General features: G+C 55.4%; 61 protein-coding genes, 4 tRNA genes and 1 pseudogene. 11 read left to right on the top strand and 55 right to left on the bottom strand.

Annotated features, from left to right (window positions below; genetic code table 11):
• The 7 genes from PHP98_03730 to PHP98_03700 all read right to left on the bottom strand — a co-directional run.
• Nucleotides 1-735 (bottom strand): metal ABC transporter permease (locus tag PHP98_03730; GenBank protein MDD5482745.1); only part of this gene is annotated, 735 nt, incomplete at its 3' end.
• On the bottom strand, nucleotides 695-1345 hold the full coding sequence (locus PHP98_03725; protein ID MDD5482744.1) for an ATP-binding cassette domain-containing protein: 651 nt from the start codon (nucleotides 1343-1345) through the stop codon (nucleotides 695-697). The genes PHP98_03725 and PHP98_03730, both read right to left, overlap by 41 nt.
• Before the next feature lie 118 nt (nucleotides 1346-1463).
• On the bottom strand, nucleotides 1464-2291 hold the full coding sequence (locus PHP98_03720) for a zinc ABC transporter substrate-binding protein (protein ID MDD5482743.1): 828 nt from the start codon (nucleotides 2289-2291) through the stop codon (nucleotides 1464-1466).
• 124 nt (nucleotides 2292-2415) lie between these two features.
• Nucleotides 2416-4380 (bottom strand): TonB-dependent receptor, encoded by a 1965-nt coding sequence (locus PHP98_03715; protein MDD5482742.1) that lies wholly within the window; start codon nucleotides 4378-4380, stop codon nucleotides 2416-2418.
• A gap of 190 nt (nucleotides 4381-4570) precedes the next feature.
• Entirely contained in the window at nucleotides 4571-4882 is a 312-nt protein-coding gene (locus PHP98_03710; GenBank protein MDD5482741.1) for a hypothetical protein, read from the bottom strand.
• Between the two features lie 62 nt (nucleotides 4883-4944).
• Nucleotides 4945-5020: transfer RNA gene (locus PHP98_03705), tRNA-Thr, on the bottom strand.
• Nucleotides 5021-5743: 723 nt separating this feature from the next.
• Nucleotides 5744-5911 (bottom strand): hypothetical protein, encoded by a 168-nt coding sequence (locus tag PHP98_03700; protein ID MDD5482740.1) that lies wholly within the window; start codon nucleotides 5909-5911, stop codon nucleotides 5744-5746.
• Nucleotides 5912-6046: 135 nt separating this feature from the next.
• Between PHP98_03700 and PHP98_03695 the strand changes: the two genes are divergently transcribed.
• The 4 genes from PHP98_03695 (at nucleotide 6047) to PHP98_03680 (ending at nucleotide 8417) form a co-directional block, all read left to right on the top strand.
• Nucleotides 6047-6120: transfer RNA gene (locus PHP98_03695), tRNA-Met, on the top strand.
• A gap of 111 nt (nucleotides 6121-6231) precedes the next feature.
• Complete coding sequence (locus PHP98_03690; GenBank protein MDD5482739.1) at nucleotides 6232-6693, top strand: hypothetical protein; 462 nt, start codon at nucleotides 6232-6234, stop codon at nucleotides 6691-6693.
• Between the two features lie 50 nt (nucleotides 6694-6743).
• Nucleotides 6744-7511, top strand: a complete 768-nt coding sequence (locus PHP98_03685; protein MDD5482738.1) for a PTS sugar transporter subunit IIA — start codon at nucleotides 6744-6746, stop codon at nucleotides 7509-7511.
• Between the two features lie 102 nt (nucleotides 7512-7613).
• Nucleotides 7614-8417, top strand: a complete 804-nt coding sequence (locus PHP98_03680) for an RNA methyltransferase (protein MDD5482737.1) — start codon at nucleotides 7614-7616, stop codon at nucleotides 8415-8417.
• Here the strand turns inward: PHP98_03680 and purF are convergent.
• The 47 genes and pseudogenes from purF to PHP98_03445 form a co-directional block, all read right to left on the bottom strand.
• Complete coding sequence (gene purF / locus PHP98_03675; GenBank protein MDD5482736.1) at nucleotides 8394-9836, bottom strand: amidophosphoribosyltransferase; 1443 nt, start codon at nucleotides 9834-9836, stop codon at nucleotides 8394-8396. The genes PHP98_03680 and purF overlap by 24 nt on opposite strands.
• Nucleotides 9837-9874: 38 nt before the next feature.
• Nucleotides 9875-10483 carry a DNA-3-methyladenine glycosylase gene (locus PHP98_03670; protein ID MDD5482735.1) on the bottom strand — a complete coding sequence of 203 codons (609 nt, stop codon included), beginning with the start codon at nucleotides 10481-10483 and terminating at the stop codon, nucleotides 9875-9877.
• A gap of 41 nt (nucleotides 10484-10524) precedes the next feature.
• Entirely contained in the window at nucleotides 10525-11799 is a 1275-nt protein-coding gene (locus PHP98_03665) for a type II secretion system F family protein (protein MDD5482734.1), read from the bottom strand.
• 53 nt (nucleotides 11800-11852) lie between these two features.
• The gene (gene rplQ / locus PHP98_03660; GenBank protein ID MDD5482733.1) at nucleotides 11853-12269 is read right to left on the bottom strand and encodes a 50S ribosomal protein L17; all 417 of its coding nucleotides are present in this window, start codon (nucleotides 12267-12269) and stop codon (nucleotides 11853-11855) included.
• A gap of 32 nt (nucleotides 12270-12301) precedes the next feature.
• Nucleotides 12302-13315 (bottom strand): DNA-directed RNA polymerase subunit alpha, encoded by a 1014-nt coding sequence (locus tag PHP98_03655; GenBank protein MDD5482732.1) that lies wholly within the window; start codon nucleotides 13313-13315, stop codon nucleotides 12302-12304.
• A 129-nt stretch (nucleotides 13316-13444) separates the two neighbouring features.
• Nucleotides 13445-14077 carry a 30S ribosomal protein S4 gene (gene rpsD, locus PHP98_03650; GenBank protein MDD5482731.1) on the bottom strand — a complete coding sequence of 211 codons (633 nt, stop codon included), beginning with the start codon at nucleotides 14075-14077 and terminating at the stop codon, nucleotides 13445-13447.
• A gap of 61 nt (nucleotides 14078-14138) precedes the next feature.
• Nucleotides 14139-14492, bottom strand: coding sequence for a 30S ribosomal protein S11 (gene rpsK / locus PHP98_03645; protein MDD5482730.1), 354 nt, complete (start codon nucleotides 14490-14492; stop codon nucleotides 14139-14141).
• A 304-nt stretch (nucleotides 14493-14796) separates the two neighbouring features.
• Nucleotides 14797-15201, bottom strand: coding sequence for a 30S ribosomal protein S13 (rpsM, locus tag PHP98_03640; GenBank protein ID MDD5482729.1), 405 nt, complete (start codon nucleotides 15199-15201; stop codon nucleotides 14797-14799).
• Nucleotides 15202-15214: 13 nt separating this feature from the next.
• Complete coding sequence (gene rpmJ / locus PHP98_03635; protein ID MDD5482728.1) at nucleotides 15215-15328, bottom strand: 50S ribosomal protein L36; 114 nt, start codon at nucleotides 15326-15328, stop codon at nucleotides 15215-15217.
• Between the two features lie 88 nt (nucleotides 15329-15416).
• Nucleotides 15417-16163 carry a type I methionyl aminopeptidase gene (gene map / locus PHP98_03630; GenBank protein ID MDD5482727.1) on the bottom strand — a complete coding sequence of 249 codons (747 nt, stop codon included), beginning with the start codon at nucleotides 16161-16163 and terminating at the stop codon, nucleotides 15417-15419.
• Between the two features lie 14 nt (nucleotides 16164-16177).
• Entirely contained in the window at nucleotides 16178-16849 is a 672-nt protein-coding gene (locus PHP98_03625) for an adenylate kinase (protein MDD5482726.1), read from the bottom strand.
• Nucleotides 16849-18207, bottom strand: coding sequence for a preprotein translocase subunit SecY (secY, locus tag PHP98_03620; GenBank protein ID MDD5482725.1), 1359 nt, complete (start codon nucleotides 18205-18207; stop codon nucleotides 16849-16851). Before secY ends, PHP98_03625 begins: the two co-directional genes overlap by 1 nt.
• A 59-nt stretch (nucleotides 18208-18266) precedes the next feature.
• Nucleotides 18267-18731, bottom strand: coding sequence for a 50S ribosomal protein L15 (gene rplO / locus PHP98_03615; protein MDD5482724.1), 465 nt, complete (start codon nucleotides 18729-18731; stop codon nucleotides 18267-18269).
• A 163-nt stretch (nucleotides 18732-18894) separates the two neighbouring features.
• Nucleotides 18895-19419, bottom strand: a complete 525-nt coding sequence (gene rpsE / locus PHP98_03610; GenBank protein ID MDD5482723.1) for a 30S ribosomal protein S5 — start codon at nucleotides 19417-19419, stop codon at nucleotides 18895-18897.
• Nucleotides 19416-19769 (bottom strand): 50S ribosomal protein L18, encoded by a 354-nt coding sequence (rplR, locus tag PHP98_03605; GenBank protein ID MDD5482722.1) that lies wholly within the window; start codon nucleotides 19767-19769, stop codon nucleotides 19416-19418. The genes rpsE and rplR overlap by 4 nt, the downstream gene beginning before the upstream one ends.
• 1 nt (nucleotide 19770) lies before the next feature.
• Nucleotides 19771-20307 (bottom strand): 50S ribosomal protein L6, encoded by a 537-nt coding sequence (gene rplF / locus PHP98_03600; protein ID MDD5482721.1) that lies wholly within the window; start codon nucleotides 20305-20307, stop codon nucleotides 19771-19773.
• A 17-nt stretch (nucleotides 20308-20324) separates the two neighbouring features.
• Nucleotides 20325-20723: a 30S ribosomal protein S8 gene (gene rpsH / locus PHP98_03595; protein MDD5482720.1), complete on the bottom strand. Its 399-nt coding sequence runs from the start codon at nucleotides 20721-20723 to the stop codon at nucleotides 20325-20327.
• 6 nt (nucleotides 20724-20729) lie between these two features.
• Nucleotides 20730-20915 carry a type Z 30S ribosomal protein S14 gene (locus PHP98_03590; GenBank protein MDD5482719.1) on the bottom strand — a complete coding sequence of 62 codons (186 nt, stop codon included), beginning with the start codon at nucleotides 20913-20915 and terminating at the stop codon, nucleotides 20730-20732.
• Entirely contained in the window at nucleotides 20912-21481 is a 570-nt protein-coding gene (rplE, locus tag PHP98_03585) for a 50S ribosomal protein L5 (protein ID MDD5482718.1), read from the bottom strand. The genes PHP98_03590 and rplE overlap by 4 nt, the downstream gene beginning before the upstream one ends.
• A 5-nt stretch (nucleotides 21482-21486) precedes the next feature.
• Nucleotides 21487-21816, bottom strand: a complete 330-nt coding sequence (gene rplX, locus PHP98_03580) for a 50S ribosomal protein L24 (protein ID MDD5482717.1) — start codon at nucleotides 21814-21816, stop codon at nucleotides 21487-21489.
• 12 nt (nucleotides 21817-21828) lie between these two features.
• Nucleotides 21829-22194, bottom strand: coding sequence for a 50S ribosomal protein L14 (gene rplN, locus PHP98_03575; protein MDD5482716.1), 366 nt, complete (start codon nucleotides 22192-22194; stop codon nucleotides 21829-21831).
• The gene (gene rpsQ / locus PHP98_03570) at nucleotides 22191-22553 is read right to left on the bottom strand and encodes a 30S ribosomal protein S17 (GenBank protein MDD5482715.1); all 363 of its coding nucleotides are present in this window, start codon (nucleotides 22551-22553) and stop codon (nucleotides 22191-22193) included. The genes rplN and rpsQ overlap by 4 nt, the downstream gene beginning before the upstream one ends.
• A complete protein-coding gene (gene rpmC / locus PHP98_03565; GenBank protein ID MDD5482714.1) occupies nucleotides 22540-22755 on the bottom strand; it encodes a 50S ribosomal protein L29 in 216 nt (71 codons plus the stop codon). Before rpmC ends, rpsQ begins: the two co-directional genes overlap by 14 nt.
• Before the next feature lie 10 nt (nucleotides 22756-22765).
• Entirely contained in the window at nucleotides 22766-23179 is a 414-nt protein-coding gene (rplP, locus tag PHP98_03560) for a 50S ribosomal protein L16 (GenBank protein ID MDD5482713.1), read from the bottom strand.
• Nucleotides 23172-23837 carry a 30S ribosomal protein S3 gene (gene rpsC / locus PHP98_03555; protein MDD5482712.1) on the bottom strand — a complete coding sequence of 222 codons (666 nt, stop codon included), beginning with the start codon at nucleotides 23835-23837 and terminating at the stop codon, nucleotides 23172-23174. The genes rplP and rpsC overlap by 8 nt, the downstream gene beginning before the upstream one ends.
• A 2-nt stretch (nucleotides 23838-23839) precedes the next feature.
• A complete protein-coding gene (gene rplV / locus PHP98_03550) occupies nucleotides 23840-24187 on the bottom strand; it encodes a 50S ribosomal protein L22 (protein MDD5482711.1) in 348 nt (115 codons plus the stop codon).
• Nucleotides 24187-24471, bottom strand: a complete 285-nt coding sequence (rpsS, locus tag PHP98_03545) for a 30S ribosomal protein S19 (GenBank protein ID MDD5482710.1) — start codon at nucleotides 24469-24471, stop codon at nucleotides 24187-24189. The genes rplV and rpsS overlap by 1 nt, the downstream gene beginning before the upstream one ends.
• 2 nt (nucleotides 24472-24473) lie before the next feature.
• The gene (rplB, locus tag PHP98_03540) at nucleotides 24474-25295 is read right to left on the bottom strand and encodes a 50S ribosomal protein L2 (GenBank protein ID MDD5482709.1); all 822 of its coding nucleotides are present in this window, start codon (nucleotides 25293-25295) and stop codon (nucleotides 24474-24476) included.
• 8 nt (nucleotides 25296-25303) lie between these two features.
• On the bottom strand, nucleotides 25304-25588 hold the full coding sequence (gene rplW, locus PHP98_03535; GenBank protein ID MDD5482708.1) for a 50S ribosomal protein L23: 285 nt from the start codon (nucleotides 25586-25588) through the stop codon (nucleotides 25304-25306).
• Nucleotides 25585-26235, bottom strand: a complete 651-nt coding sequence (gene rplD, locus PHP98_03530) for a 50S ribosomal protein L4 (protein ID MDD5482707.1) — start codon at nucleotides 26233-26235, stop codon at nucleotides 25585-25587. Before rplD ends, rplW begins: the two co-directional genes overlap by 4 nt.
• A complete protein-coding gene (gene rplC, locus PHP98_03525) occupies nucleotides 26232-26864 on the bottom strand; it encodes a 50S ribosomal protein L3 (GenBank protein ID MDD5482706.1) in 633 nt (210 codons plus the stop codon). Before rplC ends, rplD begins: the two co-directional genes overlap by 4 nt.
• Before the next feature lie 7 nt (nucleotides 26865-26871).
• Complete coding sequence (gene rpsJ, locus PHP98_03520; protein MDD5482705.1) at nucleotides 26872-27180, bottom strand: 30S ribosomal protein S10; 309 nt, start codon at nucleotides 27178-27180, stop codon at nucleotides 26872-26874.
• 6 nt (nucleotides 27181-27186) lie between these two features.
• The gene (fusA, locus tag PHP98_03515; GenBank protein MDD5482704.1) at nucleotides 27187-29325 is read right to left on the bottom strand and encodes an elongation factor G; all 2139 of its coding nucleotides are present in this window, start codon (nucleotides 29323-29325) and stop codon (nucleotides 27187-27189) included.
• Nucleotides 29326-29328: 3 nt separating this feature from the next.
• The gene (rpsG, locus tag PHP98_03510; GenBank protein MDD5482703.1) at nucleotides 29329-29799 is read right to left on the bottom strand and encodes a 30S ribosomal protein S7; all 471 of its coding nucleotides are present in this window, start codon (nucleotides 29797-29799) and stop codon (nucleotides 29329-29331) included.
• Between the two features lie 9 nt (nucleotides 29800-29808).
• A complete protein-coding gene (gene rpsL / locus PHP98_03505; protein ID MDD5482702.1) occupies nucleotides 29809-30192 on the bottom strand; it encodes a 30S ribosomal protein S12 in 384 nt (127 codons plus the stop codon).
• Nucleotides 30193-30284: 92 nt separating this feature from the next.
• A complete protein-coding gene (rpoC, locus tag PHP98_03500; GenBank protein ID MDD5482701.1) occupies nucleotides 30285-34415 on the bottom strand; it encodes a DNA-directed RNA polymerase subunit beta' in 4131 nt (1376 codons plus the stop codon).
• A gap of 87 nt (nucleotides 34416-34502) precedes the next feature.
• The gene (rpoB, locus tag PHP98_03495; protein MDD5482700.1) at nucleotides 34503-38276 is read right to left on the bottom strand and encodes a DNA-directed RNA polymerase subunit beta; all 3774 of its coding nucleotides are present in this window, start codon (nucleotides 38274-38276) and stop codon (nucleotides 34503-34505) included.
• Nucleotides 38277-38578: 302 nt separating this feature from the next.
• Nucleotides 38579-38950 (bottom strand): 50S ribosomal protein L7/L12, encoded by a 372-nt coding sequence (rplL, locus tag PHP98_03490; GenBank protein MDD5482699.1) that lies wholly within the window; start codon nucleotides 38948-38950, stop codon nucleotides 38579-38581.
• A gap of 82 nt (nucleotides 38951-39032) precedes the next feature.
• Nucleotides 39033-39560 carry a 50S ribosomal protein L10 gene (gene rplJ, locus PHP98_03485; protein MDD5482698.1) on the bottom strand — a complete coding sequence of 176 codons (528 nt, stop codon included), beginning with the start codon at nucleotides 39558-39560 and terminating at the stop codon, nucleotides 39033-39035.
• Between the two features lie 13 nt (nucleotides 39561-39573).
• Nucleotides 39574-40272 (bottom strand): 50S ribosomal protein L1, encoded by a 699-nt coding sequence (rplA, locus tag PHP98_03480; protein ID MDD5482697.1) that lies wholly within the window; start codon nucleotides 40270-40272, stop codon nucleotides 39574-39576.
• A gap of 91 nt (nucleotides 40273-40363) precedes the next feature.
• Nucleotides 40364-40786 (bottom strand): annotated as a pseudogene (gene rplK / locus PHP98_03475) (50S ribosomal protein L11).
• 239 nt (nucleotides 40787-41025) lie between these two features.
• Entirely contained in the window at nucleotides 41026-41574 is a 549-nt protein-coding gene (nusG, locus tag PHP98_03470) for a transcription termination/antitermination protein NusG (GenBank protein ID MDD5482696.1), read from the bottom strand.
• A 29-nt stretch (nucleotides 41575-41603) separates the two neighbouring features.
• The gene (gene secE / locus PHP98_03465; GenBank protein MDD5482695.1) at nucleotides 41604-41807 is read right to left on the bottom strand and encodes a preprotein translocase subunit SecE; all 204 of its coding nucleotides are present in this window, start codon (nucleotides 41805-41807) and stop codon (nucleotides 41604-41606) included.
• Nucleotides 41808-41882: 75 nt separating this feature from the next.
• Nucleotides 41883-41955: transfer RNA gene (locus PHP98_03460), tRNA-Trp, on the bottom strand.
• Nucleotides 41956-42067: 112 nt separating this feature from the next.
• Entirely contained in the window at nucleotides 42068-42220 is a 153-nt protein-coding gene (gene rpmG / locus PHP98_03455) for a 50S ribosomal protein L33 (protein ID MDD5482694.1), read from the bottom strand.
• Between the two features lie 183 nt (nucleotides 42221-42403).
• On the bottom strand, nucleotides 42404-43612 hold the full coding sequence (gene tuf, locus PHP98_03450; protein MDD5482693.1) for an elongation factor Tu: 1209 nt from the start codon (nucleotides 43610-43612) through the stop codon (nucleotides 42404-42406).
• Nucleotides 43613-43669: 57 nt separating this feature from the next.
• Nucleotides 43670-43742 (bottom strand) — tRNA-Thr (locus tag PHP98_03445).
• 268 nt (nucleotides 43743-44010) lie between these two features.
• Here PHP98_03445 and dtd point away from each other — a divergent pair.
• The gene (gene dtd, locus PHP98_03440; protein ID MDD5482692.1) at nucleotides 44011-44478 is read left to right on the top strand and encodes a D-aminoacyl-tRNA deacylase; all 468 of its coding nucleotides are present in this window, start codon (nucleotides 44011-44013) and stop codon (nucleotides 44476-44478) included.
• A gap of 63 nt (nucleotides 44479-44541) precedes the next feature.
• On the opposite strand, the gene PHP98_03435 is transcribed toward dtd, so the two are convergent.
• Nucleotides 44542-46677, bottom strand: a complete 2136-nt coding sequence (locus PHP98_03435) for a beta-galactosidase (protein ID MDD5482691.1) — start codon at nucleotides 46675-46677, stop codon at nucleotides 44542-44544.
• Between the two features lie 189 nt (nucleotides 46678-46866).
• Between PHP98_03435 and gap the strand changes: the two genes are divergently transcribed.
• From gap to PHP98_03405, 6 genes are all read left to right on the top strand, one after another.
• Entirely contained in the window at nucleotides 46867-47910 is a 1044-nt protein-coding gene (gap, locus tag PHP98_03430) for a type I glyceraldehyde-3-phosphate dehydrogenase (protein ID MDD5482690.1), read from the top strand.
• 156 nt (nucleotides 47911-48066) lie between these two features.
• Complete coding sequence (locus PHP98_03425) at nucleotides 48067-49320, top strand: phosphoglycerate kinase (GenBank protein MDD5482689.1); 1254 nt, start codon at nucleotides 48067-48069, stop codon at nucleotides 49318-49320.
• A 101-nt stretch (nucleotides 49321-49421) separates the two neighbouring features.
• Nucleotides 49422-50519 (top strand): hypothetical protein, encoded by a 1098-nt coding sequence (locus PHP98_03420; protein MDD5482688.1) that lies wholly within the window; start codon nucleotides 49422-49424, stop codon nucleotides 50517-50519.
• 22 nt (nucleotides 50520-50541) lie between these two features.
• Nucleotides 50542-51198, top strand: coding sequence for a hypothetical protein (locus PHP98_03415; protein MDD5482687.1), 657 nt, complete (start codon nucleotides 50542-50544; stop codon nucleotides 51196-51198).
• Between the two features lie 109 nt (nucleotides 51199-51307).
• Nucleotides 51308-52201 carry a hypothetical protein gene (locus tag PHP98_03410; protein ID MDD5482686.1) on the top strand — a complete coding sequence of 298 codons (894 nt, stop codon included), beginning with the start codon at nucleotides 51308-51310 and terminating at the stop codon, nucleotides 52199-52201.
• Nucleotides 52195-52378: tetratricopeptide repeat protein (locus PHP98_03405; GenBank protein MDD5482685.1), on the top strand; the 184-nt coding region annotated here is incomplete at its 3' end. The genes PHP98_03410 and PHP98_03405, both read left to right, overlap by 7 nt.

Below are 52378 nucleotides of genomic sequence, written 5' to 3'. Positions count from 1 at the left end.
GAGGCCGGCCAGACAGGCGCCGATGCCAAGCAGGGCCGAGAGCAGAAAAATCACCGGCAGACGGAACGACAACAAACGGGCCGTGTTGGCCGGATTGACCAGGAGGGCGAAGATCAGCAATCCGCCGATCATGTCCAGCGCTGCGCCGACCGTCAGGCCGCCCAGCATGATTATGCCGTAATACACAAAAGCGGCCGGGATTCCGCTGGCCGCAGCCAGCTCGCGGTTGAAAAGAACGGCAATTATTTCCTTGTAAAAAAGCCATAAAAAAAAGGCCAGCCCCAGAAAAACGGCACCCAGCATGCCGACCTGTCCGGATGTTACCGTGAGCAAACTGCCCCACATCAGATTCAGGGCCTCCGTTTTCGGGCCGGGAATCATGGCCATCAAGATGAGCGAAAGGCCCATGGTGGCCGAGAAAATAATGCTTAAAACCACGTTGGAGGATGCCCGCGCCCGTTCCGCGAGGGGGCCTACCGCCAAACCGGCCAGGGCGCATGCGATCATGGCCCAGACAAGCGGGGATTGACCGAGCAATAAACCCGTGATGGCCCCGAGAAATGCCGCGTGCGACATGCATATTCCCAGGAAGGGAATCTGCATCAACGTCAGGAAAACACCGATAACGGCGATGCTTCCCCCGCCAAACACGCAGGCGGCCAGCGCGTTCCGGAAATATTCCTCGCGGAAAAGCTCAATCATGATTACCCCGCCAATCGCCCAGACTGCCGTCAAATTGTTTCGTTCCCCCGGCCAGGACAATTGCGCGCCGGCATTCGGCGGGAATTCCGGCGATATCATGCGTGACCATCAGGATCGTAAAACGGTTTTGACGGTGCAACTTACCGAGCAATTGCAGGCAATCCCGCCCGGCCGATTCCGAAAGGTGGGCTGAAAATTCGTCCAGCAAAAGCAGCTCCGGCTCCTGACAAATGGCGCGCGCAATCTGCACTTTCTGCCGTTCGCCGCCGGAAAGCTGGCCGACGGGCCGGTCCAGAAGCCGCCCCACCCCGGCCATTTCAGCCGCCTCTTCCACGATGCCCCTATCCCCGGCCCCAAGCCGGCGGCCCACGCCGATGCGCGCGCAGCGGCCGATGGCAATCACCTCGCGCGCGCTGACCGGCATCGTTTCGTCAAAGGGCAGCCACTGGGGCACATAGCCGATCCGCCGCTGCAAAGCGCGCCGGTTTCGCCAGGAAATCTGTCGTCCGAAAAGAATAATAATTCCGGACGTTTTTGGGGTAAGACCGAGTATGGCGCGCAACAATGTGGTCTTGCCCGCGCCGTTGTCGCCCAGGACAACCGCGAATTCTCCGGCGGCAATATCCAGAGAAATTTTCCGCAATATGCTCCGTCCTTCCAAATGAACGGAGAGATTGGAAATATTCAGAGAGTGCTTCATCACCAATCCGTCTCTGCAATGAAATTTTGCCGGCGACGGCCGGCCAAAGCCGGTTCGCGCGTCACGGTTCAGGACAAGCGCAATCGCACACCGCCATGACATTGCTTCTCAGGGAAACCGCATAGCTGGCCCGGCCGGAAGAGTCCGGCTCGGGAAAATTACTGATGACGGCCAGCGGCAGATCAAGCTCGCGCGCCAGCGTCTGCCCCGTCTTGCCGCTGCTCTGGCGGTTGTCAATTACCAGCCGCGCGCGCGCATCCCGCGCCTTTTGGATAACCTCCTGCAGATTGCGCAACGACAAATCCTCGTCACGTTTATATTCGGCCGCCACCATCAGCCCGGCCCACCCCGCGTAATCCGCGCTCATGGCGGAACAGACCACCGGCACGTTGCGCGTTTTTTCCAGAAACGGGCGCAGTTCCTTTTCAAGGGAATCAATACGCCCGCAATGAGCCGCCAGCCCGGCACGGATAATTTCCGCGTTCCGCGGGAATCTTTCCGCCAGAATTTTTGCCGTCTGTTCCGCCGCCTTTTTCTGGACGGCGGGAACCATCCAGTTGCCGGGCACGGCAACGGCGGTTATGGGCGCATAAGATTTATCATTTTCAAAGGCGGAAAGAAACTGCTCGTAACCATGCCGGAGAACAAGGTCGGCCCGCCTGATTTTTTCTATATCACTGCGCTTCAGCTCAAAATGTCCCGGGCACATACCCCACGGCACGATTGTTTCCGGCCGCAGCGTGCCGCCGGCCAGCGCTTCCACCAGCGCGCTCAAATGCGTGGTGGTGCAGACGATAACAGGAGACGGCGCATTGGTTTGCCCCCTGGCCGCAGGCGCCGCCAGAAAAACAACCGCCCAAATGAGAAATATGATCTTCCGTTGCAACATGACATGCTTTCGCGAAAAAGTTTGTCCGCCTGGCGGAAAACATTGACAACGATTCGCCGGCCGGCTACCCAAGCTCCGCCGGAGGGGCTTCGCCTAGACAAGTTTTGGCCAGCGGTCCGGCCGCCTATATGCGCATACGCAGGCCCGCATAACCCGTAATGCCCGGCAGCGGATAACCGGGAACCTGTTCGTAAGTTTTATCAAATAAATTGTCAAGGCCGGCGAATATTTCCATGTATTTAACGACGGGATAAGCCGCCTTGACATTGACAACGTAATAATCGGCCACTTTCGCGATAGCGCCGCCTGAAAGAATGTCGCTGTCATATAAACCGGCAATATACTGCACTTCGGCCGAAAGACGAAGCTTTTTTACGGTGTATTCGGCCAGGAAACTGACTTCATGCTCCGGAATACCCTGGCGGTTTGCGTACGGATTGCCGGTCTTGGCGTCGTCAATATCGGTATAAGTATAGGAAAGGTTCAGACGCCCGGATTTGACCGGCCGCGCTTCCAGGGCCAGTTCCACGCCTTGCATGTCAAAGGAGCCTGAATTTTGATTAATGCTCTGGGGCGGCGGGGTCGGGTTCGGAACGATCTGGATCATGTTGTGCACCTGCTGGCAAAACGGCGTGACTTCCACGCTGAGAACGGAGCCGACCGTCTGGATCAAACCGACGTCATAGCCCCAGATATCCTCCGGCTTCAGGGTTTCATTGTGGGCCGGGTAAAGATACAATTCGCTGAAACGCGGCTGGCGGAACCCGCGGGCAGCCTTGGCGCGGAGCGTGGTTGATTCGGTCAGGTGCCGCAGCAAGCCGATGTGCGGCAGCGGCTCAACGCTGCGGTCAACGTTGTCAATATGACCGCGCACACCGAGCGTGTTCACCCAGCGCCCCCAGGTCATCTCATTGAAGGCATAGAGATCGTTGTTCTGCTGAACACAACTGCCGAAATTCATATATTTGGCCGGCATGTTTTTCCGGGCCCATTCCACCCAGTCGTCCTGCGGCCGCGCCCACAAATACTGGTATTCGTAACCGACCGTGGGCACGCATTTCAATTCATCGCCCTCAAAAATTGTCCTTGAATATTCCGTCTTGGCGCCGAGCGTGTAGTCCCTGGAATGCCAGTAATCATCAATGCTCGGCATGTTGAAATTATGATTGCCGAAAGTTTGATAAGCCATGACGGAAAAACGCGAATCGTCCCATTTGCCGGAGAGACTGGCGTCCCAGGAACCGCGTTTGTATTGCCGGGTGTCGTTATTGACATACGGGGCATTCTCCGGCCCGGGGTCGTGCCCGAGGTCCGCGAAATACTGCCCGGCCGCTTCCAGCCGCCAGACATCGCTCAAATCCTGCCCCAGGCGCAGCGAGCCGAAATCGGCGCCATATTGCCCGTTGGGCCGGTAACCGGCGGTCTGTTTGTGGTCATAAGCGGCGTAATAATCAAAATTTTCTATCTTGCCGCCGTGGCGCACAACGCCGCGCAATGAGCCGTAACTGCCGTACTGAATGGAACCGTCCGTCTCAAAGCCGGGATCATGCCGGCGGCGGGTGATAATGTTGATAACACCGCCCATGGCGTCCGTGCCGTAAAGCACCGATTCCGGACCGCGCAGGACTTCAATCCTTTCCACGTTGGCAAGCGGCAGGGTTTGGGACACCGTGCATCCAAAGAGCGACATTTTTTCGGGCCGGCCGTCAATCAGCGTCTGGATGCGGCGCATGTTTGATCCCAGGCCGCGGATGCTGGTATCCTGACGGCCGTATATGTTGTCCCGGCGCACGTAGACGCTCGGCTCCGCGCATATGGCGTCCATGACATAATCGGCATTTAAAACGTCAATCTTTTCCCGATCAATCACGCTGACGGCCGAGGTGATATTTTTGATTTTGTTTTGCAGGCGCGTGCCCAGCACCACGATTTCATCCACGCGCAGATAAGTATTGGTGTCCGGCCCGGCGGACTGGACGGGGAACGCGTTGGACTGAGCCCGGCCGGCCGGCGGACAGCCGGCCAGAGCCAGCGCTCCCAGAAGAACGGTGCAAACAAAATTCCCGCCTGCAAAACAATGCTTTTTCATCCCGATGTTTTCTCCTTTATTGCTGTGTTTGTGCGGTTTTTTTGCGGGTCGGCAAAAAAACGGTAATACGATTTCACAAATCGTAATATAACGCAAGCAAAAAAAATATAAAGGCCAGAGGTCTGAACAAGTAGCCATCAGGGCCGCGTCAAGAAAGCCGGAGAGTGATAAAAGGCGAGAGGAGTGCGGTTTAGAGGGCAACAGAAGCAAGATTTGGAAGGCTTTGCCCGCTGCGGGCAGGCCCGGAAGGCGGGACAAGACCATTTTCGGGCAGACTCCGGCCGATGATTTTCGGGAGCAGTAAAGACGTTCCGTGTCGTCTGTTTCTAAAGGAAAGCCTTCCACGGTCTGCGCCTGCGGCGGAACCCGAGGGGGGAAAAGCGCTGCTGAGCAGCGCTGAGGCTTTTTCTTGAACCGTCGGCTGATTGCCTTTGAGGGTGAAGAGGTAGTCGCCCCCCTTCTCCTGAACCACGAAATGCGCCGCTTTTTGCTGGGCCTGCATGGCGTCTGCCGTAACCACCACCCCAGGGCTGTGTTACCCGTGGTGGTAACACAGCCCTGAAATGGAGCCAGCTGTCGGATTTGAACCGACGACCTGCTGATTACAAATCAGCTGCTCTGCCAACTGAGCTAAGCTGGCTTTGATCAACAATGACAGCATTTTTAAGCGGTTTTGATAAATCTTTTTTTCTCGTTGCCACTGTTTTGCAACACTTTGCCACACTTTTTACTTGCAACCCCTGTTTATCATACCACGCTGTCGTCTGAAACAGATAGAAACTTTAAACGAACGAAGATTTTATGGCAAGAATTTTCAAAAGAACGGGAAGCGATTTTTATTACGGCCGGTTCAAGATGGATGGCAAGGAACATTGATTATTGATCGGCGCCAGAACCTTTATCGGGGGCTTTATCCACTTCGCCGAAACCATCTGGCAGATCATTTTCGAGATCCAAGAGTCCGAAAATATTTAGACCAGTCCTCGAGAAAATCCTTCCTTTTCTTACATATCCACTCAAGGAACCAGAGAGATGCATCGCCGAACAGGGGTTCGGCTCCTACCCCCGATTTTGCGCTCTTTTGCGGCAAGTTTGAAATTCCTATGCATTTATTTAGAGCGACTCTGACTACTGACGTTTTATCAAAGAAAAAAGTCAAAGGTGAAACTTTGGCAAAAGATACTCACCATCGGATTGCCTGAAATGGCCGGAATGAAAACGGATATTCTTCCGGCGCTTATTCTTCAGCCCGATTCGTAAAACCCGAATATTGCACGAAATTCGTGCAATATTCGGGCATTAACAGTCCGAGGATAAGGCAAAAGCGGAAGAATGAATTGTGTCCGGTCGAGCTACATGAACCCTACTTTACCTGAACGGCGACGGGCCAGACGGACGGAGCTTGGCGGTAATATTGAAACTCAATGATTTGGAAAACGAGCACCGCCAGCATGAGCGCCACGGCAATCGCGGCCGACACCGTTACGACCATCCGCCAGCGTTCAGGGGAAAGGATTTGATTAAAACTCATATTGCGAAAGTATTATGCCTGCGCCTGCGAAAATGTCAAATAAATATTTACCTTAATTTTGCGCATGCATAATTTTTTGCCGAAAAATTTTTATTGCATAAAAAGAGATATTTGCTAAATTTAAACAATTCTGATTGCGGGGTGGAGCAGCCTGGTAGCTCGTCAGGCTCATAACCTGAAGGTCGCTGGTTCAAATCCAGCCCCCGCTACCCTGCTCGGCGCAGCGCGCGCATGGGCTCCTTTTCCCGCGCGGCGATGCGCACGAGAGGCCGCGTTACAAGACACATGCCAAACGCCATACAATAACGGAGGTCATTAAAATGATTTTAACGTCATATCTCAGGACGAGCCCGCTTGCCGCCTTGATTTTCTGCGGCCTGGTTTGCGGATGCGCGGCGGAAGACAAGCCCGGCGCATCCCAGCCGGCCATCGCGCCCGCGCCGCCGCCGGTTAAAAACATTTTCCAGCCGACCGCGATTGATCCGGCCCAGATCCGCAAAAACATGCAGACCCGGGCGGAATACGAGGAAATGAACCGGAAGGTAATCGCGCGCATCAACGAGCTCTATGAAAAAAATCCGGAAATAAAGGGCTTGCAGGGAAAAATGCGGGAACTGCAGGAAAAAATTGACGCCCTGCTGGCCGAAGACAGCGAATTGACAAAGCTTAAGGAAAAATCGCGGGCCATCGCCCCGGAAATCCCCGCCATGCCGCCCAGGTTCGCTCCGCCGGCCACAAACGCTCGCGCGCCGAATCTTACCATCAAACCGGAGGCGGAATAAAGAGCGCCGGTCGGTTTTCCGATATTCCGGTTGTCAAAGCGGGGTAATACGTGCCACATCGCACTTTTTCTCTCAACGAGGCCGCCGAATATCTGCATCTGCCACAGGCCGATATTGAAAAACTCGTGCGGCAGGGGGAAATCCCCTTTGAACACAAGGGGCCGCGACTGGTTTTCCGCAAAATTGATCTGGACGCCTGGGGTTCAAGACGCATCCTCGGGCTGAACGAAAAAAAACTGTCCGATTATCACAAAACGACTTCCGTTAAAACGGACGCCCTGTTGCAGAGCCACGCGATTATTTCCGAACTGGCCAGGAAAACTGTCATCCGGCTTGACCTCGCGTCTAAAACCAAGCCCTCCCTGCTGCGCGACATGACAATTCTGGCTGAAAAGAGCCTGCTCGTGTTTGATGCAAGAGATCTTTTGCAGAGTTTGGAAGAGCGGGAAAAGCTGTGTTCTACGGCCCTGGCCGATGGATTCGCCCTTCTGCATCCGCGCCATCACGCCCCCTACATGTTTGAAGATTCCTTTATTGCTTTCGGAAAAACGCTCAACCCGATACCATTTGGCGCCCCGGACGGCAGCGAGACCGATTTGTTTTTCCTGATCTGCTGCCAGAATGACCGTTTGCACCTGCACGTGCTGGCGCGTTTATGCCTGATGTGCCGCCAGAAAACATTTCTGCTGCAGCTCCGGGAAGCCGGAACTCCCGCCGAAATCCGTCTTTGCCTGCGGGCCCGGGAACTGGAGGCTATCAAGCAGACCGGCGCCCCCGCAGGGTTGACAACCCGGGACACGGGAATTTCAAAACATTGAACAAGCAACCTCCGCTTTGAACAAAAAAAAACGAACCGGACTCGGAAGGGCGCTTTTAATGCGGAAAAACAACACGGCGGCCGGAGGGCCGCGTGAAATGCAATGATTTCAAAACACGACAGCCAAGTTGTGATTACCAGCCGGGCAAACGCGGTTTTTAAAAGATTGTTCAGCCTGCAAACCTCAAAGGGCATAAGGGAAAACGGCGTTTTCCTGGCCGGCGGCGAAAAAATTGCGGAGGAAATTTTAAGGGATAATCGTCAAAGCGTCATTGCCTTGATCCGCACTCCGGACATGCCGCCCGGCCGGGCCGGCGCGGAAGAAATCATATTTTCAAAAGAAAGATTCAGGGATCTCAACCTGCTCGGAACGTCCGGGCCGTTGCTTGAATTGCGCCTTCCGGCAATGGCGCTTTTCAACGCCGCGGCGCCCTGGCCGGAGGGGTGTTCACTCTTTATACCGTTCGGCGACCCTGAAAACATCGGGGCCGTCATCCGCTCCGCGGCAGGGCTGGGAGTCGGCCGCGTGGTTTTACTGCGGGAGGCCGCCTGCCCTTTTCTGCCGCGGGCCGTGCGCGCTTCAGCCGGAGCGCTTTTACGCATGCGGCTGGAATCCGGCCCGGGACTTTCGGAAATCGCGGCCCTTTCCGCGAAAATCCCCTTTTATGCGCTGGATATGGGAGGCCGGCCGCTGACAAATATCATCTGGCCGCCGGTTTTCGGTCTGGTGGCCGGCATGGAGGGCGCCGGGCTTCCGGCCGGGATCAAGGCCAAAGCCGCGCCCGTATCCATTCCGCTTGAAAAGGGAGTGGATTCACTGAACGCCGCGGCGGCGGTGGCAATCGCATTATGGGACTGGAAGGCAAAAAATGTTCCGCCTGCTTCAGACCGGAATATTCAGCGATAAAACCGACGAGTTCTTTTCAAGCCCCTCTTTTCCCTCCACGCCCGACACATCTATTTTGTATTTGCCGCAGAAACAGGAGGCGCAAAAATCAGACGCGTTTTTGAACGGCGACATCAGGCCTTCCAGGCTGAGATAAGCCAGACTGTCGGCGCCGATAAACTTGCAGATTTCGGCGGTATCTTTCCCGGCCGCGATCAATTCGGTTTTAGTCGCGAAATCAATCCCGAAAAAACAGGGAAAGGCGGCCGGCGGGCTGGAAATGCGCATGTGAATTTCGCGCGCCCCCGCGGCACGCAGGGTGGACACGCGGCGGCGCGAAGTGGTTCCGCGGACAATGGAGTCATCCACGACGACAACGCGCTTGCCGCGCACCACGTCGGCCACCACCGCCAGCTTCAAATCAACGCTGTCGGCGCGCTGTCCGGATTTGGGCATTATAAAAGTGCGGCCGATATAGTGATTGCGGATAAAGCCGTAATCCAGCGGTATACCGCTGCCGCGGGCAAAACCAAGCGCCGCCGAATTGCCGCTGTCGGGGACGGCGATCACGACATCGGCCTCAACCGGATACTCCTGGGCGAGACGCAGACCCAGTTTGCAGCGGATATCGTGGACGTTATACCCGAAAACGACGCTGTCCGGCCGCGCAAAATAAACGTGTTCAAAAACGCATTGGGCGAGCCCTTCCGGACTGGGATCGGCGAAAGCAAAACTGTTCAGACCGGTCTGATCGGCCACCACCAGTTCGCCCGGCCGGACGTCGCGGATAAATTCGGCCCCGATTTGATTCAAGGCGCAGGTTTCGCTGGCAAAAACATAGCCTTTCCCCAGCCGGCCGATGGAAAGCGGCTTGAAGCCGAACGGGTCGCGGGCGGCCATGACGCAATCCCTGGTCATAATTAAAAAGGCAAATGCCCCTTTTAATTCGTTCAGGGACCTGGCGACGCGCCGCGGGCGGTTGCGGAACATCGGGTCGGCCAACAGATGCACGAGGACCTCGCTGTCGGTGCTTGTCTGAAAAATAGCGCCGGCTTCCTGGTACATCCGGCGCAGACTGCCGGCATTAACGAGATTGCCGTTATGGGCGATGGCCCATATGCCGTCGGAACATTCAACGACCAGCGGCTGGACGTTCTGCGGCAGATTGGAACCGGTGGTTGAATAGCGGACATGGCCGATGCCGATGTGTCCCGGCAGGGCCGCGCAGGTATGCCTGGTCAGAACGGAGTCAACCAATCCCATTCCTTTGCTGGAACGGACGCATCCTCCATCGCTGACGGCAATCCCGCATCCCTCCTGACCGCGATGCTGGAGCGCAAAAAGCCCCTGATATATAAGCATCGTCGCGCGGGGAACATCATAAACCCCGAACAGTCCGCATGCTTCGCGGGGCGCGGCATGTTCATTGTGTTTTTTCATGCTATACGTAGCTTTCATTTAAATTTTATATCCGCCGTTCAGTTCCGGCTGACCCATGGATTGCCGCGCAGATAAAACCGCCAGGGCCGCAAGGCATCCTTCCCGGCGTAGTCAACGCCAATGCGCGGGACCGCGCAGATCATTTCCGGCGAAACCCGCCGGCCTTCTTCCAGCCAGATTTCGTTTCCCAACAGGCTGACGCCGGAATGCCGGCCGCAAATGCCCAGGGCCCGGGCGAGCATCGCGGGGCCGGAAGTCAAACCCGCGGCCCTGTTTTTGCCCCGCCGTTTAAGCATCAAGGCAAGCCCCGCAACCGGCTGAATCGCCCGGATCAGGACCGCATGCGGCACGCCTTCAATGTTGGTGATGACATTAAAGAGCCAATGAAGTCCATAACATAAATACACATACGCCACCGGCCCCGGGCGGTACATCACCGCCGTGCGTCTGGAAATTCTGCCATTATAAGCATGCGAAGCGCAGTCATGAGGGCCGGCATAAGCCTCCGTTTCAACAATAATGCCCCCGGTAACCGCGCCGCGGTTTATCCTGGTGAAAAGGCCTTTTCCCAGGAGTTCCCGGCTGATTGCGACCACATCGGGTCTGAGAAAAAATGAGGCCGGCAGTTTCTGACGTTTTTTGTTGATCCTGCAAACCCGATTTCTGAAATAATTGTTTAAAAAACGCGCTATTTCCCCATGGTCTGGATAATCCCGATCATGGGCATGAACATGGCGATGACGATTGTGCCGACGATCAACGCCAGGAAAATAATAAGAATCGGCTCTATGACCGAGGTCAATCCATCAACCGCCGCGTCCACCTCGGTATCATAGGTTTCGGCAATTTTAACGAGCATATCCGGCAGGCGGCCGGTTTCTTCGCCGACGGCGATCATGCTCACCACCATGGTGGGGAACACGCCCGATTGTTCCAGCGGCGTGGCCACCGATTCGCCTTCCTTAATGCTGTCATGAATGGACTGCACGGCCTTGGCAATGAACTCGTTGCCGGCCGTATCACGGACAATATTCAACGCCTGCAGGATCTGGACGCCCGAATTCAGCAGAGTGCCGAGGGTTCTGGTAAAACGCGAAATGCCGACCCGCAAAACGAGGGAGCCGACAACGGGCATTTTCAGCTTGACGACATCAAACCAGTAACGGCCGATTTTCGTCCGGACGATGAGGTTGAAAACCACAATGATCCCGGCCAGAACGCCGATGACCACGGGCGCGCGGTGCATCAGGCTTTCGCTGGCGTTAACGACAAACTGCGTCAAGGCCGGCAACGGCGCGCCGCCCAGCAAATCCTTGAAAATTTCCGTGAATTTCGGAACAATTTTGATGAGCAGAAAAGCCAGAATGCCGAGCGCCATGGTTAAGACCACGACCGGATATATCATGGCGCCCTTGACCTTGGTCTTGATCTTTTCGGCCTTTTCAATAAATTCCGCCAGACGGCCCAGGGTCAGCTGCAGCACGCCGCCTATTTCCCCGGCCTTGACCATGTTGACAAACAGCTTGTCAAATATTTTCGGATGCTGCCCCAGCGCTTCGGCAAAGGTGCTGCCGCTTTCAACCGCTTCGCATAATTCCCCGGTCATCCGTTTGAGGCCCGCGTTTTTTTCCTGTTTTTGAATGATTTGCAGGGCGCGCAACAGCGGCACGCCGGCGTCAATCATGGTCGCCAACTGGCGCGTAAACACCATTAATTGTTTCCGGCTGAGCCGCACCGGCAAGAGACCGGCGAGCGAGAAAGAAAGATTAAGCGATGATTTTTGCGGACGGGGAGCAGGCGCGGCGGCGGTCTTGGCCGCGGGAGAGGAAAAATCCGTGATGGTCGCCGCCGTCAATCCCATTTCCCTGAGCCGGAGCAGGGCGGCGGGGCGGTTCACGGCTTCAACGATGCCGTTTTTTTCATTGCCTGCCGAATCAGTTGCGGCGTATTTGAACTTCGGCATTTGACACGCTCCCGTTTAATTGAATTCCGGCTTTTTTCGCCGGCAACGGACCGTCAGGAGGCGGCCGGTTTTTTTTCTTCTTCCGCCGGCTTCTTTTTCGTGCGATCCATCTGGCTCAGTCCAACCCATTCCAGTATGGCCTTGGGGGAAGCATCGCCCCGTCTCAAACCGGTTTTCACCATGCGGCAGTAACCGCCCGAACGGTCTTTATAAACCGGGGCGAGATCGGCAAAAAGAATTTTAACCGCCTGCTTGTTATGAAGGACCCGTAGAGCGCGGCGCCTTGCGGCCAGGGTGCCGCTCTTGGCCATCGTCATGGTCCGCTCGGCCAGCCGGCGGGCCACCTGCGCCTTCCGCGCGGTGGTAACAATCCGGCGCTCTTTGATCAAAGCGCAGACCAGGCTCGCCAGCAGGGTTTTCTGATGGGAAGAACTCCGGCCGAAGCGGCTTGATTGTATTCTATGTCGCATTTAGCACAGCCTCCTGGAAACGTTAATATCCCTCATGCTCGCTCGGCGGAGGAGCCCGCCGCCAGCAACTCGGGATCAAATTTCATATTTAACGACAAACCCAATTCGCGCAGTTTGTCAATGATTTCCTGCAGCGATTTTTTGCCGAAATTCCTGTGTTTCAGCATATCCGCTTCCGATTTCTGGGCCAGTTCGCCGACCGAAAGAATATTCGCGTTATTCAGGCAATTGGCCGCGCGGACGCTCAGTTCTATTTCGTTGACGCTCATGTTAAGTTTCTTGCGCAATTCATCCTGATCGCGGTCAACGATCCTTTCCTTCTGTTCAAACTCCAGCAAATCCTCGTCGTAATTCACGAAAACGTCAAAATGATGCCGCGATATGCTGGCGGCCTGGACCAGGGCGTCATCCGGCGTGATGCGGTCGTCGGTCCATATTTCCAGGATAAGTTTTTCGTAATCCGTGCGGCGGCCCACGCGCGTATTTTCCACCGCAAAATTGACCTGCCGCACCGGCGAAAACACGCAGTCCACGGGAATGCTGCCGATTTCCTGTTCATGCTCGTTTTTCCACTCCGCGGTTTTAAAACCGCGGCCGAGCGATATTTCCAGCTCCGCCTCAAACTTGGCGTCTTCGGCAAGGGTGGCGATATAATGCGAGGGATTTAAAACTTCCACGTGCTGATCGGTTTCAATATTGGCGGCCGTCACTTCGCCCGGGCCGCGCATTTTTATCATGAGCCGGCGCGGAGAACGCGTATACATCCTGAAAAGGACTTTTTTAAGATTGAGGATTACGTCGGTAACATCTTCAACAACGTTGGGCAGGGCGGAAAACTCGTGAAAAACGCCCGCGATTTTAACGGAGGAAACCGCCGCGCCTTCAAGCGATGAAAGGAGAACGCGGCGCAGCGAATTCCCGATGGTGTAACCGAAGCCGGATTCAAACGGCTCGGCAATGAATTTGGCATAAGTGCTGGTGGCCGTCTGTTCTTCCTTGACGACCATCTTCGGCATTTCAAATCTTCCAATTTTTATCGCTGTCATTCAATTAATCCTTCCGTATAGTAATAGCAGGGAACGCATCGCGCAGACCGCACGGCGCAGAGCATACTGCGGGCCGGCGCGCGGCGCGCGGCAACGCTCTTTTCACAACAACGCTTTTTCCCAATGACCTCACCGTTTTGAACACAATTCAACCACCAACTGTTCATCCACGAGAGGGGCAATTTCATCCCGCGTGGGAAGATGCGTTATTTCGGCATGAAAATTACCCCGATCAACCAGCAGCCACGGCGAAACCGATTTGCCTTCCATGGAATCCAATGATTTTTTCGCAAGATCGCGGCTGTTTTTCTTGTTCTTGACGTCAAGGCAGTCTCCCGGTTTCAAAATCATTGAGGGGATATCGGATTTCTTCCCGTTGACTTGCAGGTGCCCGTGGAGAACTAGCTGGCGCGCGGCGCGCCTTGAACGGGCGAAACCAACCCGATAAACCAGGTTATCCAGGCGCATTTCCAGCATTTGCAGCAGTGTTTCGCCGGTTATGCCGCGGTGCCGCGCGGCCTTCTGGAAGAAAATCCTGAATTGATTTTCCTGTAATCCGTAAAAACGGCGCAAGCGCTGCTTCTCGCGGAACTGGCGGCCGTAATCCGACAGTTTTTTGGATCTCTTCTCGCCGTGCATGCCCGGCACTTTGCGTCCGGTTTCAATCGGGCATTTCGCCATATTGCATCGTTCGCCTTTCAGGAAAAGTTTCATCATTTCCCGGCGGCAGATACGGCAAGCTGGTCCTGCATATCTTCCCACGTATATTATCCTTTCAACTTCTTGAGATTTCGCGCGAACAAACCAGAACAACTTTTACATTTTAAACCCGGCGTCTCTTGCGCGGCCGGCAGCCGTTGTGCGGCATGGGAGTAACATCCTTGATAACCGTGATCACAAATCCGGCGGACTGAAAAGCGCGAATGGCGGATTCGCGCCCCGAGCCGGGCCCCTGAACGCGCACTTCAAGCTCCTGCATCCGGTACGGCGCCACCATTCTGGCCGCCTCCTGGGCAACGACCGTTGCCGCATACGCGGTGCTTTTCCGCGCGCCTTTGAACCCCATCCGGCCGGCGCTGCTCCACGCCAATACGCCTCCCTTTAAATCCGTGATGGTAACATGGGTGTTGTTGAAAGTCGCGTTAATATGCGCAATTCCGGCGGGCACATTCCGCACGGTCTTGCTCCGCGCCGCCCGGGCGGTTTTGGCGGCCTCAGCCGCGGCCGCATTGGCGGGCTTATCGGCCGGGGCGCTTTTGCTTTCGCCGGCAGCGCCCTGGGACTGGGCGGCCTTGTCTTCCACCGCCGCCTTGTTTTTCTCTTCCCGTTCCCGGCGGTCTTTGTTTTGCGCGGCGCTATTGTCCGCTTTCTTTTTATTATCGCTCTTGTCCGTCATTTTCAACCATCAGCTTTCTTTAAGGCGGCCGGGCCGCGGTCAAAATTAAGCGCCGGCGCGCGGCCGGCGGCTAAAGAAAATTTGATCATGCCTTTGTATCCGACTTGGCGACGGAGCGGGCCTCGCCGCGAACAACGCCCACGGTTTTCCGCGGGCCCTTGCGCGTCCTGGCGTTCGTATGAGTGCGCTGGCCGCGAACCGGCAACCCCTTGCGGTGCCGCAGACCGCGATAACAGCCGACGCTCATGAGGCGCTTGATATTCTGCGACACTTCGCGCCGCAAATCGCCTTCAAGCACATAGCCGTCCTGCAGAATATTGGTGATTTTAGTTATTTCCTCGCCGGTCAGCAGGTCCGCCCGCTTGTCCGGATTGATATTGGCTTTCCTGACAATTTGCTGCGCCCGAGACAAGCCAATGCCGTAAATGTAGCACAAGGAATACTCTAGTTTCTTTTTTCCCGGAATATCAATACCCATTAGTTTCGGCATAAAGGACCCTCGGCTAACCTTGGCGTTGTCTGTGCCGCGGATTGCTGCAGACAATATGGACAATGCCGCGGCGTTTGATGATCTTGCATCGCTCGCAAATTTTTTTGACTGAACTTTTGACTTTCATCGGAAGCAAGGCGCACTATTTTACAGATCGGCAATAAAAAGTGAAAATTTAGTATGTTTTTCCAAATGTGTCAACAAAAAGATAATTTTTATAAAGAAGTTAAAATCTCCGCTTTTTCGCGCCCCACGGCGACGGTATGCTCAAAATGCGCCGACGGTTTGCGGTCGCGCGTTACCGCAGTCCAGCCGTCGCCCAGAATATCCACTTCCGGCCGGCCCATGTTAAGCATCGGTTCTATGGCCAGGGTCATGCCTTCTTTCAGAACCATTCCTTTTCCCGGCCGGCCGAAATTCGGGATTTGGGGTTCCTCATGCATGCTTTGTCCGATGCCGTGTCCCACAAACTGCCGCACCACGGAAAATCCCGCCGCACCGGCGCAGTTTTCTATGGCATGCGAAATATCCGACAACCTGTTGTCGGCCGCCGCCTTGGCGATGCCGGCGTAAAGGGCCTTTTCCGCAGCCTCAACCAAGCCGATCACGGCCGGATCAGTAACACCGATCATGACCGTCCTGGCCATATCGCCGTAAAACGAATCCGCCACCACGCCGACATCAAGGCTGACAATATCGCCGATGCGCACCCGGCGCGGACCGGGGATGCCGTGCACTACCTCCTCGTTGATTGAAACGCAGATGTTTCCCGGGTAGCCGCGATAACCCAGAAAAGCGCTTTTCACTCCATGTTTTTTGATCAATCCGGCCGCGAACCGGTCAATTTCCGCGGTCGTCATGCCGGGGCAGATATAAGCCGCAATCTGTTCGCATATTTGCGCGGTCAATTTACCCGCGGCGCGCATTTTTTGCAACTTAAAAGAATCCTTTGCAATTGCCATTTCAATAAAACCGTTCAGCCCGCGGAGCTTGCCGGCGGCGGCTCCAGCAGCTTCATAACATCGGCCGCGGTCTGCTTCCTCGGCCGCGATGAATCAACCCGCGCCAGAATGCCGCGGCTTTTATAATAGGCGATCAGCGCCGCGGTCTGCTGTTGAAAAACTTCCAGCCGGTGCAGAATGGTGGCCTCCATATCGTCGGGTCTTTGCTCCAGCGCGCCGCCGCAATGGTCGCAGATTCCGCTCTTTTTCGGAGGGATATTATGAACATGGAAATTCGCCCCGCAATTACGGCAAACCCGCCGGCCGGTTAAACGCTGCAAAACCACTTCCTTCGCCACCTCCAGCAAAATCGCCCGGTTCAAAGACGCCCCGCGTTTTTTAAACTCCGCGTCCAGCAAACGCGCTTGATCCAACGTGCGCGGAAAACCGTCAAAGACATATTTGGCCGCGCCGCCGCTGTCTATTCTCTGCATAACGATCTCTATTATCAGGTTGTCCGGCACCAGCGCGCCCCGATTTATATATTGTTCGGCCTGGCGGCCGACCGGCGCGCCCTGTTTGATCGCCGCGCGCAGCATGTCGCCGGTGGAAAAATGAATATAGCCCGTTTCGCGGCAGACGTCATCCGCGATGGTACCTTTGCCGGCGCCCGGCGCGCCCAGAAGAATAATGGCTTGAATTGGCATCAGCGTCTCCCGCGCAATTTGCCTTTTTTCAGAAAACCGTCGTAATGCCGCATGACGAGGTGCGACTCAATCTGGCGCATGGTATCCAGCATGACGCCCACGACAATCAGCAGGCTGGTGCCGCCGAAGAAAGAAGCGACAATCCAGGGAATATTAAACTGCCGGGCCATAATGGTCGGAATGATGGCGATGATGGTAAGAAATACTGCGCCGGCCAGGGTTATGCGCGTCATGGTGCGGTCCAGAAATTCCGCGGTCGGCGTCCCGGGCCGGATGCCGGGAACGTATCCGCCGGCCTTCTTCAAGTCGTCGGCTATCTGGACCGGATTGAAAACGGTCGCCACCCAGAAATAGGAAAAGAAAAGAATCATCAGGCCGTACAACACGAGGTAGAGGGGCTTTTCCATATGAAACGCCACGGAAAGGTGCTTAAAAAACTCGCCCGGGAGCATCTCCAGTATTTTCTGCGGAAACATGAGTATGGCCGAGGCGAAAATAATCGGCATAACGCCGGAATAATTTACCCGCAGCGGCATATAAGTGCTCTGACCGCCGTAAACCTTGCGGCCCACGACGCGCTTGGCATACTGGATCGGAATTTTCCGCTGAGCCTGGGTAACCGCAATCGTGCCGGCGATGACCAGAAACATCATGATCAGCAGGCCGACCAGATGAAAGACCGTGAACTGGGCCTCGCCGCCGCCGACCGGCCGGAACATGCGGAAAGCCGCCTGCACCGCGCCGGGCAAACGGCTGATGATGTTGATGGTGATAATCAACGATATTCCGTTGCCGATGCCGCTCTGGGTGATCTGTTCGCCCAGCCACATGAGGATGACGGTGCCGGTGGTCATCGTCAGCACCGTCAGGAGGCGGAAACCGAAAACGGAATCAATATTGACGATTGAACCGACGTCCCGGCCGAAAATGGCGGCCGGGTTCTGGAGGGCCATCGCCATGAAATAGCCCTGGATGACGCAGATGATAACCGTCAGGTAACGGGTGTATTGCGTGATTTTCTGCCGCCCCACATCGCCTTCGCGGGCCAGCCGTTCCAGCGAAGGAACCACGGCCGTCATCAATTGCAGAATAATTGAGGCGCTGATGTAAGGCATGATGCCCAGCGCCCCGACCGCGCAATTGCTCATGGCTCCGCCGCTGAAAAGATCCACGAGGCCGAGCAGGCCGCCGCCGACCTGATTGGAAATATGCTGAATAAGATTCTGCAGTTCCGTGGCGTCCACGCCGGGCGTCGGCACAACGCTCACGAGGCGGCAGAGAAAAACGACGCCGAAAGTGAACAGAATCCGCTTGCGCAGTTCCTCTACTTTAAAGGAATTAACAAAGGCCGATAACATAATTCATTTCGCTTTCCGGTTCAAATTTCATCAATTTTGAACCGCGGGCATCGGGCGGATTAAACGCGCTGCGCCTCAAGCAAAACGCACTTTCCGCCGGCTTCCTCAATCTTCTGCCTGGCCGGCCGGCTAAACGCGTGCGCTTTCACAATCAGCTTCTGCTTGAGCGGGGACGAACCGAGGATTTTGACTTTCTTGCGCGCGCCTTTCAGCATGTTTTCCGCGCGAAGCAGTTCGGGCGTAATTTCCGCGCCATCCGCAAAGCGCGCCAAGCTCGCGAGAGCGACAACGGCATAAGGCCGCTTAAAGGCGTTCACAAACCCTCTTTTCGGAATACGCCGGATAAGCCGCATCTGTCCGCCTTCAAAAGCGGGTTTATGCTTGTGCCCCGAACGCGCGTACTGCCCCTTGTGCCCGCGCCCGCAGGTTTTGCCCTTGCCGGAGCTCGGCCCGCAGCCGACCCGCATTCCGGCGCGCCGGGCGCCTTTGACATTTGCCAATGACTGTAAAGTTAAGCTTGCCATTTTATATCCTGTTTTTTCCGCAGAACAAATCATGTCAGGAGGCCTCCGGGCCGCTCTCCAAAGCATGTAACGGTCGTTCGCGGTTGATGTTAAAATTTCTCCGCAAAATTGCCCTGTGTTTTAAGGGACGGGCCAACCCCGTGCGTTCCGCCGCGGGACGCTTTTACTGCAACTGGCGCAGCCGTTCCGATTCCGAGTTCGTCCTGAGATTTTTCAACGCCGCCACCGTGGCCTGCACCACATTCCATTTTTCATTGCTGCCGAGCGACTTGGCAATGATGTTATGAATGCCGGCCAGGTTGAGAACGGCGCGCGCGCCGCCGCCGGCAATGACGCCGGTGCCCGGCGCCGCCGGTTTCAGGAGAACAACGGAGGCGGAAAATTTGCCCTTTGTCTCATGAGGAATGGTGCCTTTTTCCAATTTGACGGCAAACATGCCCTTGCGCGCCAAGTCGCCGCCCTTCCGGATGGCATCCGCCACTTCATTGGCCTTGCCAAGGCCGTAACCGACCCGGCCGTTATGGTCGCCGACCACGACCACCGCGGTAAAGCTCATGCGGCGCCCGCCCTTGACAACCTTGGTGCATCGTTTAATGCAAAGGACGTATTCATCAACCTCGTATGTAACCGGCTGTTCCTCGCCGGTCAAAACATCATCAACTGCCCGATCCGTCAATTTTACGCTCATAACCTTATTCCTGTTTTTCGCGCCGCCTCGGCGATCGCCTTGATCCGCCCGGCGTAAGCCAGCCCGCCGCGGTCAAAGACAGCCTGTTTGATTCCCTTGCCGGCCGCCATTTCCGCCGCCTTGCGCCCCGCCGCCTCGGCCGCGGCTACATTGAGCTTGCTTTCATTTTTCAAGCCCGCCGTGGAAAAGGAAGCCAGCGTGCTGCCCGTCTCGTCATCAATGAACTGAATGTAGATATGCCGATTGCTGATGCAAACGCTCATCCGCGGACGGCCCGCGGACCCCCGCACCTTCTGCCGCAGACGGTTGTGCCGCCGCCGTTTATAATCAAGCCTGTTCTTTAATTTCATTTTAAGCCACCGTTTTGCCGACCTTCCGCCGGACGTATTCCCCCTTGAACCTGATTCCCTTTCCCTTGTAGGGCTCGGCCGGGAAGAGAGATTTGACGTGCGCGGCAAAATCGCCCACCCGCTGTTTATCCGGGCCGCTGATGGTCAGGTTGACGTTGTCATCCATTTTGATTTCTATTCCTTCGGGAATAGCCATTTCAACCGGCCGGGAAAAACCGAGATTCAAGGTGATTTTTCTGCCCTGGACGGCGGCCTTGAAGCCCACGCCCTGAATTTCAAGCGACTTGGAATATCCGCTGGCTACGCCTTTGACAATGTTCGCGGCCAGGCTGCGGTAAAGCCCGTGCAAAGCGCCGATTTTTTCGCCCTTGACTTTCGGGGAAATGACGATTGTTTTATCTTTGAGGACCGCCTCAAAAACGCCGGGAAGGCTCATTTTCAACTTGCCCTTCGGGCCGCTGACGCATACGTCCCGCCCCTGCAGTTGAACTTCAACTCCCGCGGGAATTTCTATCGGTTTTTTTCCAATTCTTGACATAACAAATATTCCGTTCGTTACCAAATGATACAAAGCCATTCGCCGCCGACTTTCTGCTCCCGGACTTCGCTGTCCGTAAGAATGCCCCGGGAGGTGCTGATAATGGCTATTCCCGTGCCGCTTTTTACCGACTTAACCGTCCGGGCGGCGACATAACGGCGCAGGCCCGGCTTGCTGATCCGGCGCAAGCCGCGGATTACGGGTTCGCCGTTCTCGCCGTATTTTAAAAACAAACGCAGCAGCTTGTTGTGTCCGCCGCCTTCGGCGATAAAATCATGGATGAAACCGTTGCGCTTCAGAATCCGCGCAATGGTTCCTTTCATCTTGGAGTGCGGCATTTCCACCGTGCGGGCCCGCGCGGAATTCGCGTTGCGGATGCGCGTCAGCATATCGGCAATAGGATCGGTCTGATTCATGATGAGTTACCAACTTGATTTAGTCACGCCCGGTATCTGGCCGATTGAGGCCAATTCCCGGAAACATATCCGGCAAAGCTGAAATTTACGCATAAACGCCCGCGGCCTCCCGCAGCGCCGGCAGCGCCGGTAAGCCCTGGCGCGGAACTTCGGCTTGCGGCTCGCCTTGACGATTAACGAAGTTTTTGTCAATTTAATCCTCCTTGCTTCTCCTTCCTGGGCGCCGCGAACGGCATGCCCAGCAAACGCAGCAAATCCCGGGCCGCGTCGTTTGACAACGCGGTTGTCGCAATCACGATATCCATTCCCTGCGCCTTTTTCACCTTATCAATATTAATTTCCGGGAAAACGGTTTGTTCCCGCATGCCCAGCGCGTAATTCCCGCGCCCGTCAAAAGCATCGGGAGAAACGCCGCGGAAATCGCGCATTCTGGGCAGAACGACGTTCACCAAACGGTCAAAAAACTCAAACATGCGCTCCCCCCGCAGAGTCACTTTCGCCCCGACCGGCATTCCTTTGCGCAGTTTGAAATTTGCGATGCTCTTGCGCGCCTTGCAGAGAACCGGATATTGTCCGGTGATAGCCGCCAGGTCATTCGCCAGCATTTTAACCGCGTCTTTCTCCACGGAAGAATTAATGCCCATGTTGACCACGATTTTAACCAGCCGGGGCGCCTGCATCTGGTTCGCATACCCCCGCGCTTTCATCAACTGCGGCCTGACTTCCTTCAGATACTTTTCTTTCAGCCTTGCGCTCATGATTTCTAATCAAATTTATGGCCGCATTTCCGGCATGTCCTGATTTTGCGGCGGTTTTCATCCGGTTGCCGTTTAATTCTGACCCCTTTTTTGCAATGCGGGCAATAAAGCATCAGATTAGCCAGGTTAATGGGAGCTTCTTTCCTGATAATACTGCCTTTCGGATTATCCTGACTTTTGCGCAGTGTTTTATGGACGAAATTGAGTCCCTCCACGATCGCGCAGCGCTTGCCCGGAAACACCTGGAGCACCTTGCCGGTTTTTTTGCCGGCGGCCGCGCCGCCGGCGCGGGCCAGGACAACATCATTTTTGCGAATATGGACTTTTGCGGGCATAAAATATTTTTCCTATAACACTTCCGGGGCCAGGGATATGATCTTGGCCATTTTTTTTTCGCGCAATTCGCGGGCCACCGGACCGAAAATGCGCGTTCCGATCGGATTCAACTCCTCGTCAATCAACACCACGGCGTTGCCGCCGAAACGCAGCAGAGAACCATCCGCGCGCCGGATCGGCTTGCGCGTTCTGACAATAACGGCCAGACGGACCTCGCCTTTTTTGACCAGTCCGCCGGGCTGAGCCTCCCGGATTGACACCTTGATTAAATCGCCGATATATGCGTAGCGCTTCCTCTGGCCGAGAATGCGGAAGCATTTTGCAGTCCGCGCGCCGGTATTATCAGCCACTTTCAGAATTGTTTCCTCGGTAATCATGTTTTTATGTTTTCAACTTCCGATTTCTGATCGCCGCCGGCCGGCGCGGTCTCCGGACCGGACGCTTCCGCCCCGCGTTGCCGCGGCAAAACGGCGCCGGACTGCAACACCCTGACCAGCCGCCAGCGTTTTAGCCTGCTCAAAGGCCTGGTTTCCATAATTAAAACCTTGTCGCCGGTTTTCGCCTCGCGCTTTTCGTCATGGGCGTACATTTTCTGGGAAATTTTCATCTCCTTGCCGTAGACGGGATGCCGCACGCGGTGCACGGCCCTGACGACGATGGTCTTCTGCATCTCGCAACTTATGACAACGCCCGTTCTCTGCTTGCGTTTTCCCCGTTTCTGATTATTTTGCGGCATTGCTTCCAGCCCTTTCACGCGTCCGTTCATTCAAAAGAGTTTTTATTCTGGCGATATCGCGGCGTTTTTGTCTGAGCTGCAACGGATTATCCAGCTTACCCGTCGCCTTGACCTTGCGCAGGTCAAAGTATTCCTTCAGCCGCTCCTGATACGACTGTTTCAATTCATCCGTTGCCAACTCGCGCAGTTCTTTTGTCTTCATTTTTGCACTATTAACCGTAGCTTACGCGGCGCGAAACAAAACGTGTCCTGATCGGCAGTTTGGAAGCCGCCAGGCGCATGGATTCGCGCGCCACGCGTTCACTCACGCCGTCAATTTCAAACAACATGCGGCCGGCTTTAACGACCGCCACCCAGAACTCCGGCTCGCCCTTGCCGCGGCCCATTCTTGTCTCCAGCGGTTTTTTACTGATGGGCTTGTCGGGGAAAATACGCACCCACACCTTGCCCTTCCGGTTCAAATGCCTGTTGATGGAAACGCGGCAGGCCTCAATCTGGGTGGCCTTTACCCAGGAACGGTCCAGCGCCTGCAAGCCGTACTGGCCGAACGCCAGCGCATTGCCGGAGGTGGCATAGCCCTTCATGCTTCCCCGCTGAACTTTGCGGTACTTTACTCTGCTAGGCATTTCCGGCACGGCGCACCTCGCTTTTCACATTATTTTCTTCCGGCGGACGGCAGATCCACACTTTGATTCCGACCTTGCCGGCCACAGTATGCGCTTCGGCAAAACCGTAATCAATATTGGCGCGCAAGGTATGCAGGGGCACCTTGCCTTCCTTGTAACTCTCCCGCCGCGCCAGTTCCGCCCCGCCCAGCCGGCCCGAAACCAATACTTTAATGCCGAGCGCCTTAAGGTCCATGGCGGTTTTGATCGCCTTTTTCATGGCCCGCCGGAAAGACACCCGGCGTTCAAGCTGCACGGCGATATTTTCCGCCACCAGTTGGGCGTTCAAATCCGCGTCGCGGATTTCCTTTATTTCCAGGTAAATTTCCTTACCCGAAAGTTTTGCCAGTTCCGCGCGGAGTTTCTCAACATCCTGCCCCTTGTGCCCGATCACGATGCCCGGCCGGGCGGTAAAGATGGTGGCGCGCACGCGGTTCGCGTATCTTTCAATCATGACTTCCGGCACGGCCCCGTTCTGCAGTCGCTTTTTAATCAGTTCCCTGATTTTAATATCCTCGTGGAACAAGTCGCCGAATTGCCGTTTGTCGGCAAACCACCTGGACCGCCAGTTTTTATTGACGGTTACGCGCAGTCCGATCGGATTTACTTTCTGGCCCAAAGTTACTCCTTTCCGCTTCCTTTTACATCTGACAAAACTACCCTGATATGACACGTCCGCTTGGCAATCGGCTGGGCCATGCCCCGCGACCTCGGCCAAAAACGTTTGGCGGTCGGCCCCTGCTCTATCGCCACCTTTTCAACATAAAAATTATTGCCGTTTAATTCCTTGACGGCCAGGTTGGCCGCCATTGACTTCAACAGTTTCCCCACGAAAAAGGCGCCTTTCTGCGGGCTGAAACGGGCGGCGGCCGAGGCCTCTTTAAGGGACTTGCCCTTCAAAAGGCGCGCGAACGGCCTTACCTTGGAAGGCGAAATCCTCACGAACCTTGCGGAAGCGCTTATTTTCATCAGGTCTTTTCCTGGGTTTTCTCGGTATGCATGCCGTGTTTCTTGAAAATACGGGTCGGAGAAAACTCGCCGAGCCGGTGGCCGACCATGTTTTCCGTCACGAAAACGGAAATATGCGTTTTGCCGTTGTGCACGGCAAAAGTGTGCCCGATAAAATCGGGGATGATCATGGAACGGCGCGACCATGTCTTGATCGGACGTTTTTCGCCGGAACGGTTCAAACGCTCAACTTTGGCCAGCAAACTTGCCTCAACATAAGGTCCTTTTTTAAGCGAACGCGCCATGGTTATTTTCTCCGTGATACAATGAACCGGCTTGACCGGCTGCGCACATTTCTGGTTTTTGCGCCTTTAGCATACTGGCCCCAGGGCGAACGCGGATGGCCGCCGGTCGCCTTTCCTTCGCCGCCGCCCAGGGGGTGATCAATGGGATTCATGGCGCGGCCGCGCACCGTCGGCCTGATTCCGCGCCAGCGGGCCGCGCCCGCCTTGCCGTAACTGACGGTTTCATGCTCCAGATTGCCGACCTGGCCGATGGTTGCCATACATTTCACATTAATCATGCGAATTTCGCCCGACGGCAGTTTCACATGCGCGTAATTCCCCTCCCGCGCCATTAAAACCGCGCCCATTCCGGCCCCGCGGACAAGCTGGCCGCCTTTGCCGGGCTCCAGTTCAATATTGTGAATGGTGAGTCCGAGCGGAATTTTTTCCAGCGGAAGCATGTTGCCGACCGCCGGTTCGGCCGAAGCGCCGGAAAGCACCCGCGCCCCCACCGCAAGTCCGAGCGGAGCGAGAATGTATCTTTTTTCGCCGTCCGCGTAACACAACAAGGCTATCCGCGCCGACCGGCCGGGATCGTATTCAATAGCCGCCACCCGGGCGACGACATTAAACTTGCCGCGCTTAAAATCAATAATGCGGTCATGACGCCGGACGCCGCCGCCGCGGTGGCGGATTGTTACCCTGCCCGAAAAATTGCGGCCCGCCCGCGCTTTCCGGGGCGACAGCAGTCTTTTTTCCGGCCCGGATTTCGCCATCCCTTCGGCGGCCACAACCGCCCGGAAACGCTGCGAGGGAGTTACCGGTCTGTAAACTTTAAGAGTCATAACGTCCTTTACGCAATTTCAATTTTCTCGCCCTTCCGCAGGGTTACCATTGCCTTTTTATATGACGACGTGCGGCCGTATTTCATGCTTCTTTCTCTCTTTTTTTTCCCGCGGCAGTTCATCGTGTTCACCCCGGCCACATGCACCTTGAAAATCTCCTCCACCGCCCTTTTGATTTCCAGCTTGTTGGCGGCGGGGTCAACCTTGAAGAAATAACAATTATGTTTTTCAATTTCCCGCGATCCCTTTTCGGACAAACGCAAAGTCTGCAGGATGACATGCGGCGATTTCATGATTGCCCTTCCTTCCCGGTTATTTTACGGAGCCGGTTGAGCAGAATATCGGCGGCGTCCCGCGTAATCAGCATGGTCGGGCAAAGCATCAGCTGGTAAGTGCTGACATCGCCGGCGGGGGAAAGCACAACGCGGCCGATATTGCGCGCGGCGCGCTTCAGGTTTTCGTCAAGCTTCGCGACCACAATCAGGACGCGCCCCTTGACATCCAACTGCTTAAGCAGGGCGGCGATTTCACGGGATTTGCCCTCCGTCAATTTCAAATCGTTCAACACTTTCACTCCGCCGCCGGCCACCTTTTCGCTGACGACGCGGCTGAAAGCGAGCGCGGCCACGCCTTTCGGAACGGTCTTGGCATAGGAACGCGGTTTGGGACCGAAGACAACCCCGCCGCCGCGCCAGACCGGAGACTGCCGATAGCCGGCGCGGGCCCGGCCGAGCCCCTTCTGCCGCCAAGGCTTGCGATTGCTTCCGGCAACAAGGCCCTTATTCAGGGTGGAAGCTGTTCCCGCCCGCAATCCGGCGCGGTGGGCAACGATCACCTCGTGCACCGCCTGGCCGCCGCGGTTCAAAACCAGCAGCTCGTCGGGAAAATCATATTCACCGATGCGGCCGCCCTGAAGATCCAATATAGGCGTTTTACTCATTGTCCCTTTTTGCGCGATTTTTCCATGGTTAGAACGGCGCCCCGCGGACCGGGGACGGCCCCGCTCACAAGCATCACGTTTTCTTCGGGGCGCACCTGAATAACCTTCAGATTCTGCTGCGTGATATGGACGTGCCCCAGATGCCCCGGCATTCTTTTTCCCTTGTGAATCCGCCCGGGCAATTCGCGGCAGCCGACCGAGCCGACCCGGCGCTTGGAATGCCCGCCATGGGTCATGACGCCGCCGCTCATGTGATGGCGGCGGATGACGCCCTGAAATCCCTTGCCCTTGGTCTCGCCGCTGACATCCACATAACCGACTCCTTCAAAAAGTTTTACGGTAATCACGTCGCCGACTTTCAGACTGTCGTTCTTTTCACAGTCGAATTCCCGGCAGTATTTTTTTGGCGTAATTCCCGATTTGCGGAAAAAACCGGCTTCCGGCCGGGAGATATCTTTTTCCTTTACATCGGCATATCCCAGCTGGACCGCCTCGTAACCATCCGTCTCCCGTTTTTTATGCCGCAAAACGACACACGGCCCGCACTCCAAAATCGTGACGGGAATCTGGCGGCCTTCCTTGTCAAAGACGCTGGTCATCCCTATTTTTTTTCCTATTAATCCCTGCATGGCAAACTCATATTTTAATGGAGATATCCACACCCGCCGGCAGATTCAGTTTTTTCAATTCGTCCACCGTTTTGGCGGTCGGATTGATAATGTCCAGAAGGCGCTTGTGTGTTCTGATTTCAAACTGTTCCATGGACTTCTTGTCGGCATGCGGACTGCGATTGACGCAGTATTTTGAGATCCGGGTCGGAAGCGGCATCGGACCCGCAACTCTGGCGCCGGTTCTTTTGGCCGTCTCAACAATTTCTCCGGCCGATTGATCCAGCGCCCGGAAATCATAAGACGTTAATTTTATTCGTATACGCTGATTTTCCATTTCAATTTACCGGCTTAAAACCTTTTCCTGAACCTGTTCGGGGACAACTTCAAACGCGATCGGCTCCATGGTATGACTGCCACGGCCCCGCGTAAGCGACCGCAAAGTGGTCGTATATCCAAAAAGCTCCATGAGGGGCACGCTGGCGTTGATTATCTGCGCCGGCGGCCGGCTGACCACGCTCGCTATTTTGCCGCGGCGCGCGTTGAGATCCCCGAGAACATCGCCAATATATTCATCCGGCGTTGTGATTTCAAGCGCCATAATCGGCTCAAGGAGGACCGGGGCGGCGCGCTTCGCCGCCTCGCGGAAAGCCATGACCGCGGCGGTCCGGAAAGCGGTCTCGCTGGAATCATGGGGATCAAAAGAGGCGTCAACCACTTCAACTCTAAGATCAATCATGGGATAATGCCCGAGGACGCCCGTTACCATGGCGTCATTGATCCCGCTTTCCGCTCCGTCCCGGTAAATCAGCGGCAAGCGGTCGGGCTTGACTTTAAAAACCACGGCCGCGCCGCCGTCCCTCGCGCCCGGGGCGACCGCGAGCGTCAGCGAGGCAAACTGCCGTTTGCCGCCGATTTCGCGGTCAAAGATAAAATTCGCGGAGGCCGTCTTCCGAATGCTTTCGCGATAAGCCACTATCGGCTGGCCGGCGTTGGCCTGCACCCGATATTCATGCCAGATGCGGTTCTTTATGATCTCCAGGTGTAATTCGCCCATCCCACTGACGAGAGTCTGGCCGGTGTCCGGATTGACGGAAACGCGGAAAGTGGGGTCTTCGTCGGCCAGGGAGGACAGCGCCTCGGACAGCTGATCCCGGTCGGCCTTGGTTTTCGGCTCAATCGCCATGGAAACCACCGGCTCCGGGAAACGGATGCGCTCAAGGCTGATGGGCTTGTTTTCAACGCAGAGCGTATCGCCCGTGGTGGCAGTTTTCAGACCGGTAATCACGCCGATATCGCCGGAGTAAAGCGCGTCAATATCCTGGTATTCATCGGCGTGCATCCGCAAAAGGCGGGAAATTTTTTCGCGTTTGTTCGTCCGCGGATTGTAAACGTTCTGTCCTTTTTTAAGCGTGCCGCTGTAAAGCCGGACGAAAATCATCTTTCCCATGTAAGAGCTGTGCATAACCTTGAAGGCCAGAGCGGCCGGCGGCTGGAAATCGCCGGTTTCCCGGACGAGCGGCTCCTCGGTTTTGGGATGGAACCCGCGGACGGGAGGGATATCCAACGGGGACGGCAGGTAATCAACGACCGCGTCCAGCGCCGGCTGGATGCCCTTGTTGCGCAAAGCGGTCCCGCACAAAACCGGCACGAGACGCCCGGCAATCACGGCCCGGCGCAGCCCGGCCTTGAGAATTTCGGGGGCAACGTCCGGACTTTCCAGAAAAGCCGCCAAGACTGTTTCGTCAACTTCGGCAACCGCCTCAACCAAGCGCGCGCGCGCTTCCTCGGCCCGGCCGGCCATTTCGGGGGGAATGGCGACGGTCTCCATCACGGAACCGAGAGTGTTCTCGTCAAAAATCAAAGCCCGCATGGAGAACAAGTCAATGAGTCCTTTGAATTGGTCTTCCCGGCCATAAGGCATATGAAGCGCAACGGCGGGCGCGCGCAGGCGGGTTTTGATTTCATGCACGACCCGCTCAAAATCCGCGCCGACCCGGTCCATTTTGTTGATAAAAGCTATGCGGGGAACATGGTAACGGTCGGCCTGCCGCCAGACGGTCTCCGACTGGGGCTGGACGCCGCCCACGGCGCAGAAAACCGCCACGGCTCCGTCCAATACGCGCAGGGAGCGCTCCACCTCCGCGGTAAAATCAACGTGCCCGGGAGTGTCAATAATATTGACCTGGCGTTTTTGCCAGAAGCAGGTGGTGGCGGCCGATGTGATCGTGATGCCCCGCTCCTGTTCCTGAATCATCCAGTCCATCTTGGCGGTGCCCTCGTGCACCTCGCCCATTTTATGGAGCCGGCCGGCGTAGTACAAAATCCTCTCGGTCAAAGTGGTTTTGCCGGCATCAATGTGCGCAATAATCCCGAAATTGCGCACGTCCGCCAGGGGGTTCATCCTTTCCCGGGCTTCGCGCGCCGCCCCGTCATTTGACAGCACATCGTTTTTCTTCAAATTGTCCAACAGAACCACCATAAATTACCATTTATAATGAGCAAACGCCTTGTTGGCCTGGGCCATTTTATGGGTATCATCCCTTTTCTTGATGGCATTCCCCTGGTTTTTAAAAGCATCCATGATTTCAAGGGCGAGCGCCTTGCGCATCGGAACGCCCTTGCGGGCATTGGAATACTGGATCAGCCAGCGCAAAGCCAGCGACAACTGGCGGTCGCCGCTTACCTCGACGGGAACCTGATAAGTGGCGCCGCCTACGCGGCGCGATTTAACCTCAACCTTCGGCTTGATGTTATCAACGGCCCGCATCAACGCTTCCAAGGGGTCCTCCTTGGTCTGCTCTTTAATCTGATCCAGGACGCCGTAAACAATCTGCGCGGCCGTGGACTGCTTGCCGCAGCGCATGATGCCCTTGATCAACCTGCCGACCAGCGGACTGTTGTAATTCAGGTCCGGCGTGATCTCGCGTTTTTTTGCTTTACGTCTTCGCGCCATATTTCTCCATTATTGCCCGCCGGCCTTCGGCCTTTTGGTGCCATACTGCGAGCGTCCGCGTTTCCGGCCTTCCACGCCGGAGGCATCCAGCGTTCCACGGACAATATGATAACGAACGCCCGACAAATCTTTGACGCGGCCGCCGCGCACCAGAACAATACTGTGTTCCTGCAGATTATGACCGACCCCGGGAATGTAAGCCGTAACTTCCTCGCCGTTCGTCAGGCGCACACGGGCGACCTTCCGCAGGGCGGAGTTCGGCTTCTTGGGCGTCAGCACGCGCACCGCGATGCAAACTCCGCGGCGCTGCGGGCACTTGAAAAGGGCCGGCGATTTGCTGCGATACCTGACCTTTCTGCGACCGCAACGAACAAGCTGGTTAATAGTCGGCATAAAACATTCCTTCGTATTTTTTTCCCGTCGCGCTTAAAGGCGAGATTTATATCAGTTTCTCCTGAAATTACCACAACAAATAATATTTTTTTTCACTTTTCATCTTTATCTTCCGCCGTCGTTTCGGGCGCGTCGGTTTTTCCGATGGCAATCAGCTTGATTTTTCTGTTGGAGGGGAAACCCACTCCGGCCGGAATGAGATGGCCCATGATCACGTTCTCCTTGAACCCGTAGAGCTTGTCAATTTTACCGAGCGTGGCGGCGGTCGTAAGCACGCGGGTCGTATCCTGGAAAGAAGCGGCCGAGATGAAACTTTCCGTTTCAATGGAGGCCTTGGTTACGCCGAGGATGGCCGGCGCGGCCTCCGCCGGGTGTTTGCCCTCCAGCATGGCCTGGCGGTTGACTTCATGGAAATGTTTCTTGTCAACCAGTTCGTTCCATAAAAACTCGGTATCGCCGCAATTCGTGATTCTGACTTTTTTCAGCATCTGGCGGACTATGACTTCAATATGCTTGTCGTTGATTTCCACACCCTGCAGGCGGTAGACCTCCTGGATTTCGTTCACCAGATATTCCTGCAGTTCCTGCGGCCCGCAGACTTCAAGGATTTCCTGCGGCACAATCGGCCCCTCGGTCAAAGGCTCGCCTTTTTCCACATGATCGCCGCTGAACACGATGATATGTTTGCCGAGCGGAATAATATGTTCCTCCGCGGAGCCGGTTGCGATATCCTTGACGATGATTTTTCTGGAGCCCTTCTGAATGCCGCCGAACTCCACGATACCGGCGATTTTTGATATTTCCGCGGCGTCTTTCGGATGGCGCGCCTCAAACAATTCGGCGACCCGCGGCAACCCGCCGGTAATATCCTTTGTTTTGGCTTCCTTGCGCGGGGTTTTGGCCAAAACAGTGCCGGGCGTGACTATGCCGCCGTTGGCGACAAAAACATACGCGCCGGCGGGTATGCTGTATGTTGCCAGAGCCGCATGTGTTTTCTGATCCTTGACCAGTATCTGCGGATGGAGCTCTTCGTGGTAATCAAGGATCAGGATGCGCTTGAAACCGGTGATTTCGTCAACTTCCACCTTCATGGAAACGTTTTCAACAAAATCGCGGAACTGGACAACTCCGCCGTGTTCGGCAATGATCGGAACGCTGTGCGGTTCCCAGCGCACAAACACCTGGCCTCTGGCCACCTTGTCGCCTTCATTCAGGGAAATAATTGACCCGACCATCAGCAGATGGCGCTCAAGCTCGCGCCCGTCCGGGGCGCGGACAACGGCCGAACAGTGTTTGTTGAGAACGATGTTATTGCCCTGCGCGTCCTTGACCATCCGCGCGTCCTCAAAACCGATAATGCCTTCGTTTTTCGCCCTGATTTCGTTCTGACCCGCTTTGGAACTGGCCGCGCCGCCGATATGGAAGGTGCGCATGGTCAGCTGGGTGCCCGGCTCGCCGATGGACTGGGCCGCGATAATGCCGACCGCCGTCCCAAGTTCAACCAGGTGATCGGTGGTCAAATCGCGCCCGTAACATTTGGCGCACACGCCGCGCTTCGCCTCGCAGGTCAGCACGCTTCTGATTTTGATTGAATCAATGTCGCATTTTTCAATCAGCTCGGCTTCCGTCTCGCTGATATCCTGGCCGGCGGCGATGATCAGCTCGTTTGTCAGCGGATTGCGGATATCGTCCAGAACGGTGCGGCCGACGATCCGCTTGCTGATCGGTATATCCACCACGCCGGTAATGGCTGAAACGCGGATGCCGTTGAGGGTGTTGCAGTCGTGCTCGGTAATGATCACGTCCTGGGAAACGTCCACCAGCTTGCGGGTCAGGTAGCCGGCATCGGCCGTTTTCAGGGCGGTATCGGCCAGCCCCTTGCGGGCGCCGTGGGTGCTGATGAAATATTCATGCACGCTCAATCCTTCCCGGAAGTTTGAAACGATCGGGCGTTCAATAATCTCGCCGGAAGGTTTGGCCATCAGTCCGCGCATGCTCGCCAGCTGCCGGATCTGCTGCCGGCTGCCGCGCGCGCCGGAATCCACCATCATGAAAAGCGGGTTGGGGTTGCCGGTAAACTGCATGCGCTGCATTTCGCCCAGCATCGTGGCGGCGGTTTCATCGGTCGCTCTGGTCCAGATGTCAATGATCTTGTTGTACCGTTCGCCTTCGGTTATGATTCCGCGCTCGTACTGCTTGTCCACTTCCTTGACCTGGCGGCGCGCCTCGGCGACGATCGGCTTCTTGTTTTCCGGGGCGATCATGTCGTCAAGACCGATGGAAACGCCGGCCAGCGTGGCGTAGTGAAACCCGATTTTCTTGAGGTCGTCCAGGAGGCGGACCGTTTCCGCGCGCCCGGCCAGATGGTAACATTTCCCGATAATCGCGTTGAGCAGTTTTTTGACCACGGTATCGTTGATGAAACCGATCATATGGGGAAAGATTCGGTTAAAGAACACCCGGCCGACCGTGGTGGTGATGACCCGCTGGTCCGATTTTCCGTAAACGGTCTTGTTCAGGTAATCGGGATTGCGCAGGCGGATGGGCGTATGCACCTTGACCTTCCCGAGATCATAGGCGAATTGGACGTCGGCCGCATCGGCAAAGATCGGCAGATGATTGACTTTGCCGCCGCTCTGCGCGGGGAAAGATTCGCCCTTGGAAAAATTCGGACCGAGGGTCATGTAATAAATGCCCAGCGCGATATCCTGGGTGGGAGTGGTGATCGGCTTGCCGCTGGAGGGTGAAAAAAGGTTGTTCGTTGACATCATCAGCAGGTAAGACTCAAGCTGGGCCTCGGTTGAGAGCGGAACGTGCACCGCCATCTGGTCGCCGTCAAAGTCGGCGTTAAAGGCGGCGCAGACCAGGGGATGAATCTGGATGGCATCGCCCTCAATGAGCACCGGCTCAAACGACTGAATACTGAGCCGGTGCAGGGTCGGGGCGCGGTTCAGCATCACCGTCTTGCCTTTAATGACTTCATCCAGGGCGTCCCAGACCACGTCGCTCTGGGTTTCAATCAGTTTTTTAGCGCTGCGCACGGTATGCACAATGCCTTTTTCCTTCAGGCGGCGGATGATAAACGGCTCAAAAAGAACCAGCGCCATGCGTTTGGGAATTCCGCATTGCCGCAACTGCAGTTCGGGGCCGACCACGATCACGGAGCGCCCCGAATAGTCAACCCGCTTGCCGAGCAAATTCTGGCGAAACCGCCCCTGCTTGCCCTTGAGCATATCGCTGAGCGACTTGAGGGGACGGTTGCCGGTTCCCACCACGGGACGGCCGTGGCGGCCGTTATCCAGCAGGGCATCCACCGCTTCCTGGAGCATGCGCTTTTCATTGCGGATGATCACTTCCGGCGTTTTCAGCATGAGCAGGTTCTTCAGACGGTTGTTGCGGTTGATCACCCGCCGGTAAAGGTCATTGAGGTCGGAGGTGGCGAAACGCCCCCCCTCCAGCGGAACGAGCGGACGGAGGTCCGGAGGGATTACCGGCAAAACTTCTATAATCACCCACTCCGGGCGCATGTTATTGGCCCGCAAGCCCTCAATCAATTTCATCCGCTTCGCGAGTTTCTTGCGGGTCTGCTGGCTGCGCGAATGTTCCATCTGATTTTCCAGGCTGCGCATTATCTCATTCAGGTCAAGCTTCTTCATCAGATCGCGGATCGCTTCCGCGCCCATTTTGACCGTGAAATTATCGCCGTACTTGGCGACGGCCTCGCGATATTCCTCCTGCATGAGAATCTGTTTTTCCTTGAGGGGAGTGTTGCCGGGATCAATGACGATATAATCCTCGTAATAAAGAATACGCTCCAGGGCGCGGGCGGTAAGGTCCATGATCAGGCCGATGCGGCTGGGCATGCTTTTGCTGAACCAGATGTGCGCCACGGGCACGGCCAGCTCTATGTGGCCCATGCGCTCGCGCCGCACCCTGGAAACCGTAACCTCAACGCCGCAACGGTCGCAGACCACACCCTTATGTTTGATGCGCTTGTATTTTCCGCAGCTGCATTCCCAGTCGCGCTGGGGGCCGAAAATTCTTTCACAGAAAAGTCCGCCGCGTTCCGGCTTGTAAGTGCGGTAGTTGATGGTCTCGGGATTCTTGACCTCGCCGAAACTCCAAGAACGGATAGATTCCGGGGACGCCAGCCCGATGCCCACGGAGTCAAAATCAACCTGCTTTACTTCTTCCGGGCTTTTTTGAAAACCTGTTGTCTCCACCTTGCCTCCTCTGAAGTTTCCGCCATGAAACAAAGACAGAAATAAATTTAAAAAACTTTCCGAAACGCATGCCTTCGCGGCCGAACATCAATCCTTGGAAATTTTCTGCTTCTCCTCTCCTGAAGTCAACAAACGCATATCCAGGCACAAGCTCTGCAATTCCTTGATCAGAACATTGAACGACTCAGGCACCCCCGGCTCCACAATGTTTTCACCCTTGATGATCGCCTCGTAAATGCGCGTGCGTCCGTGCACGTCATCGCTCTTGACGGTCAACAGCTCCTGCAGGGCGTAAGCGGCCGAGTAAGCCTCCATGGCCCAGACTTCCATCTCGCCGAAACGCTGGCCGCCATACTGCGCTTTGCCGCCGAGCGGCTGCTGCGTTACCAGCGAATAAGGCCCTACCGCCCTGGCGTGAATTTTATCGCTTACCAGGTGATGCAGTTTCAACATGTAAATCACGCCCGTCGTAACCGGCTGTTCAAATTCCACGCCGGTGCGGCCGTCCCGCAAAACGGTCTTGCCGTTCGCGGGCAGTTTGTTTTCGCCAAGCTTTTTCTGAATCTCATTCTCGGCAATACCGTCAAAAATCGGGGTAACGACATGAATGCCCATTTCCTCGCAGACCCATCCCAGCTGGGTTTCGTACAACTGGCCGACGTTCATCCGCGAAGGCACCCCCAGCGGGTTAAGCACCATATCCACCGGCGTGCCGTCGGGCATAAAGGGCATATCCTCGTCCTTCATAATCCGGGCAATCACGCCCTTGTTGCCATGCCGGCCGGCCATTTTGTCCCCGACCGCCAGGCGTTTCTTGCTGGCGACATAAACCCTGACCTGCTTGACAATCCCTTCCTCTACGTCATCGCCGCTGGAAATGCGATGCAGCGCGTTCTCGCGCTCCATTTCAATTTCGGCAAACTGGTTTTTATGTTCGTTGATGATCCCCTGAATCCGCACCTGGATCGGGCTGGGGTCCACTTCAATATGTTCCCAGCAGGAAGAAAGCTTGCGCAGCAGGAACTTCGTGATCTTCCGGTTGGCGGGGATGATGATTTCCCCCGTTTCGGCATTGACCACGTCCAGCGGTATTTTTTCACCCAGAAGGACGTTGCTCAACGCGTCGGTCAACACCTCCAGCAGGTTCTGTTTCTTCTGCTTGTATTCCTCTTCAATCTGCTTGACCTGCTGGCGCCGCGCCTTGGCGCTCATTTTTTCCCTGTCCATATTTTCCTGGGCGGAAGCCCGCACTTCCATCACGATCCCCGAAGTGCCGCTGGGAACCCGCAGCGAGGTATCCCGGACGTCGGCCGCCTTTTCTCCGAAAATGGCGCGGAGCAGTCTTTCCTCTGGCGCCAGCTCGGTTTCGCTTTTCGGGGTTACTTTCCCGACCAGAATGTCGCCCGGCTTCACGCGGGCGCCGATGCGGATCACGCCGTCCGGCCCGAGATCGCGCAGGGCCTCTTCCGCGACATTGGGAATATCCCGCGTGATTTCCTCGGGACCGAGCTTGGTGTCGCGCGCGTTGATTTCAAACTTCTCAATATGCACCGACGTGAAAAAATCCTCGCGCACCAGCCGCTCGCTGACCAGGATCGCATCCTCAAAATTATAGCCGCCCCACGGCATGAACGCCACGAGCACGTTGCGTCCCAGGGCCAGTTCGCCTTCCGCCGTGCAAGGGCCGTCGGCCAAGACCATGCCCTTCACTACTTTCTGGCCCGCTTTCACGATCGGTTTCTGATTAATGCACGTGCCGGCATTGGAACACATGAATTTCCGCAGTTCGTAAACCTGGGCGGCCTCCCATTGTTTTGAATTTTTCTTGGGAAGCTTGCCGTCGGGAGTAACGATGATTTTGACCGCCGAAACATAGGCGACCCGGCCCGGCTCGGAAGCCGTCACCATAATCCGGGAATCCAGCGCGACCCGTTTTTCCAGGCCGGTTGAGACAAAGGCGCGTTCCGTGCGCAGGAGCGGCACGGCCTGGCGCATCATGTTTGACCCCATCAGCGCGCGGTTGGCGTCGTCATGCTCAAGGAACGGAATCAAACCGGCCGCCACGCTGACCATCTGCTTCGGCGAGGTGTCAATGTATTGAACGCTGTCCCGGCTCTTTTCCAGGAACTCGCCCCGGTACCTTACCGAGACAACCTCCTCGCGCAGCCGCCCTTTTTCATCCGTCGGCGCGTTGGCCTGAGCAATGACAAAATTTTCCTCCTGATCCGCCGTCAGGTAATCAACCTCGCCGGTTACGCGGCCGTCCTTGACCTTTATATAGGGCGTCTCAATAAAGCCGAAATCGTTCACGCGGGCATAAGTGCCCAGCGAGGAAATCAACCCGATGTTCGGCCCCTCCGGCGTCTCAATCGGACAAATCCGGCCATAATGGCTCGTGTGAACGTCGCGCACTTCAAAACCGGCCCTTTCCCGGCTCAAACCGCCGGGGCCGAGCGCGCTCATGCGCCGCTTGTGGGTCAACTCCGACAAGGGATTGGTCTGGTCCATGAACTGGCTCAACTGGCTGCGCGCAAAAAAGTCCAGCACCGAGGCGGAGAGTGATTTCGGGTTGATCAGTCTTTGCGGCATCGGTTTTTCAACCGAGGTGTCAATATACATGATTCTCTCGCGCAGGGTTCTCTGCGCCCGCGCCAGCCCGAGGCGGCACTGGTTCTCCAGCAACTCGCCGCCCACCTTCAAACGCCGGCTGCCGAGATGGTCAATATCGTCCACAACCCCGTTGCCGCGGGAAAGATTGATCAGGTAGCGGAGCGCCTCCACCATGTCCTCGTTGTCAATCGCCCGCAGTTCCTTGTTTTTGTCCAGTTTCAGCTTCTGATTGATCTTGTAACGGCCGACCCGGCCCAGATCAAAACGGCGCGCGTCAAAGAAAAGGTTTTTGAGCATCTGCCGGGCTCCGCTCACGGTCGGCGGGTCGCCGGGCCTGAGCTTCATGAATATTTCCTTGAGGGCTTCCTCCTCCGAATTGGTTTCATCTTTCTGCACGTTGCGCAGGAACAAACCCTCATCCCAGGAAACGTCAACGACCTCCACCGTCTCATATTCCGCGCCCTTCATCTGCTTGAGCAGGCCGCGCGTGATGTAATCGTAACGCCGGCCGATGATGGTCTGGGATTTAACGTCTATCACATCGTCTTTCAAAACGAGATTTTTGAGCTTTTCATCCGGAAAATCGCCGGAAACGTTGATCTTTTCAAAGCGGTAATAAAGGCGGAGCAGTTCGTCGTTGGCGCCGTAACCGAGCGCCCGCAGGAAAGTGACGGCCAGGAACTTGCGGCGGCGGTGCTGGCGGTCCAGGTAAATATAAATCATATGGCTGGCGTCAAACTGCACTTCAACCCAGGAGCCGTGGTCGGGAATCAGGCGGAACGAAAAGATGGACGAGCCGTTTGAATGCACGGTCCGTTCAAAACAAATGCCCGGCGAGCGATGGAGCTGGCTGACAATGCAGCGTTCGGCGCCGTTGATGACGAAACTCGCGCTTTCGGTGCTGATCGGCATCTCGCCCATGTAAACGACTTCCTCATAGACTTCGTCGCCGTTTTTCAGCCTGAATTTGACGTGAAGTGGCGCGGCGTAAGTTTCGCCGTCCTTTAAGCACTGATCCGGGGTTTTCTTGGTGGGCGTGAACTCGTAACTGACAAAATCAAGCACACAGCCGCCGTCGTAGCTTTCAATGGGAAAAATCTCCTTGAAAACCGCCTGCAACCCGATGTTCTTCCGCCGGCTGGCCGGCACATCCATCTGGAAGAAATCGCAGTATGAACGTTTTTGCAATTCAATCAGGTCAGGAGGCTCTATGATGCTTTTAAGTTTGCCGCAATCTATTGTTTCCGCCATATGAATATCCTTTGCGCTACCACCAGGTTGTCAGATTCTCGTCTGCAGGTTCATGGACGGCTTGCGGGCCGCCGGCCGCAAGCGGCCGAATTTTTCCGAGCTTCAAACTCTAACGCGCGCCTTTCCATTTCAGGTTCAAGTTGCCCGCGCGCAACTGAAACGTTTTTACGGCAGTCTCCGCCGCGGCGCGCGCAAAAAGCGCTGACTCTAAAAAAAACACCCACATCCAGCCGCGCGGCGGGAAGCGATCTTCCCTGCATTTGCGGCGGTTTTTAACATATCCGGCGCAATACCCCTGAAAATTACTTAATCTCAACCTTTGCGCCGACGGCTTCCAGTTTTTCCTTGATTTTGGCGGCGTCCTCCTTGGAAACCCCATCTTTAACCGGCTTCGGCGCGCCTTCAACAAGGTCTTTTGATTCTTTCAGCCCCAGGCCGGTAATCGCGCGGACTTCCTTGATCACCTGTATTTTCTGCGCGCCCGCGCTCGCCAGCACAACGGTAAACTCGGTTTTCGCCTCTTCGGTTTTGCCGCCCGCTCCGCCGCCGGCAACGCCGGCAACCGCCATCATCGGCGCGGCGGCCGACACTCCAAAACGCTGTTCCAACGCCTTCACCAGCTGGGATAATTCAAGAACGCTGATGGTTTCAACCCAGTCAATGAATTCCTTCATCTTCCCTTCAAGTTTAACATCGGAAGCGTTCGCCTGTGTTTGCACGTTTTCTGTTTTAACTTCATCTGCCATGACTGATCTCCTATTTATTACTGGATTTACTCTTTAACTCCTGAACCGCCCGCAGGGCATACACCACGCTGGCCATTTTCTGGCGCATAACGGACACCAGGCCGCGGACCGGCGCGGCCAATCCGCCGGCAAGCATGCCAAGCAGCTCAAGTTTTGAAGGCAGCTTGACCAATTGCGCGAACTCCGCCGCCGAGAACCGGCGGCCATCCAGAAAACCGCCCGCGATCGCCGCCACTTTATGTTCCTGCGCAAAATCGTCAATCAGCTTGGCGATGGAAATGCCGTCGCCTGATCCGAAGACAATGGCCAGGGGAATATCAGGCGGTTCGGCCATCTTCATCCCCGGCATATCGGCAACGGCTTTCATGAAAAAATTATTCTTGACCACGTGAAACGCGGAATTCTGTTTTGCGAGGCGCAGGCGCAACTCCTTGATCTGGCCGACCTTCATCCCCTTGTAGTTGGTTAAAATCAAATACGAGGCCCCCGTCACCCAGGAGCGGATTTCATTCACCATTGCGATTTTGTCCGGTCTCATAAAAAAACCTTTCTTATTCCGCCGCGGAAAATTCGCGCGGCTGTATGGGCAGGCCGACGCCCATTGTTGAACTGACCACGCAGCGCTTTATGAAGATGCCCTTGGCGGCGGCAGGCCGCGCGGCCACGACCGCGCCAACGACCGCCCGGGCGTTCTCCTCAAGCTTTTGCGCGTCAAAGGAACGTTTGCCGAAAGGCACCATGATGTTGCCGTGGCGGTCCATGCGGAATTCAACCCGCCCCGCCTTGCATTGTTTCACCGCCGCGGCCACGTCGTCGGTGATCGTGCCGGTCTTCGGGTTCGGCATCAGCCCGCGCGGGCCAAGAAATTTGCCGAGTTTGCGCACATCCTTCATCGCGTCCACCGTGGCGACCGCCACGTCAAAATCCAGCCACCCGCCCTGGATTTTCGCAATCATGTCCTCAAAGCCGACAAAGTCGGCGCCGGCCGCGCGCGCGGCCTCGGCCGCTGATCCGGACGCAAAAACCAGCACTTTCACGCTTTTGCCGGTGCCGTGCGGCAAACTCACCAGGCCGCGCACCGTCAGCTCGGATTTCTTAAAATCAAGTCCGAGCCGAAAGGCGATATCCAGGGTTTCATCAAATTTTGCGGCCGGGTTCTCCTTGATGAACGCGATCGCCTCGCCCAGCGCGTACTGTTTCTGCTCAACCTTGCTTTTCAGACTGCGGTATTTTTTTCCGTGCTCTTTCATGAACTTAAGATTTCGCGCTTACTGTTTTTGTTTTTTCTGTTTCCACTTTCGCCTGACTGCTGCTTTCTGGCTTCTGCGCTTCCTCCAGTTTTTCCACCACATCCACGCCCATACTGCGGGCCGTGCCTTCAATCTGGCGGGCCGCGCGTTTCGCGTCGGCCGTGTTCAAGTCCGGCAGTTTTGTTTTTACGATTTCCATCACCTGGGCCGAAGTAATCTTGCCGACCTTGTCGCGGTTGGGCACACCGGAGCCTTTGGCCAGTCCGGCGGCCTGTTTTATGAGAATTGCCGCCGGAGGGCTTTTCGTCACAAACGAAAAAGTTTTATCCTGATAGACGGTGATGACCACCGGCAGAATCATGCCGGCCTTGGCCTGGGTGGCGGCATTGAATTCCTTGCAGAAGCCCATGATATTGACGCCCTGCTGGCCGAGCGCGGGGCCGACCGGCGGCGCCGGATTGGCCTGCCCGGCCGGAATCTGCAGTTTGATGACCGCCGTTACTTTCTTCGCCATTTTTTATACCTCAAAAATAAATGTTAAACTTAAATTAAGCCGCCAAAAGGCGGCAACTGTTATTTTTCGCATGTAGGGGGCGTGCTTGTCGCGCCCCTTCAGAGGGCTTCGACGAGCGAAGCCCCTACAAAAAATAGACAACATTGAAATTCCTATGCATTAAAACTATTTTTTTGCCACAAAAAAAACTCTGCGCCTCTTTGTGGCTACTCTTAAAATCACTGCCCCTTCAAAATTAATCAAACCCGTTCCACCTGCCAGTATTCCAGTTCAACCGGAGCGGTGCGCCCGAAAATTGAAACAAAGACCTTTAACTTGCCCTTGTCCGGATCCACTTCCTCAACAATCCCGTTGAAATTAAGGAAGGGGCCGTCGGTGATTTTCACCGTTTCGCCCGGCTCAAAAACAACCTTGGGTTTGACTTTTTCCTTCTTGTCTTCAATCTGATACAGAATTGATTCCACTTCCCGCGACTGCAGAGGAACGGGGCGGGAGCCGCCGATAAACCCGATAACGCCGGGAGTGTCGTTCACGAAATACCAGGATTTTTCATTGATCTTGCCTTTATCGTCATACAAGACAATCTCAATCAGAACGTAACCGGGATAAAACATCCTCGTCAGCGTGCTTTTTTTGCCCTTTTTCACCTCCGAAACCTTTTCGGCAGGAATCGTTACCTCGCCGACCAGATCGCCCATTTCCTCAATTTTGATCCGGCGCAACAGGCTTTCCCTGACTTTGTTTTCCTTCCCGGTCAACGTATGAATGACAAACCATTGTTTTTCCATTGTGCGTTTCCTGGAAATTGCGGTCGGGTTCAAATGATCAGTTTCAACAGCCGCATAAGAATCAGGTCGCAGATGCCGACAAAAACCGCCAGCATGACAACCGAGACAACGACCACCACGGTGGATTCAACCAGCTCTTGCCGGGTTGGCCACGCCGATTTTCTGAGTTCAACGCCGACTTCGCCGATAAAACTTGCAAATTTGTCAAATATTCCCGGAATATTCATCGCCATACGCGCCTCCCGGTCACCACCGCTATTGGCCGCCGCGCAATCACAAGCCGCCGCCATTCGGCGGCGTCCACGGGGCAGGCCAGGGGGGACTCGAACCCACAACACCCGGTTTTGGAGACCGGTACTCTGCCAATTGAGCTACTGGCCTATTCCACAACCCGGACGCCGGACGTCCTGCTTCAGACATCGGACACGCGCATGCCGTCCCGCTTGCCCGGCGCAAAATACAATGTCAAAATGTTTCCCCGCCGCCTCGCTCTTCAACGGATTTCACGGTGAACGGTATGCTTGCGCTCAAAAGGACAATATTTTTTCAACTCCAACCTGTCGGGCGTCCGCTTCTTATCCTTGGTCGTCGTATAATTGCGCCGTTTGCATTCACTGCACGCCAGGGTAATGATTTCTCTTGGCATAGTATTGAATCAGGATATCAGGTTCACCGTCTTTCCGTCCCGGACAAAACGCCTTGCGATGCCGCCTGAAATGAGACGGACATACGCAAAATTGCGCCGGACAAACCCGGCCGCGAGCGGCGCTCCTTTTTGCCGCTCTCCATTAGCCCCGGCGGCGGAAGTTATACGGAACGGAGTTTGTTTTTACGCGATAATTTCGGTCACCTGGCCGGCGCCCACCGTCCGTCCGCCTTCCCGGATCGCAAACCGGACGCCCTTTTCCATGGCAATCGGAACAATCAGTTTGACTTCCACTTCCACGTTGTCGCCCGGCATAACCATTTCAACATTGGCGGGCAAGGTTACCGAGCCCGTCACATCGGTGGTGCGGAAATAAAATTGCGGACGATAACCGTTGAAAAACGCGGTATGGCGCCCGCCCTCATCCTTCGCCAGCACATAGACCTGTCCCTTGAAATGAGTATGCGGCGTAATGGAACCGGGTTTGGCCAGAACCTGGCCGCGCTGCACGTCTTCTTTTTTCGTGCTCCTCAGGAGGCAGCCGACATTGTCGCCGGCCTGGCCCTGATCCAGCAGTTTGCGGAACATTTCCACACCGGTAACAACTGTTTTCTGGGTATCCCGCAAGCCGACGATTTCAACCTCGTCCGCGACCTTGATCACGCCGCGCTCAATTCTTCCGGTTACGACCGTGCCGCGGCCTTCAATTGAGAAGACGTCCTCAATCGGCATCAGGAAAGCCTGGTCAATGATACGCACGGGCTCCTGAATGTAGCTGTCCAGCGCGTCCATAAGGTCAAGGATGCACTTGGCGGCCGGGTCGTCCGCTTTCGTCGCGCTCAAGGCCTTGATGGCACTGCCGCGGATAATCGGAATTTTATCGCCGGGGAACTGATAGCTTGTCAACAGGTCGCGGATTTCCATTTCTACCAGGTCCAGCAGTTCCGGGTCGTCAACCAGGTCAACCTTGTTGAGGAAAACGACAATCGCGGGCACGCCCACCTGGCGGGCCAGCAGAATGTGTTCGCGCGTCTGGGGCATCGGACCGTCCGCAGCGCTGACCACCAGAATAGCGCCGTCCATCTGCGCCGCGCCGGTGATCATGTTTTTGACATAATCGGCGTGGCCCGGGCAATCCACATGGGCATAATGCCGTTTGTCGGTTGAATACTCAACGTGGGACGTCGCAATCGTCAGAATCTTGGTCGGGTCGCGGCGGCCCTGCGATTCGGAAGCTTTTGCCACCTGGTCGTAGGGCACATAGTCGCTCATGCCCTTCAAGGACTGAACCTTGGTCATCGCCGCCGTCAAAGTCGTCTTGCCATGATCAACGTGACCGATCGTGCCTACATTAACGTGCGGCTTTGTCCGCTCAAATTTTTCTTTTGCCATATCTCTTTCCTCCTTCGCTTATTCGTTTCATGCCGGCGGCGGCAGAATTTGCGCCCAAGCCCACGAACGGAATCGAACCGTTGACCTCATCCTTACCAAGGATGTGCTCTTCCAACTGAGCTACGTGGGCAAATTTTAAAAAAACTCAGCCGCACATCCTCCGTAAAAATAAAAACAAACCCCACCCTCCTTTCAACGTTTATTTCACGCTGAAAGCAGTTTTAATATGAGGCATTGTGCGTAACCGGCCGCCCGGGGCTGTTCCCGCATGACGCGACCCTTTTATAAATGAGCGGTTATTTCTAACAAATAACCGCAGGATGTCAATAACTTTTTTAAATTATTTTTTGCCGCATAATTTGACGGCTAGAAACAAAAAAGGTATGCTCGCCCCCGGCATGAAAGCACTGATCCAGCGCGCCGCCCGGGGCCGGGTCCTCCTGGACGGAAAACCGGCCGGAGAAATCGGCCCGGGATTCGTCGTTTTCCTCGGCGTCAGGCAGGGCGACACGGAAAATGACGCGAAACACCTCGCGGAAAAAACATCCGCCCTGCGCATTTTCCCCGACGAGCGCGGCCGCATGAATCTTTCCATCATGGACACCGGAGGCGCCGCGCTGGTCGTATCCCAGTTTACCCTGCACGCCGACACCCGCAAGGGCAACCGCCCCAGCTTTATGATGGCCGCGCCGCCCGGCGAGGCGGAACGTTTGTACGAATGTTATCTCGCCGCGCTGCGGCGCATCCTCGGCGACGACAAGGTCGCCAGCGGGGTATTCCAGGCAAAAATGACGGTGGAAATTTTCAACGACGGTCCGGTAACAATTGAATTGAATAGCGCCGGCGAACGGGAAAACCTGTTTTAAAAGTTGCGCATAGCACTTAAAAGCATATAAACGCGCGCTTTGCGTGCAAAATTAACATAAGCTTTATTCTTCCACCAACGCCAGCATTCTTTCCTTCGGAATCACGAATTTGAACGTCCGGCTGTTTTTGCTACCCGCCCGCGCTCCTTTCGCCGTCCGGCCCGAAATCATGTCCTTCAGTTCCCGGGCGCGCAAATAATCCCCGGAGACTTCAAGCGCCGCCGTTTTGCACCCGGATTCGCAGAAAACAAAAAACACGCGCCGGCCGCCGCTTTTTCCCGCGCGCAGATAAACATCCGCCCCGCGGCCGGCAAAAATCTCCGCGTTCCGAACAAACCCGGCGCGCGCGCAAACCATCTTTAAAAAATCCTCAAACCCGCGGGCTCGTTTTTTCAAATACGTTTCTCCCAGATATGTTCCGAGCAGGACTATCCTGCCTTTGCCGAACACCGTTTCGCCGGCCAGGATTTCCCGGCCATGTTTGGCCCATATTTTTATTTTACCGCGGTCCAGTTGCCACGGCGTCGCCCACTGCGATCCGGTCAAGTCAAAGCGCCGGCCGCGGACAACAACCCGGAACCGGAAAACATCCCCGTCCGTTGAACGGCGGCCGATTTCCCGCGCGCCGCATTTATCCAGGAAGCGGTCTCCGGGATAACGGTAAAGGCCGCGCGAATCAAAGGCGCCGCATTCCGATTCCACCGCCAATGTGCCGCCACCGGCAATATAAGCGCGCAGTTTTGCGCCGGTCTTTTCATCAACCACCAGGGCGCGCGGCATAAAGAGAATTTTCAGCCGCCGCAATTCATCCAGATGTTCCTCTTCAATCATCTCAAAGGGAATGTTCGCCCTGGCCAGCGCCTTGCCGTATCCCAGCAGCGCTTTCAAATAAACCGCGCTTTTTCCGTTGTGGCACCAGTGCAGATAGGCCGACTGCGGGCTGAAAAATATCCCCACCTCGGCGCGGCCGGGCCGGTATTTGTCCAGAATGCCCCTGTATTTTGACAGGACGCCCGCGGTGGCCTTGAAAGCCGCCAGACGTTCCGCGGCGTGGCCGTCAAAACCGGAAATTCCAAAGCCGCCCGCCTCGGTGGTAAAAACCTCGTCCCTCCAGCACCAGAAAAGAACGGCTTCCGCGCCGGCCGCGATGCCGTTCCAGAGCCAGTGCTGCTGCTCCACCGCGCCGACCGGATCCTGCTGAGAAAACCCCTGCGCGGCGCGGCCGCCCTGCAATTCGCTCAGCCAGAGTCTTTTCTTTCCGGCCGCCGACCGGATCGTGTTCATGCGCACGATATAGTCGGCCAGATCTTCCCGGCCCCATTTCGGGAAACTGGAACACCCGATGCCGTCCAGGCAGGAAGCCAGATCCCAGTCATTGCCGCGGTCCAGCGGAGTAAGAATCTGGGGATCAATAATATTGAACGGATCCGTCCCGCAATAATACGGACTGGGAGCGCCGCCGTGCACAGTGACGGGATGATCCGGATCAACCGTTTTTATGGTTTCATATCTTTTCCGGCCATGCTCGCTGGCGCGCAAGGTAAGGAAATGCTGGAATGCCATGGTCTCCGTGAAAGGCCGGTTTGGCAGCCACCCGGGGGAAACGTCCTCCCAGTTGACGTAACGCCTCTGCCAGGCCCGGTTCAATCCCTCCAATCCGTCGTATTTTTCGCGCAGCCACTCCCGGAAAAACCTCAAGGTATGTTCGCAGAAACACACGAGCCCCTGCGCCTGCACGTTCCAGCGCAGTTCATTCCAAACGTCCCATCCGTACAAATTCCGGGCAGTCTTGTAACGCCCGGCCACCTCCCGGAAAAACAGCTGCATCCTTTCCCACACGACCGGATGATCAAAACATCCGCCCGGTGTGATGCCGAAATGGCATTCAACCCGGTTGGCGGAAACGACTTTCTGGCCGAGGTGATTGAGCATTTCCGAGCCGGGAATCTCGCGGTGAATCCAAAGGGGCTGAACTTCGGCAATCGCGCTTAAAACCACTTTCAGGTTGTTTTTGCCGGCCAACTCCACCAGCCGGTCATAGTCGGAAAAATCAAAACGCCCCGGCCGGGCCTCAACCCAACTCCAGAGCACCCATAACTGCAGAGTGTTGAATCCGGCCGCGCGGATCTTTTTCAGATCGTCTTCCCAGTAACGCGCATCAGGAAACGGCGGACGGTAATATTGAACTCCGATCTGCATGTTTTGTCCCCGCAGTATATGAACCGTCTTTTGAATTGTCAATTTGCGAAATTCATGAAAAAAACAATTTTAATTATTGACTCCCCGCCGGATTTTTAATACAAACGCTCCACTTTGTCTTTTTCAACCCTGGCAACAAGCTTTTTTCAAGAAAGAACGACGCGAAAAAACAAAAAAGGAGAAAACACCATGGCAGTCAAAATCGGAATCAACGGCTTCGGCAGAATCGGGCGCCTCGTTTACCGCGCGGCTTATGAGATGAAAGCGCTGGACCAGCTGGAATTTGCGGCGGTGAACGACCTCACCGACACCAAAACGCTGGCCCATCTGCTGAAATACGACTCCACCTTCGGAAAATTCCCGGGCGCCGTCAGCCACGACGAGCAGAACATAATTATTGACGGCAAAAAAATCAAAACGCTCGCCGTCAAGGAAGGTCCCGGCAAAATGCCCTGGAAAGACCTCGGCGTACAGGTCGTCCTGGAAAGCACCGGCCGTTTTACCGACAACACCGAAAAGGCGAAGGAAACCGACCGGCCCGGCCTGCATATCACCGCCTCAGGCGCCAAAAAAGTCCTGATCAGCGCGCCGGCCAAGGGCCACGACGTTACCCTGGTGATGGGCGTCAACGATAACGCCTATGACCCGGGCAAACACCATGTCATTTCCAACGCCTCCTGCACCACCAACTGCCTCGCGCCCATGGTGAAGGTCTTGAACGACGCCTTCGGGATTGAAAAAGGCCTGATGACCACCATTCATTCCTACACCAACGACCAGCGCATTCTTGATTTCCCCCACAAGGATTTGCGCCGGGCGCGCTCCGCGGCGGTCTCCATCATCCCCACCACGACCGGCGCGGCCAAGGCCATCGCGGAAGTTATTCCCGAAATGAAAGGCAAACTACACGGTTACGCCCTGCGCGTTCCCACCCCGGACGGCTCCGTAACCGACCTCTCGGTGGTCCTTAAAAAGACCGCCGCCGCCGACCAGATCAACGCGGCGTTCAAAAAGGCCGCCGATGGATCCCTGAAGGGATTCCTGGCTTATTCCGACGATGACATTGTCCTCGCGGACATCGTCGGCGACCGGCACAGCTGTATTTTTGACAGCAAGCTCACCATTGTCCTCGGCGACAATCTGGCCAAGATCGTCGGCTGGTATGACAACGAATGGGGTTACTCGTGCCGTTGCGTGGATTTGCTGAAGAAGCTGGCGGCGACGCTGAAATAGACACATTTAATCAGGTCGCCAAAGGCGGCAATTATATTGGATCCATGTAGGAGCCGCATCCCTATGCGGCGATTCCGGACGGCAAAGCATACATCGCCGAACGCGGGTTCGGCTCCTACAACGGAACGTTTGAGCATATTTTTGGAATTCATACACATGAACAAAAAAACCGTCCGCGACGTTGACCTGAAAAACAAGCGCGTTCTCATGCGCGTGGATTTTAACGTGCCGCTGGAAAACGGCAGGGTATCCGATGACACCCGCATCCGCGCCGCGCTTCCGACCATTCAATACGTCCTTGACCAGGGTTCCTCTCTGGTGCTCATGAGTCATCTCGGCCGGCCGACCGGCAAGCCGGATGTGAAATTCAGCCTGAAACCCGCCGCCGAACGGCTGGCCGAAATCCTCGGCAAACCCGTCGGGTTCGCGCCGGACTGCATCGGTCCGGAGGCCGAGGCAATGGCCCGGTCTCTGAAACCGGGCGAAGTGCTTTTACTGGAAAACCTCAGGTTTCATCCGGAAGAAGAGGGAAAACCCGACCTGCCAAAAACCGCTTCGGACGAGGAGAAAAAAGCGGCCAAGGCTGAAATGAAAAAGAAGCAGAAGGTCTTTGCCGGCCAACTGGCGCAGTTCGGAAACGTATACGTCAACGACGCCTTCGGCACGGCGCACCGGGCGCATGCCTCCATCGTGGGGGTGGCGGAATCTTTCCGGGAACGCGCCGCCGGTTTCCTGATGGAGAGGGAAATTGAATACTTGAGCAAAGCCACCTCCAACCCGGCCAAGCCTTACGCGGCCATCATCGGCGGCGCCAAAATCAGCGACAAAATCAATGTCCTTACCAATCTCCTGGACAAGGTTGACGCCCTGCTGATCGGCGGCGGCATGGCCTATACTTTTTACCGCGCGAAAAACCTGCCGGTCGGCAAATCCCTCGTGGAAAGCGACAAGGTTGACCTGGCCCGGGACGTCCTTGCCCAAGCCGCCCAAAAGGGCGTGCAACTGCTCCTGCCGGTTGACAATATTATCGCCGACGCCTTCAGCGCCGACGCCAACACCAGGGTCGCGGATGAAAACGGCATTGAGGAAGGCTGGATGGCGCTGGATATCGGCCCCAAAACCGCCCAGCTTTTCGCGGCCGCGATCAAAAACGCGAAGACCATCGTCTGGAACGGGCCCATGGGCTGTTTTGAAATGGCCCCGTTTGAAGACGGCACTTTCGCCGTCGCCCGCGCCATCGCCGCCAACCGCGGCTGCGTCAGCATCATCGGCGGAGGCGACAGCGTCAGCGCGGTCAACAAAAGCGGCCTGGCGGATAAAATGAGCCATATCAGCACCGGCGGCGGCGCCAGCCTGGAATTCCTGGAAGGAAAGGAATTGCCGGGCATCGCGGTCCTGAGCGACAAATAGTTGTTTAAGTTTTTGTTTTTTGGTCTGATAAACAGGATTCTGCAGCGTATTTTTTAATCCCGCCCATAGCGTAATCCCGCCTCGGATTCAGGAGAAGAAACATGATGCATCAAGCAAAACTATATGTTGTTTTACTGGCATTTATGCTGGGTTGGCATGGTCTGCCCGAGCGTGTCTTTGCCTGGGATTATACCCAGAGCGCGAATTTTGGGATATTGCAACCCGGCGATCATGTTGATTTCACGGTTACACCGCCTAAAAACGCGAAGGGGGACAATGCGATTGTGACAAAAGGCGCTTGCGATCAACCCGGCGGATTTATCTGGGTGGGCGGGCCGGCAAGCTGGAACGGGACTGTACCGCCGGATTTTGCGGCCCAGCACATTGGTCGTTTCAGCGGCGAATATACCTATCCGGGGACAAACGCGGGCCGGGCATTAACCTGGAAAATGGATACGGAGGCGGAGGTTGTTAAGCTGGAGACGATAACCGACGCTACAATCCCTGTCGACCGCACAAGAAAAAAACTCGGTGTTGGAGAAAAAGTTACTCTAACACTTGAAGGCGCAACAGGAAGCCAAGTTACATGGTCATTAACAGGGGATGGATCAATATATCCATCGTCTGGCAGTTCAACCAAATTCACTGCGCATGAAAGAGCTTCCGGTGCGTCCGTCACGGCTGCATATAAGGGCAAAACATACACCGCTAATTTCTCAGTAGTTGAGCCAAGTGGAATAGAGATGGAACGAGAACCCGGAACAACAAACTGGCACATAAACGGAACAGCATCTGCTGGATTCAAAGGCCGAGCATATATAACGCCAAATGATGTTTCCTTCATCAATATTGAGATGAGAGAACAGTCATGCGTGGGGATAGGAAATGGGTTCTACAGCGATTTGAATGGTGCTATTCATCCTATTGGTGACTGGGGAAAAGTTATTGCCGGTACAGAAACAAAGCCCAACAAGGATGACTTCGTGGATACTGTGCAAAGCGATAGTCGAGAGCCACCCTTTTCATACGGCACATTCACATGGCCAATACCATGGGAGTTCCGGGTCGGAAGTGGAAATGCGAAAGTTTTCAAGACCGTAACACATTACCAAGAAGCAGACGACACCGGTAAAATTACAATAAGTAAAGGCGGATTTTCGGTAAGTAAAAACGCTGATGATCCAACGTCTGGATATTAAAAAAACGCGAGAGGAGGGGAAAATGAAAATCATTATAACTGTTTGCCTTTCAGTTTTTATTTCTTTGGTTTCCATAAGCTTAGCAGAAGATGCAGAAAATCAAAAAAACACAGAGAGACTCACAATGAAAACCGTGGAAATTAAGGCAAAAGAAATTGATAGCAATTTGGTTAGATTTCATAAAGAGAAAGACGTTCAAATCATTGAACAAATAATCGGCAGCCTGACCAGCCTGCGGAAACTTGATAAACTAAACGTCGATGAATGGCTCACGGAATGGCCAAACGCACGCAGGATTCAGGCGGAGCTTTGGTTTAAATTACATGAGGCAGTAGAGAAAGAAATCGATAAGAACTTTGATTTTACCTCTTCTCCCCAGAGAAACATTTCTGCTCCGGGTTCATATCCATCAGGGGTAGCCCCCGAATCGATAAAAGAACCTGAACTCCGTAAAGAATATGAAAAAGCCCTTGCAGAAAACAAGAAAAAAATAGACGAGCATAATTTTCAGTATCGTCTTCGCAAGCTGGAAGAGGACATATCTTACAAACTGGAATGTTTCCTGGTGGAAGTATACTCACAACCACCTGAGGCGATTGATGAGCTTCAAAAAATAATGGACACCTACAAGATGAACGAGGAAACAAAGAGCAGAATGCTGAAAAAATTATCCAAGTAGTTAAAATGCCGTAGCAGATACAAACAACTCTGATAAAGTCATACAGTATCTTCTCATGCCAGTAACGAATAAAATATCAAACGCATCCCAAGACATACTTATACCTTAAATGTATCGTGCCTCTAAATTAAGTATTAACGTCACCATTGCTTTCTGCTTGTGCCTTACCTCCTGCCTGCCAGCCATTGCCGGCAATCCATCCAACGAAGCGGAAGAAGCCTGTCTCCGCGAAGAATTGATGTTCCGCCACATCCGCAAAATGGCGGACGGAACATTCAGCAAAAATGATTTCAAAGCCTGCGAATATTTTCTGGCCGAAGCAATATCCGCGGCACGCACGCGCTGGCTTGCGATCCTGGCGCGTTACCAGAACATAATGGAACAAAATCCGCTGGCGACCCTCACGCTGGTTGCGCCGGTATTGGTCGGGGAGGACAAAGCGCGGCAGTGGAAAACGGCTCAAGCCGAAGCGGAACAAAAGGAAAAAGCACAAAAAGGGAAACCAGTCAAATCCAAACAGCCTGAACGTTCAGAGCCGCAACGTTTATTTGCCTCCTTCCCGCCTGCGGAGGAATGGATAATTGACCGTGTTACGGCGGACTGTGCCGTGGAGGCGACAAGAGCGCATTTGGCATTGAAGGAATACGAGACGGCCTTGGACCAGATCAATTACCTGGGGCCGAAGCTTGAAGAATTAGCACGGGTATTGGTCTGTGAATGCGGCGGCGATCTGCTTATGACCATGCAACGGTATGAACAAGCTGTCCGGTTTTACGGGTATGCCCTATATTGTCTCAATGAACAGCGGAAAGTGCCGCTGGACAAGGCGGCGGCAGAGAAGGCCGGCCGGGAAACGGATAGATTCATTACGGATAACGAATTTGGCTTGTATCGGGGCGAAATGATAGAGGCGAAAGCCGATTACTGTCTGGAAATTCTTTATGATCCTGCTGGGGCGGCGGAGGGGTATATCTTGACTTTATGCTGGGAAACTGTATGGTAATGACGGAACAGAATTACGGCGAAGCGCTCAATTATTTTAATAAATTCAGACAGGAGTACCGGAATACTCCGACCTGGCCACGGGCAATTATGGCGGGCTTTATGATCTATCAAAATAAGGGCCAAGATGATAAAGCGCTGGCCGCATTGAAGGACGTTCATCGGCGTTTCCCGGACA

It is taken from the genome of Kiritimatiellia bacterium (genome assembly GCA_028715905.1).
Lineage (GTDB): Bacteria > Verrucomicrobiota > Kiritimatiellia > JAAZAB01 > JAAZAB01 > JAQUQV01.
The sequence above is the reverse complement of the archived record's forward strand: the minus strand, read 5'-3'. Positions and strand labels throughout refer to the sequence as shown.

What these genes read in the sequence shown, in the direction of transcription:
- PHP98_03720 (MDD5482743.1), bottom strand. Translation starts at nt 2,291, where the DNA reads ATGTTGCAACGGAAGATCATATTTCTCATTTGGGCGGTTGTTTTTCTG.
- PHP98_03715 (MDD5482742.1), bottom strand. Translation starts at nt 4,380, where the DNA reads ATGAAAAAGCATTGTTTTGCAGGCGGGAATTTTGTTTGCACCGTTCTT.
- PHP98_03710 (MDD5482741.1), bottom strand. Translation starts at nt 4,882, where the DNA reads ATGCAGGCCCAGCAAAAAGCGGCGCATTTCGTGGTTCAGGAGAAGGGG.
- PHP98_03700 (MDD5482740.1), bottom strand. Translation starts at nt 5,911, where the DNA reads ATGAGTTTTAATCAAATCCTTTCCCCTGAACGCTGGCGGATGGTCGTA.
- PHP98_03690 (MDD5482739.1), top strand. Translation starts at nt 6,232, where the DNA reads ATGATTTTAACGTCATATCTCAGGACGAGCCCGCTTGCCGCCTTGATT.
- PHP98_03680 (MDD5482737.1), top strand. Translation starts at nt 7,614, where the DNA reads ATGATTTCAAAACACGACAGCCAAGTTGTGATTACCAGCCGGGCAAAC.
- purF (MDD5482736.1), bottom strand. Translation starts at nt 9,836, where the DNA reads ATGAAAAAACACAATGAACATGCCGCGCCCCGCGAAGCATGCGGACTG.
- PHP98_03665 (MDD5482734.1), bottom strand. Translation starts at nt 11,799, where the DNA reads ATGCCGAAGTTCAAATACGCCGCAACTGATTCGGCAGGCAATGAAAAA.
- rplQ (MDD5482733.1), bottom strand. Translation starts at nt 12,269, where the DNA reads ATGCGACATAGAATACAATCAAGCCGCTTCGGCCGGAGTTCTTCCCAT.
- PHP98_03655 (MDD5482732.1), bottom strand. Translation starts at nt 13,315, where the DNA reads ATGACAGCGATAAAAATTGGAAGATTTGAAATGCCGAAGATGGTCGTC.
- rpsM (MDD5482729.1), bottom strand. Translation starts at nt 15,201, where the DNA reads ATGCCGAAACTAATGGGTATTGATATTCCGGGAAAAAAGAAACTAGAG.
- rpmJ (MDD5482728.1), bottom strand. Translation starts at nt 15,328, where the DNA reads ATGAAAGTCAAAAGTTCAGTCAAAAAAATTTGCGAGCGATGCAAGATC.
- map (MDD5482727.1), bottom strand. Translation starts at nt 16,163, where the DNA reads ATGGCAATTGCAAAGGATTCTTTTAAGTTGCAAAAAATGCGCGCCGCG.
- PHP98_03625 (MDD5482726.1), bottom strand. Translation starts at nt 16,849, where the DNA reads ATGCCAATTCAAGCCATTATTCTTCTGGGCGCGCCGGGCGCCGGCAAA.
- secY (MDD5482725.1), bottom strand. Translation starts at nt 18,207, where the DNA reads ATGTTATCGGCCTTTGTTAATTCCTTTAAAGTAGAGGAACTGCGCAAG.
- rplO (MDD5482724.1), bottom strand. Translation starts at nt 18,731, where the DNA reads ATGGCAAGCTTAACTTTACAGTCATTGGCAAATGTCAAAGGCGCCCGG.
- rpsE (MDD5482723.1), bottom strand. Translation starts at nt 19,419, where the DNA reads ATGAGCGTAAAATTGACGGATCGGGCAGTTGATGATGTTTTGACCGGC.
- rplR (MDD5482722.1), bottom strand. Translation starts at nt 19,769, where the DNA reads ATGAAATTAAAGAACAGGCTTGATTATAAACGGCGGCGGCACAACCGT.
- rplF (MDD5482721.1), bottom strand. Translation starts at nt 20,307, where the DNA reads ATGTCAAGAATTGGAAAAAAACCGATAGAAATTCCCGCGGGAGTTGAA.
- rpsH (MDD5482720.1), bottom strand. Translation starts at nt 20,723, where the DNA reads ATGAATCAGACCGATCCTATTGCCGATATGCTGACGCGCATCCGCAAC.
- rplE (MDD5482718.1), bottom strand. Translation starts at nt 21,481, where the DNA reads ATGAGCGCAAGGCTGAAAGAAAAGTATCTGAAGGAAGTCAGGCCGCAG.
- rplX (MDD5482717.1), bottom strand. Translation starts at nt 21,816, where the DNA reads ATGCCCGCAAAAGTCCATATTCGCAAAAATGATGTTGTCCTGGCCCGC.
- rplN (MDD5482716.1), bottom strand. Translation starts at nt 22,194, where the DNA reads ATGATTACCGAGGAAACAATTCTGAAAGTGGCTGATAATACCGGCGCG.
- rpsQ (MDD5482715.1), bottom strand. Translation starts at nt 22,553, where the DNA reads ATGCCGCAAAATAATCAGAAACGGGGAAAACGCAAGCAGAGAACGGGC.
- rpmC (MDD5482714.1), bottom strand. Translation starts at nt 22,755, where the DNA reads ATGAAGACAAAAGAACTGCGCGAGTTGGCAACGGATGAATTGAAACAG.
- rplP (MDD5482713.1), bottom strand. Translation starts at nt 23,179, where the DNA reads ATGCCTAGCAGAGTAAAGTACCGCAAAGTTCAGCGGGGAAGCATGAAG.
- rplV (MDD5482711.1), bottom strand. Translation starts at nt 24,187, where the DNA reads ATGAAAATAAGCGCTTCCGCAAGGTTCGTGAGGATTTCGCCTTCCAAG.
- rpsS (MDD5482710.1), bottom strand. Translation starts at nt 24,471, where the DNA reads ATGGCGCGTTCGCTTAAAAAAGGACCTTATGTTGAGGCAAGTTTGCTG.
- rplB (MDD5482709.1), bottom strand. Translation starts at nt 25,295, where the DNA reads ATGACTCTTAAAGTTTACAGACCGGTAACTCCCTCGCAGCGTTTCCGG.
- rplW (MDD5482708.1), bottom strand. Translation starts at nt 25,588, where the DNA reads ATGAAATCGCCGCATGTCATCCTGCAGACTTTGCGTTTGTCCGAAAAG.
- rplD (MDD5482707.1), bottom strand. Translation starts at nt 26,235, where the DNA reads ATGAGTAAAACGCCTATATTGGATCTTCAGGGCGGCCGCATCGGTGAA.
- rplC (MDD5482706.1), bottom strand. Translation starts at nt 26,864, where the DNA reads ATGCAGGGATTAATAGGAAAAAAAATAGGGATGACCAGCGTCTTTGAC.
- rpsJ (MDD5482705.1), bottom strand. Translation starts at nt 27,180, where the DNA reads ATGGAAAATCAGCGTATACGAATAAAATTAACGTCTTATGATTTCCGG.
- fusA (MDD5482704.1), bottom strand. Translation starts at nt 29,325, where the DNA reads ATGGTGGTTCTGTTGGACAATTTGAAGAAAAACGATGTGCTGTCAAAT.
- rpsG (MDD5482703.1), bottom strand. Translation starts at nt 29,799, where the DNA reads ATGGCGCGAAGACGTAAAGCAAAAAAACGCGAGATCACGCCGGACCTG.
- rpsL (MDD5482702.1), bottom strand. Translation starts at nt 30,192, where the DNA reads ATGCCGACTATTAACCAGCTTGTTCGTTGCGGTCGCAGAAAGGTCAGG.
- rpoB (MDD5482700.1), bottom strand. Translation starts at nt 38,276, where the DNA reads ATGGCGGAAACAATAGATTGCGGCAAACTTAAAAGCATCATAGAGCCT.
- rplL (MDD5482699.1), bottom strand. Translation starts at nt 38,950, where the DNA reads ATGAAGGAATTCATTGACTGGGTTGAAACCATCAGCGTTCTTGAATTA.
- rplJ (MDD5482698.1), bottom strand. Translation starts at nt 39,560, where the DNA reads ATGAGACCGGACAAAATCGCAATGGTGAATGAAATCCGCTCCTGGGTG.
- rplA (MDD5482697.1), bottom strand. Translation starts at nt 40,272, where the DNA reads ATGAAAGAGCACGGAAAAAAATACCGCAGTCTGAAAAGCAAGGTTGAG.
- nusG (MDD5482696.1), bottom strand. Translation starts at nt 41,574, where the DNA reads ATGGAAAAACAATGGTTTGTCATTCATACGTTGACCGGGAAGGAAAAC.
- secE (MDD5482695.1), bottom strand. Translation starts at nt 41,807, where the DNA reads ATGGCGATGAATATTCCGGGAATATTTGACAAATTTGCAAGTTTTATC.
- rpmG (MDD5482694.1), bottom strand. Translation starts at nt 42,220, where the DNA reads ATGCCAAGAGAAATCATTACCCTGGCGTGCAGTGAATGCAAACGGCGC.
- tuf (MDD5482693.1), bottom strand. Translation starts at nt 43,612, where the DNA reads ATGGCAAAAGAAAAATTTGAGCGGACAAAGCCGCACGTTAATGTAGGC.
- dtd (MDD5482692.1), top strand. Translation starts at nt 44,011, where the DNA reads ATGAAAGCACTGATCCAGCGCGCCGCCCGGGGCCGGGTCCTCCTGGAC.
- PHP98_03435 (MDD5482691.1), bottom strand. Translation starts at nt 46,677, where the DNA reads ATGCAGATCGGAGTTCAATATTACCGTCCGCCGTTTCCTGATGCGCGT.
- gap (MDD5482690.1), top strand. Translation starts at nt 46,867, where the DNA reads ATGGCAGTCAAAATCGGAATCAACGGCTTCGGCAGAATCGGGCGCCTC.
- PHP98_03425 (MDD5482689.1), top strand. Translation starts at nt 48,067, where the DNA reads ATGAACAAAAAAACCGTCCGCGACGTTGACCTGAAAAACAAGCGCGTT.
- PHP98_03420 (MDD5482688.1), top strand. Translation starts at nt 49,422, where the DNA reads ATGATGCATCAAGCAAAACTATATGTTGTTTTACTGGCATTTATGCTG.
- PHP98_03415 (MDD5482687.1), top strand. Translation starts at nt 50,542, where the DNA reads ATGAAAATCATTATAACTGTTTGCCTTTCAGTTTTTATTTCTTTGGTT.
- PHP98_03410 (MDD5482686.1), top strand. Translation starts at nt 51,308, where the DNA reads ATGTATCGTGCCTCTAAATTAAGTATTAACGTCACCATTGCTTTCTGC.